The organism is Cupriavidus sp. MPR-AND1C, from assembly GCF_058809705.1.
The window spans coordinates 56,836-114,506 of sequence record NZ_JBXASU010000005.1; the positions used below are offsets into that span (position 1 = coordinate 56,836).

The 57,671-nt window shown below is 60.8% G+C and carries 52 protein-coding genes, 2 tRNA genes and 1 pseudogene (2 of these 55 only partly in view); 47 read left to right on the forward strand and 8 right to left on the reverse strand.

Annotated elements, in window-relative coordinates:
• On the reverse strand, positions 1-272 hold the 5' portion of the coding sequence (locus AC1RWI_RS04830) for a YhbY family RNA-binding protein (protein WP_043347609.1). 226 nt of this gene lie to the left of the window's left edge; only the first 272 of its 498 coding nucleotides appear in the window; it begins with the start codon at positions 270-272; its stop codon lies beyond the left edge, outside the window.
• A gap of 195 nt (positions 273-467) precedes the next feature.
• On the opposite strand from AC1RWI_RS04830, the gene AC1RWI_RS04835 reads away from it, so the two are divergent.
• From AC1RWI_RS04835 to phoR, 11 genes are all read left to right on the forward strand, one after another.
• Complete coding sequence (locus AC1RWI_RS04835; RefSeq protein ID WP_043347605.1) at positions 468-1,133, forward strand: RlmE family RNA methyltransferase; 666 nt, start codon at positions 468-470, stop codon at positions 1,131-1,133.
• Between the two features lie 104 nt (positions 1,134-1,237).
• The gene (gene ftsH, locus AC1RWI_RS04840; protein ID WP_043347603.1) at positions 1,238-3,121 is read left to right on the forward strand and encodes an ATP-dependent zinc metalloprotease FtsH; all 1,884 of its coding nucleotides are present in this window, start codon (positions 1,238-1,240) and stop codon (positions 3,119-3,121) included.
• 194 nt (positions 3,122-3,315) lie between these two features.
• Positions 3,316-4,179 (forward strand): dihydropteroate synthase, encoded by an 864-nt coding sequence (gene folP / locus AC1RWI_RS04845; RefSeq protein ID WP_043352070.1) that lies wholly within the window; start codon positions 3,316-3,318, stop codon positions 4,177-4,179.
• Positions 4,180-4,267: 88 nt separating this feature from the next.
• Positions 4,268-5,614 carry a phosphoglucosamine mutase gene (gene glmM / locus AC1RWI_RS04850; RefSeq protein WP_043347599.1) on the forward strand — a complete coding sequence of 449 codons (1,347 nt, stop codon included), beginning with the start codon at positions 4,268-4,270 and terminating at the stop codon, positions 5,612-5,614.
• Between the two features lie 275 nt (positions 5,615-5,889).
• On the forward strand, positions 5,890-6,924 hold the full coding sequence (pstS, locus tag AC1RWI_RS04855) for a phosphate ABC transporter substrate-binding protein PstS (protein WP_043347597.1): 1,035 nt from the start codon (positions 5,890-5,892) through the stop codon (positions 6,922-6,924).
• Positions 6,925-7,176: 252 nt separating this feature from the next.
• On the forward strand, positions 7,177-8,142 hold the full coding sequence (gene pstC, locus AC1RWI_RS04860; RefSeq protein WP_043347594.1) for a phosphate ABC transporter permease PstC: 966 nt from the start codon (positions 7,177-7,179) through the stop codon (positions 8,140-8,142).
• Between the two features lie 11 nt (positions 8,143-8,153).
• Positions 8,154-9,041 carry a phosphate ABC transporter permease PstA gene (gene pstA / locus AC1RWI_RS04865; protein WP_419188858.1) on the forward strand — a complete coding sequence of 296 codons (888 nt, stop codon included), beginning with the start codon at positions 8,154-8,156 and terminating at the stop codon, positions 9,039-9,041.
• A gap of 53 nt (positions 9,042-9,094) precedes the next feature.
• Positions 9,095-9,883, forward strand: coding sequence for a phosphate ABC transporter ATP-binding protein PstB (pstB, locus tag AC1RWI_RS04870; protein WP_043347586.1), 789 nt, complete (start codon positions 9,095-9,097; stop codon positions 9,881-9,883).
• A gap of 55 nt (positions 9,884-9,938) precedes the next feature.
• On the forward strand, positions 9,939-10,643 hold the full coding sequence (gene phoU, locus AC1RWI_RS04875) for a phosphate signaling complex protein PhoU (RefSeq protein WP_441636912.1): 705 nt from the start codon (positions 9,939-9,941) through the stop codon (positions 10,641-10,643).
• 23 nt (positions 10,644-10,666) lie between these two features.
• Positions 10,667-11,374 carry a phosphate regulon transcriptional regulator PhoB gene (gene phoB, locus AC1RWI_RS04880; protein WP_043347578.1) on the forward strand — a complete coding sequence of 236 codons (708 nt, stop codon included), beginning with the start codon at positions 10,667-10,669 and terminating at the stop codon, positions 11,372-11,374.
• A 116-nt stretch (positions 11,375-11,490) separates the two neighbouring features.
• Positions 11,491-12,834 (forward strand): phosphate regulon sensor histidine kinase PhoR, encoded by a 1,344-nt coding sequence (phoR, locus tag AC1RWI_RS04885; protein ID WP_043347574.1) that lies wholly within the window; start codon positions 11,491-11,493, stop codon positions 12,832-12,834.
• 71 nt (positions 12,835-12,905) lie between these two features.
• Here the strand turns inward: phoR and ppk1 are convergent, their stop codons facing one another.
• The gene (gene ppk1, locus AC1RWI_RS04890) at positions 12,906-15,029 is read right to left on the reverse strand and encodes a polyphosphate kinase 1 (protein WP_492864861.1); all 2,124 of its coding nucleotides are present in this window, start codon (positions 15,027-15,029) and stop codon (positions 12,906-12,908) included.
• Positions 15,030-15,174: 145 nt separating this feature from the next.
• Between ppk1 and ppx the strand changes: the two genes are divergently transcribed.
• On the forward strand, positions 15,175-16,707 hold the full coding sequence (gene ppx, locus AC1RWI_RS04895) for an exopolyphosphatase (protein ID WP_043347570.1): 1,533 nt from the start codon (positions 15,175-15,177) through the stop codon (positions 16,705-16,707).
• A gap of 83 nt (positions 16,708-16,790) precedes the next feature.
• Here the strand turns inward: ppx and AC1RWI_RS04900 are convergent, their stop codons facing one another.
• From AC1RWI_RS04900 to AC1RWI_RS04915, 4 genes are all read right to left on the reverse strand, one after another.
• On the reverse strand, positions 16,791-17,645 hold the full coding sequence (locus AC1RWI_RS04900) for a GNAT family N-acetyltransferase (protein ID WP_082054896.1): 855 nt from the start codon (positions 17,643-17,645) through the stop codon (positions 16,791-16,793).
• Between the two features lie 137 nt (positions 17,646-17,782).
• The gene (locus AC1RWI_RS04905) at positions 17,783-18,259 is read right to left on the reverse strand and encodes a SixA phosphatase family protein (RefSeq protein WP_043347564.1); all 477 of its coding nucleotides are present in this window, start codon (positions 18,257-18,259) and stop codon (positions 17,783-17,785) included.
• A gap of 413 nt (positions 18,260-18,672) precedes the next feature.
• On the reverse strand, positions 18,673-18,894 hold the full coding sequence (gene infA / locus AC1RWI_RS04910; RefSeq protein ID WP_006157708.1) for a translation initiation factor IF-1: 222 nt from the start codon (positions 18,892-18,894) through the stop codon (positions 18,673-18,675).
• 752 nt (positions 18,895-19,646) lie between these two features.
• Positions 19,647-19,723 (reverse strand) — tRNA-Pro (locus AC1RWI_RS04915).
• 395 nt (positions 19,724-20,118) lie between these two features.
• Between AC1RWI_RS04915 and AC1RWI_RS04920 the strand changes: the two genes are divergently transcribed.
• Together AC1RWI_RS04920 and AC1RWI_RS04925 are read left to right on the forward strand one after the other, a co-directional pair.
• Positions 20,119-21,336: a GGDEF domain-containing protein gene (locus tag AC1RWI_RS04920; protein WP_043347560.1), complete on the forward strand. Its 1,218-nt coding sequence runs from the start codon at positions 20,119-20,121 to the stop codon at positions 21,334-21,336.
• Positions 21,337-21,590: 254 nt separating this feature from the next.
• A tRNA-Arg gene (locus AC1RWI_RS04925) sits at positions 21,591-21,664 on the forward strand.
• A 292-nt stretch (positions 21,665-21,956) separates the two neighbouring features.
• On the opposite strand, the gene AC1RWI_RS04930 is transcribed toward AC1RWI_RS04925, so the two are convergent.
• On the reverse strand, positions 21,957-22,403 hold the full coding sequence (locus AC1RWI_RS04930) for a helix-turn-helix domain-containing protein (protein ID WP_492864864.1): 447 nt from the start codon (positions 22,401-22,403) through the stop codon (positions 21,957-21,959).
• Between the two features lie 459 nt (positions 22,404-22,862).
• Between AC1RWI_RS04930 and AC1RWI_RS04935 the strand changes: the two genes are divergently transcribed.
• The 32 genes from AC1RWI_RS04935 (at position 22,863) to hglS (ending at position 54,111) form a co-directional block, all read left to right on the forward strand.
• Positions 22,863-23,192 (forward strand): hypothetical protein, encoded by a 330-nt coding sequence (locus AC1RWI_RS04935; RefSeq protein WP_492864866.1) that lies wholly within the window; start codon positions 22,863-22,865, stop codon positions 23,190-23,192.
• A gap of 767 nt (positions 23,193-23,959) precedes the next feature.
• The gene (locus tag AC1RWI_RS04940; RefSeq protein WP_492864868.1) at positions 23,960-24,367 is read left to right on the forward strand and encodes a hypothetical protein; all 408 of its coding nucleotides are present in this window, start codon (positions 23,960-23,962) and stop codon (positions 24,365-24,367) included.
• Positions 24,368-24,404: 37 nt separating this feature from the next.
• Positions 24,405-24,779, forward strand: a complete 375-nt coding sequence (locus tag AC1RWI_RS04945) for a hypothetical protein (protein ID WP_492864870.1) — start codon at positions 24,405-24,407, stop codon at positions 24,777-24,779.
• Between the two features lie 9 nt (positions 24,780-24,788).
• Positions 24,789-25,223: a hypothetical protein gene (locus tag AC1RWI_RS04950; RefSeq protein ID WP_492864872.1), complete on the forward strand. Its 435-nt coding sequence runs from the start codon at positions 24,789-24,791 to the stop codon at positions 25,221-25,223.
• Entirely contained in the window at positions 25,220-25,462 is a 243-nt protein-coding gene (locus tag AC1RWI_RS04955) for a hypothetical protein (protein ID WP_492864874.1), read from the forward strand. The genes AC1RWI_RS04950 and AC1RWI_RS04955 overlap by 4 nt, the downstream gene beginning before the upstream one ends.
• A gap of 357 nt (positions 25,463-25,819) precedes the next feature.
• The gene (locus tag AC1RWI_RS04960) at positions 25,820-26,233 is read left to right on the forward strand and encodes a hypothetical protein (RefSeq protein WP_492864876.1); all 414 of its coding nucleotides are present in this window, start codon (positions 25,820-25,822) and stop codon (positions 26,231-26,233) included.
• A 328-nt stretch (positions 26,234-26,561) separates the two neighbouring features.
• The gene (locus AC1RWI_RS04965; protein ID WP_492864878.1) at positions 26,562-26,747 is read left to right on the forward strand and encodes a PucR family transcriptional regulator ligand-binding domain-containing protein; all 186 of its coding nucleotides are present in this window, start codon (positions 26,562-26,564) and stop codon (positions 26,745-26,747) included.
• Positions 26,748-27,308: 561 nt separating this feature from the next.
• The gene (locus tag AC1RWI_RS04970) at positions 27,309-28,424 is read left to right on the forward strand and encodes a hypothetical protein (protein WP_492864880.1); all 1,116 of its coding nucleotides are present in this window, start codon (positions 27,309-27,311) and stop codon (positions 28,422-28,424) included.
• 40 nt (positions 28,425-28,464) lie between these two features.
• A complete protein-coding gene (locus tag AC1RWI_RS04975; protein ID WP_492864882.1) occupies positions 28,465-29,046 on the forward strand; it encodes a UGSC family (seleno)protein in 582 nt (193 codons plus the stop codon).
• A 2-nt stretch (positions 29,047-29,048) separates the two neighbouring features.
• Complete coding sequence (locus AC1RWI_RS04980) at positions 29,049-29,381, forward strand: thioredoxin family protein (protein ID WP_492864884.1); 333 nt, start codon at positions 29,049-29,051, stop codon at positions 29,379-29,381.
• Between the two features lie 3 nt (positions 29,382-29,384).
• Positions 29,385-30,557 (forward strand): acyl-CoA dehydrogenase, encoded by a 1,173-nt coding sequence (locus tag AC1RWI_RS04985; protein ID WP_492864886.1) that lies wholly within the window; start codon positions 29,385-29,387, stop codon positions 30,555-30,557.
• Between the two features lie 17 nt (positions 30,558-30,574).
• A complete protein-coding gene (locus tag AC1RWI_RS04990; protein ID WP_492864888.1) occupies positions 30,575-31,804 on the forward strand; it encodes a CaiB/BaiF CoA transferase family protein in 1,230 nt (409 codons plus the stop codon).
• Positions 31,805-31,848: 44 nt separating this feature from the next.
• Positions 31,849-32,823, forward strand: a complete 975-nt coding sequence (gene trxB / locus AC1RWI_RS04995; protein ID WP_492864890.1) for a thioredoxin-disulfide reductase — start codon at positions 31,849-31,851, stop codon at positions 32,821-32,823.
• A 59-nt stretch (positions 32,824-32,882) separates the two neighbouring features.
• Positions 32,883-33,866 carry a Bug family tripartite tricarboxylate transporter substrate binding protein gene (locus tag AC1RWI_RS05000; protein ID WP_492864892.1) on the forward strand — a complete coding sequence of 328 codons (984 nt, stop codon included), beginning with the start codon at positions 32,883-32,885 and terminating at the stop codon, positions 33,864-33,866.
• A gap of 99 nt (positions 33,867-33,965) precedes the next feature.
• Positions 33,966-34,970, forward strand: a complete 1,005-nt coding sequence (locus tag AC1RWI_RS05005; protein WP_492864893.1) for an ABC transporter substrate-binding protein — start codon at positions 33,966-33,968, stop codon at positions 34,968-34,970.
• A gap of 1 nt (position 34,971) precedes the next feature.
• On the forward strand, positions 34,972-35,811 hold the full coding sequence (locus AC1RWI_RS05010) for an ABC transporter ATP-binding protein (RefSeq protein WP_492864895.1): 840 nt from the start codon (positions 34,972-34,974) through the stop codon (positions 35,809-35,811).
• Positions 35,804-36,703, forward strand: coding sequence for an ABC transporter permease (locus AC1RWI_RS05015; protein ID WP_492864897.1), 900 nt, complete (start codon positions 35,804-35,806; stop codon positions 36,701-36,703). Before AC1RWI_RS05010 ends, AC1RWI_RS05015 begins: the two co-directional genes overlap by 8 nt.
• Positions 36,700-38,100, forward strand: a complete 1,401-nt coding sequence (locus AC1RWI_RS05020; protein WP_492864899.1) for an FAD-binding oxidoreductase — start codon at positions 36,700-36,702, stop codon at positions 38,098-38,100. The genes AC1RWI_RS05015 and AC1RWI_RS05020 overlap by 4 nt, the downstream gene beginning before the upstream one ends.
• Positions 38,093-39,244, forward strand: a complete 1,152-nt coding sequence (gene dapE / locus AC1RWI_RS05025) for a succinyl-diaminopimelate desuccinylase (protein WP_492864901.1) — start codon at positions 38,093-38,095, stop codon at positions 39,242-39,244. Before AC1RWI_RS05020 ends, dapE begins: the two co-directional genes overlap by 8 nt.
• Before the next feature lie 20 nt (positions 39,245-39,264).
• Entirely contained in the window at positions 39,265-40,260 is a 996-nt protein-coding gene (locus tag AC1RWI_RS05030) for a LysR family transcriptional regulator (protein ID WP_492864903.1), read from the forward strand.
• Positions 40,261-40,603: 343 nt separating this feature from the next.
• Complete coding sequence (locus tag AC1RWI_RS05035; protein ID WP_492864905.1) at positions 40,604-42,286, forward strand: thiamine pyrophosphate-binding protein; 1,683 nt, start codon at positions 40,604-40,606, stop codon at positions 42,284-42,286.
• A 41-nt stretch (positions 42,287-42,327) separates the two neighbouring features.
• Positions 42,328-43,800, forward strand: a complete 1,473-nt coding sequence (locus AC1RWI_RS05040; protein WP_492864907.1) for an NAD-dependent succinate-semialdehyde dehydrogenase — start codon at positions 42,328-42,330, stop codon at positions 43,798-43,800.
• 42 nt (positions 43,801-43,842) lie between these two features.
• Complete coding sequence (locus tag AC1RWI_RS05045) at positions 43,843-44,856, forward strand: FUSC family protein (protein WP_492864909.1); 1,014 nt, start codon at positions 43,843-43,845, stop codon at positions 44,854-44,856.
• 120 nt (positions 44,857-44,976) lie between these two features.
• Positions 44,977-45,867 carry a LysR substrate-binding domain-containing protein gene (locus AC1RWI_RS05050; protein WP_492864911.1) on the forward strand — a complete coding sequence of 297 codons (891 nt, stop codon included), beginning with the start codon at positions 44,977-44,979 and terminating at the stop codon, positions 45,865-45,867.
• 637 nt (positions 45,868-46,504) lie between these two features.
• Positions 46,505-47,416: a transporter substrate-binding domain-containing protein gene (locus tag AC1RWI_RS05055; protein ID WP_492864913.1), complete on the forward strand. Its 912-nt coding sequence runs from the start codon at positions 46,505-46,507 to the stop codon at positions 47,414-47,416.
• 59 nt (positions 47,417-47,475) lie between these two features.
• Positions 47,476-48,204, forward strand: a complete 729-nt coding sequence (locus AC1RWI_RS05060) for an amino acid ABC transporter permease (RefSeq protein ID WP_492864915.1) — start codon at positions 47,476-47,478, stop codon at positions 48,202-48,204.
• A gap of 12 nt (positions 48,205-48,216) precedes the next feature.
• Complete coding sequence (gltK, locus tag AC1RWI_RS05065) at positions 48,217-48,900, forward strand: glutamate/aspartate ABC transporter permease GltK (RefSeq protein WP_492864917.1); 684 nt, start codon at positions 48,217-48,219, stop codon at positions 48,898-48,900.
• Complete coding sequence (locus tag AC1RWI_RS05070) at positions 48,897-49,631, forward strand: amino acid ABC transporter ATP-binding protein (RefSeq protein WP_492864919.1); 735 nt, start codon at positions 48,897-48,899, stop codon at positions 49,629-49,631. Before gltK ends, AC1RWI_RS05070 begins: the two co-directional genes overlap by 4 nt.
• Before the next feature lie 39 nt (positions 49,632-49,670).
• Complete coding sequence (locus AC1RWI_RS05075; RefSeq protein WP_492864921.1) at positions 49,671-50,396, forward strand: aspartate/glutamate racemase family protein; 726 nt, start codon at positions 49,671-49,673, stop codon at positions 50,394-50,396.
• A 42-nt stretch (positions 50,397-50,438) separates the two neighbouring features.
• A complete protein-coding gene (locus AC1RWI_RS05080) occupies positions 50,439-50,906 on the forward strand; it encodes a RidA family protein (protein ID WP_492864923.1) in 468 nt (155 codons plus the stop codon).
• A gap of 92 nt (positions 50,907-50,998) precedes the next feature.
• A complete protein-coding gene (locus AC1RWI_RS05085; protein WP_492864925.1) occupies positions 50,999-51,757 on the forward strand; it encodes an alpha/beta hydrolase family protein in 759 nt (252 codons plus the stop codon).
• A gap of 959 nt (positions 51,758-52,716) precedes the next feature.
• Complete coding sequence (gene hglS / locus AC1RWI_RS05090; protein WP_492865021.1) at positions 52,717-54,111, forward strand: 2-oxoadipate dioxygenase/decarboxylase HglS; 1,395 nt, start codon at positions 52,717-52,719, stop codon at positions 54,109-54,111.
• 83 nt (positions 54,112-54,194) lie between these two features.
• Here the strand turns inward: hglS and AC1RWI_RS05095 are convergent.
• Positions 54,195-54,443, reverse strand: a pseudogene (locus tag AC1RWI_RS05095) (aldehyde dehydrogenase family protein); the annotation flags it as partial.
• A gap of 187 nt (positions 54,444-54,630) precedes the next feature.
• Between AC1RWI_RS05095 and AC1RWI_RS05100 the strand changes: the two are divergent.
• Positions 54,631-57,671: the 5' portion of a DEAD/DEAH box helicase gene (locus tag AC1RWI_RS05100; protein WP_492864927.1), read on the forward strand. Its footprint extends 268 nt past the window's final position; 3,041 of the gene's 3,309 nt are visible here — the first part of the coding sequence; it begins with the start codon at positions 54,631-54,633; its stop codon lies beyond the right edge, outside the window.

The window sequence follows — 57,671 nt, forward strand, 5'->3', positions numbered from 1 at the left end:
CCCGGGCGCCATACCACCAGCAGCTTGCCGATATGCTGGATCGGAGCGGCGTCCAGATCTTCGCAGATGGTTTCGTACATGGCGATGCGGCTTTCGCGGTCGTCGCCGAATACGCGGATCTTGATCAGGTCGTGAGACGCCAGGCTACGGTCGATTTCGGCCAGGACGGGGCGCGTCAGGCCTTCGCCGCCGATCATCACGACCGGATTGAGGCCATGGGCACGGGAGCGGAGTTCTGAACGCTGGGCGGGAATAAGTTGAAGAGCGGGCATAAGTAAAGCGCAGGCGAGGGCGCAAATGGGCGCGCAAGTGGTGCGCAAACCAAGGCACCGAAGTGCCGAAAAAGCGAATCGGCGCGTATTATCCGTCAAACTGGCGCGGTCAGGCTGCAAAAACAGCAAAACGAGTGAAAAACGCACGGGCGGCCGCGGGCCGGCGGCGTTTTTCTCCATACAGATGTATCCGGAATGGCCAAGAACAAATTCAATCAGGCGTGGTTGCACGACCATATCAACGATCCCTACGTCAAATTGGCGCAGCGAGAGGGCTACCGCGCCCGCGCAGCGTATAAGCTGAAGGAGATCGACGAGCAGGACAAGCTGATCCGCCCCGGACAGGTCATTGTCGACCTCGGCGCGGCCCCCGGCAGCTGGAGCCAGTACGCCCGCAACAAGCTGGCGGCGTCTTCGCGCGCCAAGGACGGCGGCATTGATGGCGCGGTGATTGCCATCGACCTGTTGCCGATGGAGGCTGTCGCCGACGTCACATTTATCCAGGGTGACTTCCGCGAGGAGGACGTTTTCCGCCAACTGGAGGAAATCGTGCTGCAAGCGTCCGGCGGGGCAAAGATTGATCTTGTTTTGTCGGACATGGCCCCCAATTTGTCCGGTGTAGCCTTTGCCGATGCGGCCCGTATCGATTACTTATGTGACCTGGCGCTGGAATTTGCCCAGGCCCATCTGAAGCCGGAGGGCTCATTGCTGGTAAAGTGTTTCCATGGCAGTGGCTACAGCCAGATCGTGGAGAAGTTCAAGCGCCAGTTCAAGGTGGTCGCCAAACGCAAGCCCAAGGCGTCACGCGATAAGTCTTCCGAGACCTTCATTCTTGGGCGTTTCCTCAAGTCGGCGGGGTGAAGCGGTGCCTATCGCTTCGATGAATTTGCTTTTTACCCCGACGCCGGGCACTGCATTACAATGCAGCTATCCCGTTGGCAAGGCGTTCGTAAAGGAGTTTGGCCTTGAATAACAACCTGTTTCAAAAGGCGGCAATCTGGCTCGTGATCGCGCTGGTGTTGTTTACCGTCTTCAAGCAGTTCGACAAGCCCCGCACGCAGGAAGGCGTCACCTATTCGCAGTTCATGGATGATGCCAAGGCCGGCAAGGTGGGCCGGGTTGACGTGCAAGGCCGCAATCTGGTGGTGACGCCTAAGGAAGGGCAGAAGTACACCATCATCTCGCCGGGCGACATCTGGATGGTTGGCGACCTGATGAAGTTCGGCGTCCAGGTTACCGGCAAGGCAGACGACGAGCCCAACCTGCTGGTGCAGGCCCTGTATTACCTCGGGCCCACCCTGCTGATCATTGTGTTCTGGTTCTACATGATGCGGCAGATGCAAGGCGGCGGGAAAGGCGGTGCCTTCTCCTTCGGCAAGTCGCGCGCGCGCCTGATCGATGAAAACCAGAATGCGGTCACTTTCCAGGATGTCGCCGGTTGCGACGAATCCAAGGAAGAAGTGATCGAACTGGTGGACTTCCTCAAGGATCCGCAGAAATTCCAGAAGCTGGGCGGCCGTATCCCGCGCGGCGTGCTGCTGGTCGGCCCTCCGGGCACCGGCAAGACGCTGCTGGCGCGTGCCATCGCCGGCGAAGCCAAGGTGCCGTTCTTCAGCATCTCCGGCTCGGACTTCGTTGAAATGTTCGTCGGCGTGGGCGCGGCCCGTGTCCGCGACATGTTCGAGAATGCCAAGAAGCAGGCGCCCTGCATCGTCTTCATCGACGAAATCGATGCGGTCGGCCGTCACCGCGGCGCAGGCATGGGCGGCGGCAACGACGAGCGCGAGCAAACCCTCAACCAGATGCTGGTCGAGATGGACGGTTTCGAGGCCAACTCGGGCGTGATCGTGATCGCCGCGACCAACCGTTCGGACGTCCTGGACAAGGCGCTGTTGCGCCCGGGCCGTTTCGACCGCCAGGTGTATGTCGGCCTGCCCGACATCCGCGGCCGCGAGCAGATCCTCAAGGTCCACATGCGCAAGGTGCCGATCGGCAATGATGTCGACGCCTCGGTGATTGCACGTGGTACCCCGGGCTTCTCCGGCGCCGACCTGGCCAACCTGGTCAACGAAGCCGCACTGTTCGCCGCCCGTCGCAGCAAGCGCGTGGTCGACATGCAGGACTTCGAGGACGCAAAGGACAAGATCTACATGGGCCCGGAGCGCAAGTCCACGGTCATGCGCGAGGAAGAACGCCGCGCAACCGCGTACCACGAGTCTGGCCATGCGGTGGTGGCCAAGCTGCTGCCCAAGGCGGATCCGGTGCACAAGGTCACCATCATGCCGCGCGGCTGGGCACTGGGCGTGACCTGGCAGCTGCCGGAGCACGACAAGTACTCGAAGTACAAGGACAACATGCTCGACGAGATCGCCATCCTGTTTGGCGGCCGCGCGGCGGAAGAGGTCTTCCTCAACGCCATGAGCACCGGTGCTTCCAATGACTTCGAGCGCGCCACCAAGACGGCTCGCGACATGGTCACCCGCTTCGGCATGAGCGACACCCTGGGAACCATGGTGTACGTGGATACCGAGCAAGATGGCATGTTCGGCAAGATGTCGTCCAAGACGGTGTCGGAAGCTACCCAGGTCAAGGTCGATGCGGAAATCCGCCGCATCGTCGACGAGCAATATGGCCTGGCCAAGCGCCTGCTCGAGGAAAACCGCGACAAGGTCGAAGCCATGACTGCGGCCCTCATGGAATGGGAAACCATCGATGCGGACCAGGTCAACGACATCATGGCGGGCAAGCCGCCGCGGCCGCCGCGTGGCGCGTCCAGCCAGAACGGTGGTGGCAACACGCCGTCGGGTGGCTCGCCGGTGGCTCCGACCAACGCTCCGGCCACGGCCTGAGCGGGATGGCCGGCACGATAGTGCCGCCGGCGTTCCGGTAATCCGGAACGCGCTGGCGCGGTTGTCGTGGTTGTAGCGGTCGTTCACCAAGCCTGAAGCCGGCGCCTTGTGCGCCGGCTTTTTCTTTGTCGGCGCGTACGTCGCGCCGTGTTTTTCCACTTTCCTGGCTCTCGTCCTTTCGTATCTTGTCGTCGATCTCAACCGATTTGAGTTTCCAGTGCGGCCGCTACCGCTTCGCGCGCGACCGCCGTCCGCTGGTGATGGGCATCCTGAACGTCACCCCCGATTCCTTTTCCGATGGCGGCCAGCATGCTGGCCGCGATGCCGCCTTGCGCCATGCCGAGCGCATGATTGCCGAAGGCGTGGACATCATCGATATCGGTGGCGAGTCGAGCCGGCCAGGGTCGGCGGCATTGCCGCTGGACCAGGAGCTGGAGCGCGTGCTGCCGATGGTCGAGGCGCTGCGCGACTGCGGCCGGCCGCTGTCCATCGATACCTACAAGCCGGAAGTCATGCGCGCGGCGCTGGCGGCCGGGGCGGACTTGATCAATGACATCTGGGGCTTTCGCATGCCTGGCGCCGTCGAGGCGGTGAGTGAGGCACAGGCGGGGCAGGCCGGACTATGCGTGATGCATATGCAGCGCGATCCGCAGACCATGCAGGAGCAACCCCAGTACGAGGATGTGGTGCAAGAGGTCGCTGGTTTCCTGCGCGAGCGCGTGGACGCGCTGCGCGCCGCCGGCGTGGCTGAAAGCCGCATCACGCTCGATCCAGGCTTTGGCTTTGGCAAGGCGCCGGATCATAATCTGCGGCTGCTGGGCCAGTTGCCGCAACTGGCGGTTGATGGCCTGCCCTTGCTGGTTGGCCTGTCGCGCAAGTCGACGCTCGGCGCGATCCTGGGCGGGCGGCCACCGCAGCAGCGGATCGCCGCCAGCCTGGCAGCGGCGGTATGCGCTGCGGAACGGGGTGCGTATATCGTGCGTGTGCACGATGTGGAACAAACTGTGGATGCCCTCAAGATCTGGTGGGCCATCCGTCATGAAACCATCGCCAATTAACATTTGTTTTGATTGCGGGCGTCGAGCATTGCACGCTTAGCCTTTAGCATTCGGCATCCGCAATACCGAACAACGGGAGAATGATCATATGACACGCAAGTATTTCGGCACGGATGGGATTCGTGGCAGGGTTGGCGAGGCGCCGATCACGCCCGACTTCGTGATGCGCCTGGGCTATGCGGCGGGCATGGTGCTTGCCCATGGGGCGAAGCAGCATGATCAGGCGCGTCCGACCGTACTGATCGGCAAGGACACGCGCATTTCCGGCTATATGCTGGAGGCCGCGCTGGAGGCCGGCTTTACCTCGGCAGGCGTCAACGTGCTGCTGACCGGGCCGCTGCCGACACCGGGCGTGGCCTATCTCACGCGTGCGCTGCGCTTGTCGGCAGGCGTGGTGATCTCCGCCAGCCACAACCCGTACTACGACAACGGCATCAAGTTCTTCTCCGCCGATGGCGACAAGTTGCCGGATGCCGTGGAAATGGCGATCGAGCAAGCGCTGGAAGAGCCGATGGTCTGCGTGCGTTCGGACGATCTCGGCCGCGCGCGCCGCATTGAGGATGCCGCTGGCCGCTACATTGAATTCTGCAAGAGCACGTTTCCCTACGAGCAGGACCTGCACAAGCTCAAGCTGGTGGTGGACTGCGCACATGGTGCCGCTTACCACATCGCTCCTCACGTCTTCCACGAGCTTGGCGCCGACGTGATCTCGATCGGCAACCAGCCGGATGGCCGCAACATCAACGCCGGCTACGGCGCGACGGCCCCGGAAAAACTGATCGAAGCGGTCAAGGCCAATGGCGCCGATCTTGGCCTGGCCTTCGACGGCGATGCGGACCGCCTGCAGGTGGTGGACCGCGACGGCCGCCTGTTCAACGGGGATGAACTGCTGTACCTGATCGTCCAGGACCGCCTGCAGGCGGGCCAGGCGGTGGAGGGCGCGGTGGGCACGCTGATGACCAATATGGCGGTGGAGCTCGCGTTCCAGCGCCAGGGCGTGGAGTTCGTGCGCGCCAAGGTGGGCGATCGCTATGTGCTGGAAGAGCTGAACAAGCGCAAGTGGACGCTGGGCGGCGAGGGCTCGGGCCATCTGCTCTGCCTGGACCGCCACACTACCGGCGACGGCATCGTCTCCGCGCTGCAGGTGCTGGCCGCGTTGCGCCGTAGTGGCAAGACCCTGTCGCAATTGCTGGAAGGCGTTTCGCTGTTCCCGCAGACGCTGATCAATGTGCGCGTGGAAAAGGGCTTTGATTGGCAGTCCCACGCGGGCCTGAGCGCGGCGCGCGCCGTGATCGAGCCGCAGCTCGCGGGCCGGGGCCGGGTGTTGATCCGAGCATCGGGGACCGAGCCGGTGGTGCGCGTGATGGTCGAAGCCGAGAAGGTCGAGACCGCGGAGCAGGCAGCGCAGACGCTGGCGGACGCCTTGCGGGCCTGAAACCGGGTCATCGCCGCTAGTTGTTGCCAAAACGCCGGGCTTTTCGCCCGGCGTTATTTCTTGTAGAAAAGCAATTAACCGCATATTTTCGGGCTCGCCTGCCGCCGGATGCGGGTCGGGGAGGGCATTGCCGACGGGTGAATCGATGTGATGCGAGAGGCCGCTTTCGCTGACTTTGAAGAAGATCTCGTGATGTCATTGAATTGTCATAGTCGGAGCTTAAAGTTCGACTTGTCAAAAAATTGTCATTCCCCAACCATGTCTCTGGAGGACATATGAAGCTGGTCAAGACTGCCGTAGCAGGCATTGTGTCGTTGGTGGTGGCGGGCACTGCGTTCGCGGCGGAAATTACCGGTGCTGGCGCTTCTTTCCCGGCGCCCGTGTATTCCAAGTGGGCCGATGCATACCAGAAAGCAACGGGTAACAAGGTCAACTATCAATCCATCGGCTCGTCTGGCGGCATCAAGCAGATCGGCGCCAAGACTGTCGACTTCGGTGCTTCCGACGCGCCCCTGAAGGACGAAGAACTGGCCAAGCAAGGCTTGGTGCAGTTTCCCACGGTGATCGGCGGCGTGGTGCCGGTGATCAACCTGCAAGGCATCAAGCCGGGCGAACTGACCATCACCGGCGACGTGCTGGCGAACATCTACCTGGGCAAGATCAAGAAGTGGGACGATCCCGCCATCAAGGCACTGAACCCGCACGCCAAGCTGCCGAACCAGGACATCCTGCCGGTGCGCCGCGCCGATGGTTCGGGCACCACCTTCATCTTCACCAACTATCTGTCCAAGGTCAGCACGGACTGGAAGAGCTCGGTGGGCGAGGGCACCACGGTCAACTGGCCGGGCGGTGGCACCGGTGGCAAGGGTAACGAAGGCGTGGCCGCTTTCGTGCAACGCCTGAACGGCGCCATCGGCTACGTCGAGTACGCCTACGCCAAGCAGAACAAGATGACCCACCTGAACATGAAGAACGCTGCCGGTGCAGTGGTTCAGCCCGGTGACGACGGCTTCAAGGCGGCAGCAGCCGGCGCCGACTGGAGCAAGACCTATTACCAGATCCTGACCAACGAACCGGGCAAGACGGCATGGCCGATCGCCGGCGCGACCTTCATCCTGGTACACAAGCACCAGGAAAAGGCAGCGCAGGGCGCCGAAGTGCTGAAGTTCTTCGACTGGGCCTACAAGAGCGGCGGCAACATGGCCAGCGACCTTGACTATGTACCGCTGCCGGACGCCGTGGTGAACCAGATCCGCGCGACCTGGAAGAGCTCGGTCAAGGACGGCTCGGGCAAGGCGTTGTACAACTGATCGGCGGGCTGCCACGGCAGCCGCGCCGTGCCGGTCCGGCGTCCCAAGGGCGCCGGACCGGCGGCGTTGAAGACAGCAAAGCAGCAGAAGTAGAAGTAGAAGTAGAAGTAGAAGTAGAAGTAGATGCAGCAGTAGAAGCAGCGCAGCAAACGCGGCAACCCGCGCGGGCAAGCACGACGCAATGCAAGGGGCAGATTGGCCCGAGCGCTCGGCGCGGCCAGCCGCCTACTAAACGAACTCCAATACCACATCATGGCGACTACATCCGATCTATCCGCAGTACGGCCGCCTAGCCGTACCGGTGACATCCTGTTTGGTGGCCTGACGCGCGGCGCCGCCATCGTGACCTTGCTGCTGCTTGGCGGCATCATCGTGTCGCTCGCAATCAGCGCCTGGCCTTCCATCGAGGCCTTCGGCCTGCGCTTCCTGTGGACCGCAGAGTGGGATCCACCCGCGGACGTCTATGGCGCGCTGGTGCCGATCTACGGCACCATCGTCACCTCCCTGATCGCCCTGATCATCGCGGTGCCCATCAGCTTTGGCATCGCGCTGTTCCTGACCGAGCTGTCGCCGGCCTGGCTGCGCCGCCCGCTCGGCACCGCCATCGAATTGCTGGCCGCCGTACCCTCGATCGTCTACGGCATGTGGGGCCTGCTGGTGTTCTCGCCGATCTTCGGCGAGTACTTCCAGAAGCCGCTGGCCGCCACCGTGGGCCAGGTGCCGCTGATCGGCAAGCTGTTCCAGGGGGCGCCCCTGGGCATCGGCCTGCTGTGCGCCGGCGTGATCCTGGCGATCATGATCATTCCCTACATCGCGTCCGTGATGCGCGATGTGTTCGAAGTTACCCCGGTGTTGCTCAAGGAATCGGCCTATGGCATCGGCTGCACCACGTGGGAAGTGATGTGGCGCGTGGTGCTGCCCTTCACCCGTGCCGGCGTGATCGGCGGCGTGATGCTGGGCCTTGGCCGCGCGCTGGGCGAGACCATGGCGGTCACCTTCGTGATCGGCAATACCAACCTGCTGGACAACGCCTCGCTGTTCTCGCCGGGCAACAGCATCACGTCGGCGCTGGCCAATGAGTTCGCCGAAGCCGGCGCTGGCCTGCATACCGCTGCGCTGATGGAGCTTGGCCTGATCCTGTTCTTCATCACGTTCGTGGTCCTGGCGCTGTCCAAGATCCTGTTGCTCCGCTTGGCCAAGAGCGAGGGTGCAAAATGAACCAAGCCGCCATGTCCTCCTCCTCTACGTCGATTCCGGCAGTCAGTCCGGATGCGGATGCCACGCGCACGCGCCTGCAGGCACGGCGCCGCCGCACCAACTTCTATGCCCTGACCGCGTCGCTGGGCGCCATGGGGTTCGGCCTGTTCTGGCTGGCCTGGATCCTGTGGACCACCATTTCGCTGGGAGTGGGCGGCCTGTCGATGGACCTGTTCACGCAGATGACGCCGGCGCCGAATACCGCCGGCGGCGGCTTGGCCAATGCAATCTACGGCAGCTTCGTGATGGTGGGTTTCGCCACGCTGTGCGGAACGCCCTTGGGCATCCTGGCTGGTATCTACCTGGCCGAATACGGCAAAACGTCGCCGCTGGCCAGTTTCATCCGCTTTATCAACGACATCCTGCTGTCGGCGCCGTCGATTGTGATCGGCCTGTTCGTCTACGCGCTGGTGGTGACCCGCATGGGCCATTTCTCCGCTTGGGCCGGCATCTGCGCGCTGGCGTTGCTGCAGATTCCGATCGTGGTGCGCACGACCGAGAACATGCTGAACCTGGTCCCCAACGCGCTGCGCGAGGCCGCCTTTGCGCTCGGCACGCCCAAGTGGAAGATGGTGCTGTCGATCACGGTGAAGTCATCGTATGCAGGCATCGTCACCGGCGTGCTGCTGGCGGTTGCGCGTATCGCCGGCGAGACCGCGCCGCTGCTGTTCACGGCCTTGTCCAACCAGTTCTGGACCAGCGACCTGAACAAGCCGATGGCGAACCTGCCGGTGACCATCTTCCGCTTCGCCATGAGCCCATTCGTCGAGTGGCAGCAACTGGCCTGGGCCGGCGTGTTCCTGATTACCGTTGGTGTGCTGGCGCTCAATATCCTGGCGCGCATGCTGTTCAAGAAATGACCGGCAGCGCGATAGCCGCACGGCTTACCTCAAATTCTTTGCGAGAGACGAGCATGACCTCGACCGTCATCGACATTCCCGACACGACCCGCGCCAAGATCGACGTGCGCAACCTGAACTTCTACTACGGCCAGTTCCATGCGCTGAAGAACGTCAACATGTCGATTCCCGAGCGCAAGGTAACGGCCTTCATTGGTCCGTCCGGTTGCGGCAAGTCGACCCTGTTGCGCACCTTCAACAAGATGTACGCGCTCTATCCGGAGCAGCGTGCCGAGGGCGAGATCAACATGGATGGCGAGAACCTGCTGACGGCCAAGAAAGACATCGCTCTGCTGCGCGCCAAAGTTGGCATGGTGTTCCAGAAGCCCACGCCGTTCCCCATGTCGATCTATGACAATATCGCCTTTGGAGTGCGCCTGTTCGAGAAACTGTCACGCTCCGAGATGGATGACCGCGTGGAATGGGCACTGTCCAAGGCGGCGCTGTGGAACGAAGCCAAGGACAAGCTCAACCAGTCGGGCTACGGCCTGTCCGGCGGCCAGCAGCAGCGCCTGTGCATCGCGCGCGGCATCGCCATCCGGCCCGAAGTGCTGTTGCTGGATGAGCCGTGCTCCGCACTTGACCCGATCTCGACCGGCCGCATCGAAGAACTGATCGCGGAACTGAAGGACGAGTACACAGTGGTGATCGTGACCCACAACATGCAGCAAGCCGCGCGCTGCTCGGACTACACCGCGTATATGTACCTGGGTGAACTGATCGAGTTCGGCGAGACCGAGAAGATCTTCATCAAGCCGCATCGCAAGGAAACTGAAGACTACATCACCGGCCGTTTCGGCTGATTGAGCGTTACGCACATAGCGCATAGCATACGAATAGAGCGGCTAGGAGAACAACATGTCTGACAAGCATCTGTCGACCCAATTCGACGCCGACCTCAACGCCATCAGCACGAAACTGCTGCAGATGGGCGGTCTGGTCGAGTCGCAGATCGAGAACGCCATGCGGGCGCTTTCGGAGTTCGACGCGGGCCTGGCCGATCAGGTCATCGCGCGCGAGCACCACCTGAATGCCCTGGAACTCGAGATCGATGCCGATTGCGGCAACATCATCGCGCGCCGGCAACCGACCGCGCGCGACCTGCGCCTGGTGATGGCGATTTCCAAGACCATCACCAACCTGGAGCGCGCCGGCGACGAGGCGGAGAAAATCGCCAAGCGCACCAAGCACATCATGGAAGACGCCGGTGCCCACCAGATCAATTACTCCGAGGTGAAACTCTCGGGTGATCTGGCGATCGCGCTGCTGCGCCAGGCACTCGATGCCTTTGCGCGCCTGGACACCGTGGCTGCCGCCCGGATCGTCAAGGACGACAAGGCCATCGACGACGAATTCCGTGCGTTCGTGCGCAAGCTCATCACCTATATGATGGAAGACCCGCGCACGATCTCGGTCGCGCTGGATTTCCTCTTTATCGCCAAGGCGATCGAGCGCATTGGCGACCACGCCAAGAACATCGCTGAATTCATCATCTACATCGTCAAGGGAACCGACGTCCGCCACGCCTCGCGTGAGGACATGGAGCGCGAAGCGCTGAGTTAAGGCGCCACCGCGGAGAAAATTACATGCCAAGCAGCATTCTTGTTGTCGAAGACGAACCCGCGATTGCCGAGCTGATCGCGGTCAACCTGCAACACGCGGGACATTATCCGATCCGGGCCTATAACGCCGAGCAGGCGCTGTCGCTGATGAGCGACGTGCTGCCGGACCTGGTGCTGCTCGACTGGATGCTCCCGGGCAAGTCGGGAGCGACCTTCGCCAAGGAACTGCGCAATAACGACCGCACCAAGCAGATTCCGATCATCATGCTTACCGCGCGCAGCGAGGAGCAGGACAAGGTGCTGGGGCTCGAGGCCGGCGCGGACGACTACGTCACCAAGCCGTTCTCGCCCAAGGAACTGCTGGCCCGCATCAAGGCCGTGCTGCGCCGCCGCGCCCCGCAACTAACCGACGACGTCGTTGCGATCAATGGCCTGCGCCTTGACCCGGCCACGCATCGGGTCACCGGCCAGGATGAATCTGGCCTGATCAAGCTGGACCTGGGTCCTACCGAGTTCCGTCTGCTTCACTTTTTGATGACGCATCCGGAGCGCGTTCACAGCCGTTCGCAGTTGCTGGACCAGGTCTGGGGTGATCACGTATTCGTGGAAGAGCGGACCGTCGACGTGCATATCAAGCGCCTGCGCGCCGCGCTGACCCCCGGCGGCTACAGCAACATGATCGAGACGGTGCGCGGCAGCGGCTACCGCCTGGCTCGCGCGCCCAGCCACTGATCGGCAGGATTGCCACGCCGGTTCCGGCGTGGCGCCTGTTACAGCTTGCCTGTTTCGTGGCACACTCCACCGCATTCCATGCGGTCTTGCCGCCTGCCTGACCTTCTCACTTCTTCATGAACGTCATCTGGGCCCGTTCGGCGGCCATCCTGATTCTACTGGCCCTGGCTTCGGCGGGGCTGTACTTCTTCCTTGGCCCCGTGCCCGCGCTGGCCATGCTGTGCGTCGGGTTGCTGGGGCATCTGCTCTATTACATCTACCAGATCAACCGGCTCTGGAAAGTGCTGGATGCGCCAGCTTACGGCGAGATTCCCAGCGCGCTGGGGCTATGGGGCGAGGTGTATTACCGCCTGCATCGCCTGGTCAAGCGCTGGCGCACCCAGGTGTTGCAGGTCGAGCAGCAACATACCCGCTTTATCCAGGCTATCCAGGCGTCGCCCAATGGCGTTCTGATGCTGGATGATGCCGACCAGATCGAATGGTGCAACGATGTGGCCGAGCAGCATTTGGGCCTCAATGCGCGGCGCGACGTGCGCCAGCGCATCACCCACCTGATCCGGCGGCCGGAATTCGTCCAGTACCTGCACTTGCAGCGTTTCGATGAACCGCTGGTGATGCGCGACATGGGCGAGCACAAGCGCAGCGTGATCGCTGTGCAGATCCTGCCTTACGGCGAAAGCCGCAAGCTGGTGCTGACACACGACATCACCAAGCTGGAGAACACCGAGGCGATGCGCAGGGATTTCGTCGCCAACGTCTCCCACGAACTGAAGACGCCACTGACGGTGCTGACCGGCTTCCTGGAAACCGTGCGCGACCTGCCCGTGTCGGAGCAGGATCGCAACCGCTACCTCGACATGATGCTGGTGCAGTCCATGCGCATGCAGCACCTGGTCGAGGACTTGCTGGTGCTGGCCAAGCTGGAAAGCGACGAGCAGCCGCCGAGCCAGGACCGGATCGACTTGGCCGAGCTGGTTGCGCATCTCGTGCACGACGCCGAGGCGCTGTCCCAGGGCGGGCACCAGATCTCCGCGCAGATCGATCCGGCCGTCACGATCCGCGGTGCGGAGCGTGAACTGCTGTCGGCCTTCGGCAACCTGGTTTCCAATGCGGTGCGCTATACACCGGAGGGCGGGCGCATCAGCATCGCGCTGAGCTACGAGAATGAGCACGCCATTTTCTCGGTCACCGATACGGGCCTGGGCATTGCCGCCGACCATATCCCGCGCCTCACCGAGCGTTTCTACCGGGTCGACCGCAGCCGTTCGCGCGACACCGGTGGGACCGGCCTCGGGCTCGCCATTGTCAAGCATGTGCTGTCGCGCCACCATGCCGACCTGCGCATCACCAGCGAAGTGGGGCGCGGCAGCGTGTTCCGCGTGGTCTTCCCGGTTGATCGCAGCGGCTATATGCCTAGCGCCTTGCCGCGGCCAGGACAATCGCCGCAGAAGGCGGCCTGAGCGAGCCGCCCGCTCGCGGCGGCGTGCATGGCACGGCGCACGCGAGGCGCGCCGTGCCGACCTCACCACCCTCAGGCGCTGCCGAACAGGGCCAGCAGGTCGTTCTGGCTGACGTGCGGCTGCTTGGACTTGGTGTGCTTGCGGATGTAGCTGCCGTCGGACTGCATGATCCATGCGGAGGCATTGTCGTGCAGATGCACCCGCAGGCTCTCCTTGATGACCCGTGCCTTCAGTACTTTGTCCAGTACCGGGAATGCCACCTCGACGCGACGGAACAGGTTGCGGTCCATCCAGTCCGCGCTGGACAGGTAGACCACCTCCGTGCCGCCGGCCAGGAAGTAATAGACCCGGTGATGCTCGAGGAAGCGCCCGACGATGGAGCGCACCGTGATGTGCTCCGACAGGCCCGGCACCCCTGGGCGCAGCGCGCACACCCCACGGATGATCAGGTCGATCTTCACGCCAGCGCGCGATGCCTTGTACAGCTCTTCGATGATGGATGGTTCCAGCAGCGCATTCATCTTGGCCATGATGCGCGCGGGCTTGCCGGCACGGGCGTTGCGGGCCTCCGCGCGGATATGCTCCACCAGATTGCTCTGCATGGTGAACGGCGACTGCCACAGGTGATTCAGGCGGATGGTGCCCGCAGTGCCCGTTAGCAGCTGGAACACATGCTGGACGTCCTCGCAGATCTTCTCGTTGGCGGTGAGCAGGCCGAAATCGGTGTATAGCCGCGCGGTGCGCGGATGATAGTTCCCGGTGCCCAGGTGCGCGTAGCGGCGCAGCTTGAACTGCTTGCTCTTGGCGCCTTCCAGTTCGCGGCGCACCATCAGCAGCATCTTGGCATGGCACTTGTGGCCAACCACGCCATAGACCACATGCGCGCCGGCGGATTCGAGCCGCTCGGCCCAGTTGATGTTGGTTTCCTCGTCAAAGCGCGCCAGCAGTTCCACCACCACCGTGACTTCCTTGCCATTGCGCGCCGCGGTCATCAACGCCTCCATCACCGGCGACTCGTTGCCGGTGCGGTAGACGGTCTGCTTGATGGCTACCACGGCAGGGTCGACGGCGGCCTGCTGCAGCAAGTCGAGCACCGAACTGAAGCTCTCGTAGGGATGGTGCAGCAACACGTCCTGCTGGCGGATCGCGTCGAACATCGAAGCGCCGGGCGCAAACACCTTGACCGGCGCCGGCACGTGCGGCGGGTACTTGAGGGCGGGGCGGTCGACCAGGTCGGGGATCTGCATCAGCCGCACCAGGTTGACCGGGCCGCTCACGCGGTACACGTCCTGCTCGCCCAGGCCGGATTCGAGCAGCAGGCGGCGCGCCATGGCCGGCGGGGTATCGGACGAGATTTCCAGGCGCACGGTGTCGCCAAAGTGGCGGGTCGGCAGCTCACCTTGCAGTGCCTCGCGCAGGTCCGTGATATCGTCCTCCGACACGAACAGGTCAGAGTTGCGGGTGACGCGGAACTGATAGCAGCCGTTGACCTTGATAGCGGGGAACAGCTCATGCACGAAGGCTTGCATGAAGGACGACAGCAGCACAAATCCGTAGGGATAGCCCGAGAGTTCCTCAGGCATCCTGACTACGCGCGGCAGCGCGCGGGGCGCCTGCACGATGGCCAGGTCGGCCTCCCGGCCGAAGGCATCCTTGCCCGATAATTCAATGACGAAATTCAGGCTCTTGTTGAGCACCCGCGGGAAGGGGTGGGCCGGGTCTAGCGCGATCGGCGTCAGGACCGGGCCGAGTTCGCGTGTGAAGAAGCTGCGAGCCCATTCGCGCTGCGCCTCGTTCCAGGTGGAGGCGAGGTGAAAGAACACCCCTTCTTTCTCCAACAGGGGGAAAATCACGTTTTGCAGCATGTCATACTGCATGGTCACCAGCTTTTGCACGCGCTCCGTGACAATCTGGTATGCCTGCTGCAAGGAAAGGCCGTCGGGTGTGATGCCGGAAGGATTGTCACGCATCTGCTCCTTCAAGCCGGCCATGCGGATCTCGAAGAACTCGTCCAGATTACTTGAAACAATACAGATGAATTTCAGACGTTCGAGCAGTGGCACGCTGGCGTCAGCTGCCTGTGCCATGACTCTCGTATTGAATTCCAGAATGCCCATTTCGCGGTTGAGCAGCGTGCCGGGTGGGCTTGTCGACATAGGCATGACCTTCTTTTGGTAATGCGGCGACTTTTTCATAGAATCATGTCAAATTGATGACAATGTGATTTTGTCACGATGCAGACATGATAAAGACATATTTTCTACGGTTGGGCGAACCTGACTGCCCGACACCGTTATTTATGCCGCGGCTTGCGGCTTTTACCCACATTCCCCTACCGCGATGAACCAAACCCCTCGCTTGCTGGCCGCCGTCGACATGGGCTCAAACAGCTTCCGCCTGATGATCGGGCGGGTGGATGAGAGCTTGACCGCATCCGGGCCGGCCAGCCAGCTATTCCAGGTCGATGCGCTGCGCGAGCCGGTGCGACTGGCCGCGGGCCTGACGCCGGACAAGTACCTGGACCAGCCTGCCCGCCGGCGTGGCATCGACGCCTTGCGGCGTTTCGGCGACCGACTGCGCGATTTCTCCCCTGACCAGGTGCGGGCGGTGGCAACCAATACGCTGCGGGTAGCCAAGAACGCGTCGGAATTCCTGATCGAGGCCGAACACGCGCTTGGATTCCCGATTGAGGTGATTGCCGGGCGCGAAGAAGCGCGGTTGATTTACCTGGGCGCCTCGCACGATGCACCGGCCTGTGCGGGCAACCGGCTGGTGGTCGATATCGGTGGCGGCTCGACCGAGTTCATCATCGGCAGCGGCTACACGTCCAAGCTGATGGAGAGCCTCTATATCGGCTGCGTCTCGCACAGCCGCCAGTTCTTCCCCAGCGGCAATGTCGATGACTACGCGATGAAGCAGGCGGAACTGGCCGCGCGCAGGGAGATCCAGGTGCTCGTGCGCCAGTACCGGGCGGCCGGCTGGCAGCAGGCGGTGGGTTCGTCGGGTACGGCGCGCGCGCTGGCCGAACTGATCGAGCTCAACGGCATGAACGACAACCCGGCCGAGCACGGCATCACCCGCGAAGGGCTGGAGCGCCTCAAGCGCGCGCTGGTCAAGGCCGAGAACGCCAACCGCGTCAAGCTGGTGGGCCTGAAGGCGGACCGTATCCCCGTGCTGCCAGGTGGTCTGTCGATCATGCTCGGCGTGTTCGCCGAGCTCGACATCGATCGCATGGACGTCACCGATGGCGCGCTGCGCCTGGGCGTGCTGTACGACCTGCTGGGCCGCACGCACCACGAGGACATGCGTACCATCACCGTGGATCAGTTCATGCGCCGCTATGGCGTCGACCGCGCGCAAGCCCAGCGCGTGCGCCAGGCGGCGCTGGGTTTGCTGGCGCAGTTTCCCGAGCCGCGCAATGAGCGCCGCGACGACAATCTGGCACTGTTGGGCTGGGCCGGCGGGCTGCATGAGATCGGCATGACCATCTCGCACAGCGGCTACCACAAGCACTCGGCGTACATCGCTACGCACGCCGATATGCCGGGCTTCTCGAAGACCGACCAGGCACGGCTGGCAACGCTGCTGCTCGGGCATGCCGGCAAGCTGGGCAAGCTTTCCGGCAGCGGCAAGTTTCTGGACTGGCGGATGCTCTTCAGCCTGCGCCTGGCGTTCGTGCTGTGCCGGCGCCGTGCCGACGAGCCGCTGCCCGAGATCACCGTGGGCCAGCGTTCGGATGCGCTGGACGAAGGTTTCGAGGTGCGCTTGCCCAAGGCCTGGATCGAGGCCAACCCGCTGGTCGAATACAGCCTTGCGCAAGAAGCCGATGAGTGGGAGCGCATCGGCAAGCGCTACAAGGTGGTGTACGCCTGAGCCAAGCGCGGGGGCGGCCAGATGGCGGCCCCCGCTTCGATCAGCAGGCCAGGCAAATGCGGGCGGCGAGCGCCCGCACAGGCTCAGGCGTCGCGGTTCAGCCCAAGGAAGTGGCGCGCATAGCGGGGGTTCATGTCGTTGACGCGCAGCAGCGTGAGGAAGTCCGCCACGTTGAAGTCGGGATCCCACGCCGGCATGCCGCAAATTCGCGCGCCTAGCCGCAGGTAACCCTTGATCAGCGCCGGCGGCTCTACGTCCAGCGTCTGATTGAGTTCGTCGATCGGCAGAGGCAGGCGCGGGAACGCGTGATATTCGATCGGCGCCAGGGCGCGCTCGGCGAATACCCGGTACAGGCTGGCCGCATAGTGGCCGCCATCGCTCATCGGCACGCTGGCGCATCCCAGCATCGACTCGATGCCCCAGCGCTGCAGGTACTCGCCCAGGCCACCCCACAGCGCCATGATCACGCTGCCCGAGCGGTAGTCGCGGTGCACGCACGAGCGGCCCAGTTCCACCATCTTGGGCTTCAGGTGAGCCAGGCGCACCAAGTCGAATTCCGACTCGGCATAGAGGCAGCCAATGCGCTTGGCCTGGTGGGGCGCCATGACGCGGTAGGTGCCGACCACCTTGAGCGTGGCCGTATCGCGCACGATCAGGTGGTCGCAATAGGCGTCGAACATATCCACGTCGAGTTCAGGCCTCGACGGGTTCAGCCTTGCGCCCATTTCTTCGGCGAAGACCTTGTAGCGCAGGCGCTGCGCTTCTTCTACTTCATCCTGGTGGCGCGCCCACGCCACGCTGAAAGCAGGCTGGTCATGCGCTTGTTCATGTGCTTGTGCAGGTTGCTGGCGATGAAGACGCCTCCGCGCCGAATGGCCTGACAGGCCACTGGGCAGGGAATCGAACAACGGCTGGGTGGGCGTCGGGAGCTCTCGCATCAGTATGTCCTTTCGGTGACGAAACTGTTGCGGTCGAATGTAGAGATGGCAGGTGACAGTGCCGTGAAGCAGTCGTGACGGTTCGGTGACGGCAGCCCGGAAAGCCAAGCCGCGCCGTTGCGGGGTGCCAAAAAATGCTAGAGAAATTCCGGATTGATGACAGCGCGCAACACGACCTGCGATTCACTTTCGCGCGTGCGCCCCGACAGCCACCAGATGCCGCTCTTGCGCACGCTCCAGTTCATTTCCGAGCCTGCCAGCAGCAGGCTGGCAAGTTGGCCAAGCCAAGGCTGGTGCCCGACCAGCACGGTGTGCTCGGCGCCTTGGGGCCAGTCGACCGCGGCCAGCACCGCGCTGACATCGGCACCCGGGGCAAGCTCGGGCAACACCTCTGCGTTCTCGCGCAGGGCCGCGGCGGTTTCGCGCGTACGCAGGGCCGGGCTGCAGACCACCCGCGTACCGGGAGGCAGATGGCTGCGCAACCATGCGGCGGAGGCATCCGCCTGCTTATGTCCGCGTTTGGTCAGGGCGCGTTGCAGGTCGGCATTGCGGGAAAAGCCAAGCGCGCCAGACAACTCCTCGGCTTCGGCATGACGCCACAGGATCAGGTTCATGAGAGCGGTGTGCTCAAGCTAAAGGGGAAAAGGGAAGGGGGGAAACGGGAAATGGATATGTCGAGTATGGCCACGCGCGCAGGTGCGTGCAAGACGGGCAAACACCGGGCGGGAACGCAGCATGGCACTGCCAAATGACACGCATGTGGCGAGCCATACATGGCGGAAGCTGCGGCAGCCTGGGGTGAAGCGATTGGGGTGCGATGGCCGGCAAGCCATCGGCATCGACCAGTGCTCCAGGCCTGAGGCGTCAGGATGGAATAGCCATCATGATTGTTTCACTGGAGCCGCGTATGCACGATGCGCGCAGGTGGCAATGGCCAGATGTTTCCCAGGGCGGGACCGCCGCGATGCGGTGCCCTGGAATGCGGTCTGGCGCAACGCTCGCCGGGGGGGGCGAGTGTGGAAGACGATCAGACTTTGTGGCGGAAGTTGATGCGGCCCTTGGTCAGATCGTAGGGCGACATTTCCAGCGTCACGCGGTCACCAGCCAGAATGCGGATGCGGTGCTTCTGCATCTTGCCCGAGGCATAGGCCCAGATTTCCACGCCGTTTTCCAGCGTCACGCGGTAACGATTGTCCGGCAGGGCTTCCGAGACAACACCGCCAAATTCGATAAGTTCTTCCTTAGCCAATCTTCTTCCTTTGCGGCAGCCTTGGGCTGCATGAATTTAGGTAAATCCGGTGAGGCGAGCGCCGGCATGCCGGCATGCCTGCATGCTCGCGAGGTCCGGGTGCCAGCAGTGACAAGCGCCGGCTTGCTTGGTTGCGCCTTGAAGTTGCGGGAGGCAAGCTGACCCGGACCGGCACGGCAAAAAAGCGCGTGCAAAAAGTCCACGTTAGGGAATCGCCAGGGGGCGCGTCAGTGCCCGGCCGATTGCCTTGCCGGTTGCGGCCCAAGCCAATGCGGCCGTGCTACCGTGATAGGCGCGGGGGCAATGAAGCGGGCAAGATGTTCCCGGTGGCTTGCCGAACCGCGCTGGATACTGCGCTGCAGTGTGATGGCTGCATTTCTCGGCAAGAGCGCCCGGTTACAGGGCATGCTGCATAAACCCCGGGCTAACGCGCGATTATATCATGGGTGTGCAGTTGAGGCGTGGCGCGCGCTCGGTCGCCTTACCCGGATATGGCCGCGAAAACAAGAGAAAAAGCCCGCCGCCGGGTGGGGTGCGGGCTTGAAAGTGGTGCGGGCGGCTCGCGGCCCCGCCCGCTGCCAGTGTCTGTGTTTCAAGCCCGCAGGGGATCCCATATTCATGGCATTGCCATTGGGTTGCGGTGCAGTGAGGTGGGCGCCCGGCGCAGTGGCCGGCACTGGCCCGGACAAATTCAGGTGACAAAAAAAGGCTTAGACCTTACGGTCTAAGCCTTTGATCTTATTGCTAAATACTGGTCGGGGCGACATGATTCGAACATGCGACCCTCTGATCCCAAATCAGATGCGCTACCAGGCTGCGCTACGCCCCGAAGCCGTGGATTGTAGCCTGGCGGCGGGGCCGGGGTCAAATTTTACTTTTGCATCGGCCAAGCGAGGCGCCGCCCGATGTGGGGGGCGCCTCAGCATTTGATGGATAAAAGGTTCGCTTGACTTGGTCGCAAGCGCTGACATAATCCGCACACCGCAGCGGCCAGGCCCCGCGCCCGGTCAGGCGCGGCAATCCGTGCCGCTTGCGGGACTGGCGCCGAACATGAGAATAAGAGTGCCCTCGCCACGATCGCGAGGCCCAGCCCCTGTCCGCCGGGGTGCATGAAGACGGTCAGATGCTTAAAAAGAAAGAATGGCGAAAACCTCGGGTCCGCGCGGGTCCCGGGGCGCATGGTGGCGTGACGGAACGCTGCCTGCCAAGTTGGACGGGGAAATCATGTTTCAGTCGCAGGTTAGTGTGCTGGTCGCCGGCCTATTCGGGTTGCAGATGGCGGTGGTGTTCGCAGTCTTGCAGCGCACACCCGGCATGGGCCGCGCCGGTTTGAATTCTTGGGTGGCCGGCGCGTTGCTGGTCACCGCAGCCACCGTCTTGCTCGCTGCGCAGGACTATTTGCCGGAATGGCTTACGCTCAATCTGGTGGATCTGGTCATGACGGCGGCTTTGTCCTCGATGGTCTACGGCACGCGCCGCTTTTTCGGCAAGCGCGGGGGTGCGGTTGCGCTCTGCTTGCTGAACCTTGCCGTGCTGGCCAACGCCGCCTACTTCGATTGGGCGGGCGTGTCGCCGGCAGAACCGGCGCTCGTCTTTATCCTGGCCAATACCTATCTTCCGCTGTTGTTGCTGCGCGTGGTGGCGCCGCAAGTGCGCGCCAAGCGCGGCACCGGCCGCCTGGCGGCGCTGTCGCTCGGGCTGATCGCGCTCGCTTGCGCGGCCATGGGCCTCTATCAAGCCATTGACCTCAGGCTGCTTCCCGCTGGCCTTGCCTGGCTGGCAAAGCGCCCGTCCAGGGAAACCTTTGCCGTCCTGCACGCCTTTGGCATTGTCAGCCTGGCCGTGAGCTTTGCGCTGCTTGCCCACGATAGCCTGCGCCGGCGTCTGGAGCGCCGCGCCAGCTATGACGACCTGACCGACGTCCTGTCGCGCGGGCCCTACTGGGAGGCGCTGGAAGAGGCCTGCAAGCAAGCGGACCGCCAGCAACGCCCGCTGACCGTGGCGTTCATCGACCTGGATCATTTCAAGGCCATCAACGATCTCTATGGCCATCTGGCCGGCGACAGCGTGCTGCGCCATTTCAGCGGCTTGCTGCGCAAGACCGTGCGCGCGGACGATTTCGTCGGCCGGTTGGGTGGGGAAGAGTTTGGCATCGTGATGCCCAACACCGCGCTGGACCAGGGCCGGGCCATCAGCCTGCGCCTGAGCGCGCTGGTGCGCACCACACCGTGCCCGTCCGAGCCGGATGCGATTTCCTACACGGTAAGCATCGGCATGGCAGAGCGGCTGCCGGGGGAGGGGGCGGATACGCTCATGCGCCGCGCCGACAATGCCCTCTACGATGCCAAGACCATGGGGCGCAACTGTGTGTCCACGCAGCCCATCGAGCGGCTTGCCGGCATGGCGACGCCGCCGCGAATGCGGGTTTCGCAGGCATCCTGAGCCGGGATATGCCAGGCCCCACGCCAACACGGTAGGATCGGCCGCAGGGCTGAGGTAGAATACCGGGCTTCGCATGCCAAGCGCGCAGCAGCACGTTCAGCGGCATGCCAAGTCCTCTGCATTTCGGTAGTTCTTCCTGTCCGCCCTTAGCTCAGTTGGATAGAGCACTCGCCTTCTAAGCGAGCGGTCACACGTTCTTATGTGGGGGCGCGTGTAGTTGCGTATTTGTCGGTAGAATTTTTGTGGCTTTCTGGCCGCCCTTAGCTCAGTTGGATAGAGCACTCGCCTTCTAAGCGAGCGGTCGCGCGTTCGAATCGTGCAGGGCGGATTTTCCCTTATTTATCAATGGGTTACGGGAATTTCTTCCGCCCGATCTTAGCCGGAGTTATGAGGGTGTATGGATTCCCGAGTGGAAGAATCCAATGCGTAGGCCCAGCTTTTGAGCCCGCCAAATGTGCAAGTCGCTTCTCGCACAACGGCTTACCAAAGGCAGCAAGCTTGAAAGGTCGAAAGTGGCATTTGCGCCGCATTAGCCGATCATAATTTCAGCCAGCCGCGCTCAAACGGCTTAGCGAATCCGGGGCAAGCCCGCTGATATCGCCAAATTCCTTGCGCCAAATCTACTGCACGAGCCGGTCAACCGAAACGCCTAACGCATCGGTAATCTTTTCCAGTGTGTCGAGAGCAAGATTTGTCGTGTCGGTCTCGACCCGCGAAATGTGGTTGCGGTCCAGACCTGCGAGGTCGCCCAATTCGCGTTGAGACAAGCCGCTTTCCAAACGGCACGCCCGCACCGCGTCTCCAATCCTCCTTACCTCTTTGAAACGAGGGGGAGGATCTGTCCGTCGTGCCGCAGGGTCTTCCGTGAGCATCTGCGCGGCGCTTACGTCCAGCGCTTTCGCAAGCAGTATGACCTTATCGAGAGCAAGGTTTGGCGCGACTCGCTCGATACGGCTGATCGAAGTCCTGTCCCCTCCGGCAATCTCTGCGACATCTTCCTGGGACAACTCGCGTAGCTGCCTGTACTTCCTTAGATTATTTGCGAACGTTTGACGCAGCGAGGGCATGGACCAGTCGTCGACTCTAAAGTGACGATATATCCATGATTACAACTCTTACGTCTACAGCATATAAGTTGTCGTCGTAATAGTTGTAGTCATTTACAGTTACAACGCAAATGACTACAATGCCTTTTCAGACTTTGCTTGCTAAAGGCATTGAGATTGTGGCCGGCGCCTCTTGGATCTGGTCGGATGCAGCGTCGTTGCCAGGCTTGGCAGCGTCAGTGGCGCGATCAATCGCCTTTATGCGGGCATGAAACAAGTCGCGACGAGTAGCGTCCGAGTTTATCGGTTGCCAAAAGGAAGGTGGTTTTTGTGCAAGGCATGCCTGGTATGCATGGGGAGTGGACCAGCTTCAACGGCGCAGGGAAGTGGCTTGAAGTGATTGGCGGGCATGCATCCTCAATGCAAGCGTCATGCTCGCCAATCAACCGTTCATTGATTGAGATTCGAAGGAAGAGTACTTTGCTGCGCGTCACCGTCGAGCTATTTCCTGGCGGTCGCGAATCGGGCCGCCGCACGCTGGCCGCTGCGGACATCGCCCTTGAACGGTCGGGGGCGCTGGCCGACTATTCCATCGGCATGAACGAGGATCTCCTGGAAGATGTCTATACGGGGGAACTCAAGGACTATCCGCGCTGGTCGGGGAGCATCTGGGATCTGGTAGCCCGGGAGATTGCCGTGGCCCTGACGGGCGAAGAGGCACTGCCGAAGCGGCCGACAGTCCCTGACGTACCGATCCATCGCTCAGGGGTGTCTTGCGCTGCGTATGTTCGGTTGCGTGAGATTCCCTAACCGGCCCGTACATTTTTCGTCAACCACATCCGCTACGAGACACGGGCAATCGTCAGCGACGTTCCAGATCCACTGGACTGTGCTCACCTATGCGAGTGGGAGAGCTTTCTCAATGGTGGTCGGTAAACGGCATAGGGGCACTCATGTTTGCCTTTGGCCGGTGTTCGATCTTGCATAGGAGGACAGTGCATGCTTTGGGGGACCGGTTCCTTGGCAAGCAAGCCGAAGTTTGATCTGGGTGGGTGGAGCGTTGTGGAGACAGATCGGGGTGAGCATCATTTGGTCGGCATCGATCTCGACAGCGGTACCGGACAGGTGAGTAGCACCATTGCCCGCTTTGACGCGAGGGCCATGCGGTGCGAGACGGCAAGCGGGCGAATCTACGTCTTGCACGAGACCCCTGGTCTCTCGACCAGCGAGGCCTGGTATGTATGGGAAGCCTGGTGTCAGGTCAACGATGTCAAGCACTGGACCGACGTCACGGCCCGCTATCGGAGGGGCGCAAGCGCGACCTAACGGCCTCGCGCACTGCGGCGCGATGAGGGCGAGGGTGATTGCGCGTTACTTGCCCCCGATGGATGGCGCGTACCGATGGATGAGAACCTGGCGAACCATAGCGCCCGTCCTCGGTTATTCAGACCGGAGGAATCGTTGGGACTTCTTTCGTTGTTTTTCCGGCAGCCAGGTGCGACAGGTCTGCCCCGTCCCGCCGTGCTGACGGGGTTATGGCTTGGGGACGCCTCCTTTTTTTGCGAATGGGTAGATGTATGTTGTTAACGAAAGAGATGTGGCTGGACCGGGCAAGCGGTCAGGATTCGGTGCCTCCCTATCTGCCGTGGCGTGTTGTCGCTGCCGCGCCCGTCAGTCCGTTGCTGGTGCTTCAGCTTTACCCGGCGTCCCTGGAGCCGCTGGAGCTCATTACGACCTACGTCATTGGGTCGTTTGAATCGCTACTGGAGGCGTGGGACACTCTGCTGCCTCAACACCGTGTCGGCGCCACCGTGCATTTGATTCGCGGCGGCACCACCGAACGTGTGCGTGAGATCTGGCAGTACCAGAGCCATGACGCCGCTGTCCGGCGATTCGCGTTCCGCAACGATCGCGGCGAGTTGATTCCCTATTGGGGTGACCTGCCCACGCTAGCGGACAAGCAATGTCTCGCCGTCATTGAGTGAATCCCGAGCGATGAATGACTGTCGAGACCATTGAGAAATGAGCGACGCCAAGGTGCCCGACGATTTTCCGCGGGTGGCGTTCCCGGCGAGCGTCGCCGGCGCACAAGCGAAGTTTGCTGGCCGGATGATCCACGGAAGATTTGTCGTCGGACTGACCGAAGCAGAGCGGGCGGAGCGCTATGTAATGTGCCTGGATCTGGTCAAGCAACTCGCCGTGTATTGTCGTCGCAAGGCTGTCGAACCTCCCGCCCGAAGCCAGGACGAACTGCTCGACTGGGTGGAACGTGGCGTGCGCAACAAGCAGACCGCCTGGCAACTGGGCCGGCTAGAAGTCGATTGGATCGTCGAGCAGATGCGCCAGGCATACAAAACCACACTGGATGGATTCGAAGACTTGGAGAACTTGAAATGAGCCATTGCGATGTTGCGAGTCACGGTTGAATTGCTGCCGGGCGGTGATGCTCGCGGCCGCCGAAAGGTGGCGAGGGCCGACATTGGGCGGGCGCGCTCAGGCGCGCTCGCCGACTATCAAATTGATATGGAAGAGGATCTGCTGCCAGACCAGGTCTGGGCCGGTGTACTGCAGGACTATCCGCGTTGGTCCGCCAGCGTCTGGGACCTGGTCGCACGCAGCATTGCCGTGGCGCTGACGGGAAAGGAGGAACTGCCTCCGCGGCCGACCATCCCGCCGATTCCCATTCACGACGCCGATGGCCCTTGGCCGTACGTCCGCTTTGACGATATCCCCGAGCCGACCCGCACGTTCTTTATGCACAATTTGCGTGGATCGAGTACGCCTGCCTTCGGTTCGGCATACGCGTGGGACTGGGAAGACTTCCTGACTGGGCAGCGATGAGCGATCGCTCCGACGCGCATGCGCGAGAGATGGTTGCGGGCATATCCTGGTACAACTGCCTTGGGGTGGAGCAGAGGCTCGTCTGGCTCGACAAGGGTGCGGCTCTCTTCGGCGAGCGAAACTGTGTGACGGCCTGGCGTGCCCTTAAAGCCGAGCGCCCGCAAACCGCGCAGCGCATTGTGGCGGCCGTCAATCCAGTCGAAGTTGGCCTTGTGGCCCAAATCCTACGGCTGGATTAGGTTTCGCTTTGGCGATGATTTCGACCGTCGAACACTTGTTTTGACCGCCGAGCCTTGGATGACAACGTTCTTCCTGACGCGGGGGAGCGATCCACGTCCACGATGGGCGAGGTGTGCCGCACGCTGGTCCGACGGCGCGCTCGCTGCGTCAGGGGCGAGCCGAGCCAATGAGGGCCTCGTGACGGCGCGTTGGCCGGCCAGTCCGAACGCGACCAGGGCTCGAATGACTGGGCGGGTAGGCGCAGGCGATGACTGCGCAAGGATGATGTGTGCTTGTCACAGGCATCGGTACAGCGGACACCCACGTAGGTGCGATGGTCGGTGGATTGGATCAGCGAAAGGTATGAAAGAGTTCCTATGAAATTGGATTCAGTGCAAGACGGGTCACCGCAAATCGGCGCCAGTCACTTGCTTGGCGCGATGATTGCGAGAAGTGAAGGGCGGCTCGAGCTTGACGGAGACCTTTCGCCGTTGGCGTGGAAAATCTGCGACTACCTGTATTTGGTTGCCTATCGGGACAGGCACTCAGCGACGTCAAGTTCAGTGTCATATCGCGAACTCCTGTCGCTATTTCGGCATGGAGAAGGTGAAGAGGCGGTGGCTGCGGCGGTGCGCAGCTTGCAAACAATGTTGATCCAGATTGAGCACGGTAGGGACTTTTACTATTCAGCCCAGGTGGTGATGCCAGATAAGCTTTCCCCAAATCATTTTCGCTTTAGGGTACCTGCCGTCATTGAGTGGTTCTGGGCGCAATTAGAAGCCGAGCCATGAATCGTCAACGCAAGCGCATCATGCTCGCCAATCAACCGTTCATTGATTGAGATTCGAAGGGAGATCACATTGCTGCGCGTCACCGTCGAACTAATTCCTGGTGGTGGCGAATCGGGCCGCCGCATGCTGGCCACTGCGGACATCGCACGCGAACGGTCGGGGGCGCTGGCCGACTATTCCATCGGTATGAGAGAGGATTCTCTGGAGGATGTCGATACTGGTCAACTGAAGGACTATCCGACTGGGCGGGGAGCACTGGGACCTGGCGGCGCGGGCGCGAAGGTTTGCGCCTGCGGTATGCTTCGAACAATAACCAAGGAGCGTTGCAGTGATTACCGTCCAGGAGTTGCTCGACACGGATTCGTTGGGCCTGAAAGGGATTGCCGGCCTGGCTGGCACACACCGGTTAATCACTTGGGCACATGCGGTTGACCTTCCAAACCCATGGCGATGGGTGAGTGCCGGAAACCTAGTCATGACGACGGGCACGCTTCAGCTTCCCGCGGACCTGTGAGGGCGGGACGCACGCGTTGTAGAGCGTGTGTCGGCCCTCGAGAGCAGCATCGATCTTGCCGACTGTGCCTGACATGCGGCCACAATCCGCCGCTGGATCGGCCGGTCACGGAAAGCGACGCCCCGGACGCCTTCCGATAGCAGGCTCGCTTCGTCCCGGCGGATCCTCGCCAGCGCTCGCTCTCGCAAAAGGTTGTCCAGCGACATCCGGGGGGCGCGGCGCGCGCGCTGCCTCGGTCACCTGGACGTTGATTTGCTGGGCGGATGCATCGACCGTCGCGTCCGCAGTCACGAAGCTGACCTCGGCCCCCAATACTGGGGGACCAAAATCGATAGGCCAAGGCCGACTTCACGATTGAAGGGTGCTCAGCTTGACCACGATCGTCCTAGGTAGATTGGAACGGCTTACCTGCGGTGCTATGCCATCGCTCCTGTTCCGCCTGCGCCTCTATATATGCACAATGTGCAATCATAAGCAGGAATAGTTTATTGTTGTAATGAATGCGCGCTGGCCTCTATGCTTCCCCTACCAACACAACGATGTTTGATAGGAGTCAGAGCAATGAGCGCTGTACTGCAAGAAGGGGCGGTCTCGAGCCGAGTACCGGCTGGCGTGGACCTGGTCGAATACTATTACGAGCGCGGCTTCAGCGACGGCCTGCCGGTGGTTCCGCCGACGCAAGAGAAGATCGACGAAATCGTCGGACGCCTGGGTGGTGATCCGAAGTTTGTCGAGGCCCGCATCGCCCCGCGCTGGGGCGAACTGACTCGCGAAGTGCTGGCTATCAACATGGTGATGGCTGGTTGCAAGCCCGAGTACACCCCGGTGGTCCTTGCTGCCGTGAAAGCGCTGACCGATCAGGCCTTCAACCTCAATGGCGTGCAGGCAACGACGCACGTTGCCTCCCCGTTGCTGATCGTCAACGGTCCCATCGCTCGCGAAATCGGCATGAACGGCGGTTGCAACGCTTTTGGCTCCGGCAACCGTGCGAACGCAACCATCGGCCGCGCGATCCGTCTCATTATGCTGAACGTTGGCGGTGGTTGGCCTGGTGACCTGGACAAGAGCACGCTGGGTCATCCGGGCAAGTACACCTACTGCGTCGCGGAGAACGAAGCCCAAAGCCCCCTCGCACCGTATCACGTGGAGCACGGCTACAAGCCGGAAGACTCGACTGTGTTCGTGATGGCCGCCGAGGCTCCGCATAGCGTGACGAACCACATTTCCAACGATCCGGAAGGCATCCTGGACACGATGTGTTCGGCAATGAGCACGATCGCGTCTAACAGCGCAGTGCTGGGTGGACATATCGCAGTGGTCCTCGGCCTCGAGCATGCCCAGACCATCGGCAAGTACGGCTGGTCGCGCGCCGATGTCCGCAACTACCTGTTCCAAAACCATGGCAACCGGTTCATCGACCTGGCGTATGGCCACCGCTACGGCAAGGTCTACAACCGCAATCTGCCGAAGTACTACAAGCGCGAAGACGACACGCGTATTCCCATTATCCACAGCCCCGACAACATTCACCTGTTCGTGATGGGCGGTGAAGCCGGCCGCTTCTCTGTGCTGATTCCGGGCTGGGGTCATATGAGCACGCCGGTTCTGCGCGCCGTTGAAGGCAGTGGTGTCGGCGACAACGGTGCCGAATGTGTCGGCGGTGCCTGCGCCCTCTGATCCCAGTACACGACCGCTACAAGAGAACTAGGAGATTTTCATGTTGATGAAGAGCGAAGAATCCACCGTCGAAGTGTTCGACCCGCGCGGCGCCCTGCGCTTCGACGACGCGCCCGTGTCAGAGCGCAAGACGTCGTTGAAGAAGCTGCGTCTGGGCATCCTGGACAACTCGAAGTGGAACGCCAACAAGCTGCTGCGCGGTGCGGCAGCAGCCCTCGGCGAGGACATCGATTTCGCTGCGGTGAACTACTACGTCAAACATAGCTTTTCGAAGGACGCGACGCCGGAACTGATCGCCCAAATCGCTGCCGAGAACGATGTCGTGCTAACGGCGATTGGCGACTGCGGCTCCTGCTGCTCGGCCTGCATTCGCGACTCGATCGCTTTGGAAAAGCTTGGTGTACCGAGCGCGGCCATCATCACCACCGAGTTCGTTCGCGAGACCGAACTTACCCGCCAGGCGGTCGGCATGAAGTCGCTCGAGCCGGTGGTGATTACCCACCCGGTTAGCTCCATCACGCAGGAAGAGGTCGCGCAACGTGTCGCGCAGATCAAGGAGCAGGCGCAACAAGTGTGGCTCGGCACCAAGGAGCCCCTGAAAACCAAGGTGGAGCTGCAGTAATCATGAACACTACCGCCCAAAGCTCAGGCATGCAGGATATCGAAGCACTGCTTTCGCAAAGCAAGGCTCCTGTTCTCGTGGATTGCTACAGCCCGGATTGCAAGCCGTGTGCTGCGCTCGCTCCCGTGCTCGACGACGTTGCAAATGCGATGGATGGTCGAATGATTGTGGAAAAGGTGGATGTTGTGGCGAATCCCGACGTCGCAGCCCGCTTCGGTGTCCGCGGTGTGCCGACGTTGCTGCTGTTCCAGGGCGGTAAGCTGCAAGCCACGCGTACCGGTGCTGCTTCCCGTACGCAACTGGTCACGTGGCTGGCAGGCCAACAGATCATCTGAACCATGAACGCGCACTTCAACTGGGAAGATCCCCTGCTGCTGGAGTCTCAGCTAACGGGGGAAGAGCGCGCGGTCAGCGATGCCGCGCGGGAATATGCGCGCGGCTGTCTCGCGCCACGTGTGCAGATGGCGTTCCGGACCGAGGAAACTGACCCCGTGATCTTTCGAGAGATGGGGGAGCTCGGATTGCTCGGTGCCACGATCCCTGCCGCCTATGGTGGGTCGGATCTTGGCTACGTGAGTTATGGATTGATCGCGCGGGAGATCGAGCGCGTCGACTCAGGCCTTCGTTCCATGATGAGCGTACAGAGTTCGCTCGTCATGCTGCCCATTTACCAGTTCGGGACCGAGACTCAGCGAGAGAAATATCTGCCGAAGCTCGCAGCCGGCGAATGGATCGGATGTTTTGGCCTGACAGAGCCAAATAGCGGCTCAGATCCGGGAAGTATGGCAACCCGAGCGAGAAGCGTTCCGGGTGGCTATCGCATCTCCGGATCGAAGATGTGGATCACGAATAGTCCGCTTGCCGATGTGTTCGTCGTGTGGGCAAAGGACGATGACGGAGCGATTCGGGGTTTTATCTTGGAAAAGGGATGGACCGGTCTTTCCGCACCCAAAATTCACGGAAAGGTCGGGCTGCGTGCCTCCGTCACCGGCGAAGTCGTCATGGATGACGTCTTCTGCCCGGACGAGAACGCATTCCCCGAAATCAGAGGTCTGAAAGGGCCATTCACTTGCCTCGATTCAGCACGCTATGGCATTGCGTGGGGCGCGCTGGGAGCTGCCGAAGCATGCTGGCACACCGCTCGCCAGTACACGCTGGACAGGAAGCAGTTCGGGAAGCCCCTGGCATCCAAGCAACTGGTCCAGAAGAAGCTCGCGGACATGCAGACGGAAATCTCGCTCGGTCTGCAAGGTTGCCTTCGTCTTGGACGCATGAAAGATGAGGGAATCGCTTCTGTAGAGACGACGTCCCTTCTGAAGCGAAACTCCTGCGGCAAGGCGCTGGAAGTCGCTCGGGTGGCGCGCGACATGCTGGGTGGCAATGGTATCAGCGACGAATTCGGTATAGCGCGCCACATGGTGAACCTTGAAGTCGTCAATACCTACGAGGGAACCCACGACATCCACGCCCTGATCTTGGGGCGGGCGATGACTGGCCTAGCGGCATTCTGATTGGAGGGTAGGGAGCCATGGGAGCACTGTCACATCTGCGCGTATTGGATTTATCACGAGTACTTGCGGGACCATGGGCGAGTCAAATCCTGGCCGACCTCGGCGCGGAAGTCATCAAGATTGAGAAGCCTGACACCGGTGATGACACGCGCTCTTGGGGGCCACCATGGGTGAGCTCGCCAGAGTGGAGCGATGAAGAGCGCCAGTCTGCGTACTTTGCTGGCGCGAACCGGAACAAGCAATCAGTCGCGATTGATCTGAGCCATCCCCGCGGCCAGGCAATGGTGCGAGCGTTGGCGGAGCAGTGCGATGTGGTGGTTGAAAACTTCAAGGTCGGTGGCCTGAAGCAGTACGGCCTCGACTATGAGTCGCTTCGCGCGATCAACCCGCGCCTCGTCTACTGCTCGATTACCGGGTTCGGCCAAACTGGGCCATATTCGCACCGCCCGGGCTACGACTTTCTGGTGCAGGGCATGGGAGGCCTGATGAGTATCACAGGTCGACCCGACGGGGAGCCGGGCGAGGGCCCTCTTAAGGTGGGTGTGGCGCTCACCGACATCATGACAGGGCTCTACGCCACCGTTGGCATCCTTGCGGCACTCGCGCATCGCGAAACATCGGGGCATGGCCAGTATGTGGACGCGGCTTTGCTGGATGTTCAGATTGCCTGCCTGGCGAACCAGGCAATGAACTTCCTTGCAAGCGGCGCCCAGCCGCCGCGCCTGGGAAACGGGCATCCGAATATCGTTCCCTACCAGGACTTTGGCACTGCCGACGGCCACATCATTATTACGGTAGGTAACGAAGGCCAATTCGCGAGGCTGTGCGAGGTACTTGGGCAGCCCGCCTGGAGCCAGGACCCGCGCTTTGCCTCGAACAGTGCCCGGATCGCCAATCGATCCGTACTGATACCGCTCATTCAAGCCGTGCTTAGCAGTCGCAATACACAGCACTGGCTTGATCGGCTCGAGGCCAGCGGGGTGCCATGCGGGCCGATCAATACGCTCCAGGACGTCTTCGCAGATCCGCATGTCATCCACCGCGGCATGAAGGTCGAACTCGACAACGAAGACGGCTCCCAGGTTTCTGTCGTAGCAAGTCCAATTCGCTTGTCTGACACACCCGTCGAGTATCGCAGTGCTCCCCCGAATCTTGGATCCAGCACGGCGGCGGTTCTCAAAGGGCTGCTAAACATTGACGACGCGCACGTGCAGCGCCTCGCTCAGGAAAGAATCATCCGGATCTGATCTCGGATCCGACGTCTGTTTTTCGTATCTCTTGAAGAGTTGCCATGAGTTCCAAAGAAGCGAATTCCCATGCGCGTGTTTTGATTCTCGGTTCGGGGCCGGCAGGCTATACCGCAGCGCTTTACGCGGCAAGGGCGAACTTGTCGCCTGTTCTCGTCACGGGAGCCGCGCAGGGCGGCCAGCTCATGACCACGACCGACGTGGACAACTGGCCCGCGGATGTCGCCGGCGTGACAGGGCCCGACCTCATGGAGCGGTTCCGTCTGCATGCCGAGCGATTCGACGCGAAGATCATGTTCGACCACATCGAAGAAGTGGATCTGAGCAAGCGTCCGTTCACGCTGCGCGGAGAAGCGGGTACGACGACCTGTGATGCGCTGATCGTCGCCACGGGAGCATCCGCGAAGTACCTCGGTCTGCCTTCCGAAGAAGCCTATCGTGGTCGAGGAGTAAGCGGCTGTGCGACCTGCGATGGATTCTTCTATCGAGACCAGGACGTTTGTGTGGTCGGCGGCGGGAATACGGCGGTGGAGGAAGCGCTGTATCTGTCGAACATCGCGTCAACGGTGCATTTGATCCATCGCCGCGACAGCTTCCGGGCGGAACCCATTCTTGTGTCGCATCTTATGGAGAAGGTCGCGGCCGGAAAGATCCATCTGCACCTGTGGCATGAGCTCGCCGAAGTGACGGGAGACGAGTCGGGCGTGAGCGGGGTCCGGCTTCGCGATGTCAAGGGCGGAGGCGAAGTGCAGCTTCTCGTCACCGGCTGCTTCATTGCCATCGGGCACAAGCCGAACACGGACATTTTCCACGGACAACTGGAAATGCGTGGCGGTTACATCGTTACACGTGCGGGCAGGGATGGGATGTCCACGATGACCAGTATTCCAGGTGTCTTCGCTGCGGGAGACGTCCAGGACTCCATCTATCGCCAGGCGATCACATCAGCGGGGAGCGGCTGCATGGCTGCGCTTGACGCACAGCGCTTCCTTCAGGAGGACGTGCTGACAGCCATGTAGTCGTTGTTTATGCGGGAGGGACTCCCGCGATCATCCATAAAAGAACACAGGAGACAACCATGAATAGGCGCCAGTTCTTGAAGACGGGCGTGGCCACCTTTGGTTCCGCCCAGCTTGCCGTACTTCCAGCTCTGTCATCGGCAGCCGGCTATCCGTCGGGGCCAATCCGTGTCGTCATCCCTTTCCCCGCCGGTGGTCCCACCGACGTGGTGGGCCGACTGGTGACGCAGCCCATGTCGGAGATCCTGAAACAGTCACTGGTGGTAGACAATCGAGGTGGGGCAAGCGGAACTATCGGTGCCGATATGGTGGCCAAGGCACAGCCGAATGGTCAGACGCTGCTGATTAACGTGTCGGCCCAGGTCATCAATCCGTTCCTGTACCCCAAGCTGCCGCATGACCCGCTTAAAGACTTCACTCCGATTACGAACCTTGCTTCAACGCCATTGCAACTGCTTGTCGCTGCCGACTCGTCGATCCACAACGTCAATGATCTGATTCGGTACGTCAAGTCCCGTCCGACGGGTTGCAGCTTCGCATCGGCTAGCAACGGCGTGCCGGGTCACCTCGCGGGTGAGCTCTTCAAGATGATTACCGGCATCTCGGCCGTCCACGCGCCTTACAAAGGCAGCGCTCCTGCATTGACCGATCTGATCGGTGGGCAAGTTACCTTCATGTTCGACTCCATGCCGGCTTCGTTGCCGTTGGTCAAAGCCGGCAAGCTCCGTTCGTTGGCGGTGACCGGCACAAGTCGCTCGAAGAGCTTGCCTGATGTGCCTACGCTCGTGGAGAGCGGATTCCGCGAAATGACAATGACGACTTGGTATGGCCTATGGGGCCCTGCAAAGACCCCCCCGGAAATTGTCGCGATTCTTCAGTCGGCCGTGGCGAAGGCGCTTGCAAACCATGATGTCCGCGCGCGTCTTGTGGATCTTTCGGCCGATCCGCTAGGAGAGTCGCCAGAGCGCTTCGCCGCCTTTTGCACGCAAGAAGCGGACCGGTACGCAAAGATCATTAAGGCAGCAGGCATTCGATTGGCCTGATCGGTTGCCGTAGCAAGGCCTCCCCTTGCAACGCCGCTCCCGACGCTGGGCCGGCGTTGCACGCATTGAATCAGGGTCAAGACGAGAAGGAGACATGGAATGTACATCTCGAAGAGACTGAGGCTGGCCGCGTCGCTCGCGATCGCCGGTACCATATTTCAAGCACCTGCAGCGCAAGGCAAAGAGGTGAGGGTAGCGATCCAGTTCGGACTCGCCTATCTGCCGATCATGGTCATGAAGGACGACAACCTTCTGGAAGCTGAAGCCAGGAAGCGCGGCATCAGCGACGCGAGCCTCACGGTGCAGAAGATCAGCGGCTCGACGGCGGTGAACGAGGCGCTCCTCTCTGGAAACGCGGATATGGGTGTCATGGGCACGCCCTCGCTGCTCCTCATGTGGGAGAAAACGGGATCCAGTCTCGGTGTCAAAGGGGTGGCGGCCATGTCATCCTTCCCGATGATTCTGAATACTACGAAGGAGTCGGTCAAATCGCTGAAGGACTTCGGGCCGAATGATCGAATTGCGCTGCCGGCGACCACAGCACCGCAGGCAATGGTCTTGCGGATGGCCTCCGAGGAGCAGTTCGGTCAAGGTCAGTTCAAGCGTATGGACACAAGCGTTGTCGCTTTACCTCACCCCGAAGCGATGACCGCGCTTCTGTCCAAGACCGAGGTCGCGGCGCATTTCACAAATGTACCCTTTAGCGCGCTGGAGGCCCAGTCGCCCGGCGTCAAGCGAGTACTCAGTTCACATGACGTTTTGGGAACCAAGGCTACCTTCGTTCAGCTTGTCGCTAGCAGCCGATTCGTCAAGAACGAGCCAAAGCTGACCGAGGCGGTGTATGCCGCAGTTCAGGAGGCGATGCGGAGAATCGAATCTGACCCGCAGCACGCTGCGCAGATTTACCTGAAGAATGAGCCGTCGAAGCTTCCCGTGGACTTCTATGTGAAGCTCCTCAAGGATCCCGAGAACGCCTTTTCTCCGATTCCGAGCGGGATCATGAAGTATGCAGATTTCATGGCACGGACGGGGCAGCTCAAAAAGAAGCCGGTGTCATGGAAGGATGTCTATTTCGATTACGTCGGAAACGCGGAGGGTAGCTAACATGAGTGCACATCCTCTTCCAAATCTTGCCGCGAATGCGGCGCCCAGCCCCCTGGTCACGGAACCCATCCTGAAGGCGAATGGTGTCACGCTTCAGTATGCCACTGACCGCACTGTCGTCACCGCATCGTACCGGGTCAGTTTCGAGGTTCACAGAGCGGATCGCTACGTACTGCTGGGACCCTCCGGCTGCGGGAAGTCTACGCTTCTGAAAGCCATCGGAGGTTTCCTTGAGCCGATCGAGGGCGACATCTCCGTGAATGGCCGGCCGGTGGCCGGGCCAGGGCCGGATCGAATGATGGTCTTCCAGGAGTTTGACCAACTTATGCCCTGGAAGACGGTAGAGGAAAACATTCGCTATCCCATGGAGGTCTCGAAGCGCTGTTCGCGAGCGGAAATTCACGACAGAGCGCGCCGCTATATGGCCAAGGTCAAGCTCGAAAGGTTTAAGGACTGCTATCCGCACATGCTTAGCGGCGGAATGAAGCAGCGCGTAGCCATTGCGAGGGGAATGGCAATGGAGCCCGACGTGCTGCTCATGGATGAGCCTTTCGCCGCGTTGGATGCCTTGACTCGTCGCCAGATGCAAGAGGAACTCCTCGAGCTGTGGGATGAGACGCGGTTTACCGTTCTGTTTGTGACTCACTCGATCGAGGAAGCGGTTTTCATCGGCTCGCGCATTTTGCTCCTGTCCCCGCATCCCGGTCAGGCGCGAGCGGAGTTGAACTGTCACCAGTTCGGATTCGCCGATCAAGGTAATCCGGAATTTGGCCAGTTCTGCCGAAACATCAGCGACATGCTGTTTGAGAAGTCCGTTCATCAGGAGCTCTGTCATGGATAAGGCAATCCCGCTCGCTGTTTCTCGCCCGAAAATCGTTCCGCCAGTGAGGCAGGAGTACATTCGGGAACGCATTGAGACGGCGCTGCCGGAAGTAGAAAAACCGTTGTCTGTGTGGGCGAAGGTACGTGCGAATCCGGTTGTTCGCCGCGTCTTCATTCTCTCGCTCATCGGCATCGTGTGGGAGATATACGCTTCATATCTCGGAAATCCCCTGACGTTTCCGAAGCTCAGCGAAGTCTTGGTGGCGCTTTATACGGACCTCGCATCCGGCGTACTCATCGAGCGGATCGGCATCACGATGCGCGTTCTGCTAGTTGGATACGCGATCGGCATTGGCGTCGCCGGAGTGATCACGATTGTGGCATCCACTACCAAGTTCGGCAGTGATGTGTTGTCGACGCTGACGGCGATGTTTAACCCATTGCCGGCCATCGCCTTGCTCCCTCTGGCACTCATCTGGTTCGGTCTGGGTACTACCAGCCTCGTGTTTGTCATCGTGCATTCGGTACTGTGGACGGTCGCACTGAACACACACGCGGGCTTCCAATCGGTTAGCCCGACGCTTCGCATGGCCGGTCGAAATTTTGGGTTGCGGCGAACCGGCCTGGTGTTTGGGGTCCTTATTCCGGCTGCGTTGCCGTCCATCATCTCGGGGCTGAAGATCGGCTGGGCGTTTGCTTGGCGAACCTTGATTGCGGCCGAGTTGGTGTTTGGTGCCAGCTCGGGCAAAGGTGGTATTGGCTGGTACATCTTCGAAAACCGCAACAATCTGGAGACGGCCAACACCTTCGCTGGCCTGCTCTGCGTAATCATCATCGGGCTGCTGGCGGAGATCGCGGTGTTCCGCACGCTTGAAGTGAAAACAATTCGTAAATGGGGAATGCAGCAATGAGTTTCGTGTCCGACCTCCAACGTGGCCTATCCGATGGGGCAGTCATCACTAACGCCGAGGACATGGCGCCGTATCTATCGGACTGGCGAGGTATGTTCCATGGGGATGCCGTTTGCGTTGTGCGACCTGCGGACACGCAAGAACTGGCGCGCGCAGTCATGCTTGCGCGTCAGCAAGAAGTCGCGATCGTCCCGCAAGGCGGAAACACTGGTCTGGCAGGAGGGGCGACCCCGCTGCAAGGGCGCCGCCAGCTTCTGCTGTCGCTGACAAGAATGTCTCGAATCCGAAGCATTGATCGCGCCGGGATGACCATGGCTGTCGAGGCGGGCTGCGTACTTGAGACCGCCAAAATGGCAGCGGCGGAAAAGGGCAGGCAGCTTCCGATCGGCTTCGCCGCAGAAGGATCTGCGACCATCGGGGGAATGCTCTCAACCAATGCGGGCGGCGTCAACGCGCTACGCTACGGGACCGCACGGCAGCTCGTTCTCGGCCTGGAGGCCGTGCTTGCCGATGGCACCATCGTTAACGGCATGCGCAACTTGCGAAAGGACAATGCCGGCTATGACTGGAAGCAACTTCTGATCGGTAGCGAAGGGACTCTGGGGATCATCACCGCTGCGGTGCTTCGCCTCTCTCCAGTCGCCAAGGACCGGGCGGTCGCGTTTGTCGCGCTGGATAGTCCGGAAGATGCACTGGAACTCCTCGAGTTCCTGCATGATCGCGTTGGAGACGCTGTCACGGCCTTCGAACTGATGTCCCGCGCGAGTGTCGACAGGGTGCTGGCGTTTGTAGGTGGCCGGGTTCCTTGCGCCGCCGCTTCATGGTATGTCCTGGTGGAGATTTCCGATCACGCCCCGGATCTTGACGGGCGACTTGAGTTGGCGTTGACGGATTTCGCAGAGAACACCGGAAAACTGTCGGACGCTGCGGTTGCTCAGTCAATTGGCCAGGCGAGGGAGATGTGGGCGTTGCGGGAAAATATGGGCGAAGCGGAGCGCCATGCTGGTCGCAGCGTCAAGCACGATGTCGCAGTTGGCGTCAGTGACGTCCCGGCATTCATTGCTGAGGCATCGCTTGCAGTCATGTCTGTGTCGAGCAGGCTCGACGTCAATGCGTTCGGTCATCTGGGGGACGGCAACATCCATTTCAACATTCTGGGGTCCGTGGATCGCCTGACGGACTCGCGTATCAATCACGTCGTTCATGACGTCGTGACAAAATTCAATGGCTCGATCGCCGCCGAACATGGCATCGGACAGTACCGTGTCAACGAACTGCAGCGGGTGAAAAGCAGTACGGAGCACATGTTGATGATGCGCTTGAAAACCGCCCTTGATCCCGACACCTTGCTGAATCCTGGAAAGATTCTTCCGTCGGTCGGTGTACTCCATGACTGAGACTTTGACGCTCCTAAAGCAGTCGGTGCGGCGCCAGAGCATTACGCCTGTCGACGCTGGCTGTATCGACCTGCTTCAGGATCGCCTCCGCGTCGCCGGTTTTTCCTGCCAGGTGCTGTGTTCCGGACCCGACTCGCATCGCGTGACAAACCTCTGGGCAATTCGGAAGGGGAGCCGCAGCAGGGACGGCAAGGTGTTCGCGTTCATCGGGCATACGGATGTCGTGCCGCCGGGGCCCCGCAGCCAATGGACTGACGATCCGTTCGAGCCAAGCGAGCGGGCGGGGCACCTGTATGGCCGTGGTGTGGCAGATATGAAGGCGTCGATCGCTGCGTTCATCATCGCAGTGGAGGAGTTTCTGGCCAGGAGTGAGGTTCATCAGGGCAGCATAGCTGTCATCCTCACGTCCGACGAAGAGGGGCCGGGTTCCGATGGGACGGTCAAAGTGGTGGAGATGCTGGCCCGGATTGGTCAACGCCTCGACTATTGTTTGGTTGGCGAGCCGACATCGGTAGATAGCCTCGGGGACACCATAAAGAACGGACGCCGAGGCTCGCTGTCGGCGACATTAAGAATCTTTGGAACTCAAGGGCATGTCGCATATCCGTCTCTGGCCGACAACCCCATTCACCGCTTCGCTCCCGCTCTCCTGGCTTTGCTCTCAGAAGTATGGGATGACGGGAACGAGTCTTTCCCACCGACAGATTTGCAGATTTCCAACATGCATGCGGGCTCCGGCGCGACGAACGTGATTCCGGGGGAGCTCACTATAGAACTGAACTTTCGGTATTCAACGGCCAGCACTGCGGACAGTTTGACGTCGAGAGTAGACAGTCTCTTGCGCCGATATGTGCGCCGATTCGAACTGGGCTGGCGACATGGTGCGCAGCCGTTTCTGACGGATAGAGGACGCTTGTTGGACGCGGTCGCCAGTGCGATCCAGGTGGTCACTGGCCGGTTGCCGGGGTGTTCGACTTCGGGCGGAACTTCGGATGGCAGGTTTCTGGCGGCGACGGGCGCCGAAGTCGTGGAGTTTGGCCCACGGAACGGAACCATCCATAAAGTCGACGAGTTCATTGAGCTTGCCGACGTCCGGCCGCTAACTGACGTCTACGGGGAGATTCTGGAGCGGCTCGTCCGCTGACCGTCGAGGCGACAGCGCGGGTGCCTCCGGTGTTCGCCGTGCGGCATAATCAGCATGCCCTGGAATGCCAATTATCCGTTGCCATGAACAAGAATCTCGTCCCCGACTTGAGTTCCCGCGAATTGCTTGCGGTCTGCGCCATTGCGGACGAGGGAAGTCTGCTTGCTGCTTCGATAGTGCTGGACCTGTCACAGCCAGCGTTGACGCGTACGCTGCAGCGTGTCGAGGCTGCGATCGGGGTAGAACTCTTCCGACGCACCACGCGCAAAGTGGAGATAACCCCCGCGGGGCTGGAGTTTGTCGCGCTGGCCAACCGTATCCTGGCGGATCTTCGGATCTCCTTCGAGGGGATGCGGGAAATCGCCGATGAGCAGCGCGGGCAGGTGATTATCTCTGCGGTAATGTCGGTGGCGTCTACGCACCTGCCAATCATCGTGGCGCGCTATCGGGAATCCAGACCACGTATTGAAATTCAAGTGCGAGAAGGCGTCCATGGCACCGTTCTTGACACGGTCCGGAGCGGCGTGGCGGATCTCGGTTTGACGTATGTGGACGATGTTCCTGCCGAATTTTCTGCTATCGCGCTCGGACGAGAAGCCTTTCATGTCGTCATGCCAGCCAGTCACCCCCTTGCCGGTAGGAAGACACTCACTTTGGTCGAAGTTGCCAACCACGCCATGGTTTCCCTGCCCAAAGAGGCTCAGACGCGGCGAATGTTGGATGGAGCGGCCGCGGCCGCGGGTCTGAACCTGCAGCACGCGGTGACAGTGACCCAATTTGCCACCTTAATGCAGTTTGTTCACGCTGGAGTCGGTCTCGCAATCGTTCCGGGAGGGGCCATCCCCGCTGCACTTGGCCCGGGCTTAGTGCTCAAGCCCCTGGCTCAACCGGCGCTCACGCGTAGTATTGGGGTGATCGTCTTGAAGGATCGCAGCCTTACGCCGAGTGCCGAAGGGTTTCTCGCGCAAGTCAAGGAACATTGGCTGGCCCGCCCGCGGGGCCGTCGGGCCGTCTGATTTATGCAATTTCCGCAATCATAAGTAGAAATAGATTGAACTTGTAAAGTATTAAGGGTTGCCTCTATCCTTGCTCTCAAGGCACAACGTTTTGGGAGACAGGATGCAATCGCGACACATTGCGCAAGGCCAGGCGCGTACGGCGCCCGCGCTATCGCTCCGGGTCCCTGCCTCCCTCCTTCGGCGAGGCGTGGCTGTGAGCTAGATCCCACGCAGTCAAGCCACGCTTTCGAAATCCCCTCATTGCTTCTTCGCGGGCAATGACGGCAAGGCCTGTGGTCCAGGCCAACCACTTCGTACTTAACCTGCCCTGGTGCGATCAACAGGTCGCACCCCACCACCTATGACCAGACAGCGTCTCAGCGGCCGCGCCGCATTCTTGAAGCTCTTGCAGGATGAAGGTGTCACGCACGTGTTCGGTAATCCCGGGACTACGGAACTGGCGCTCATGGAAGCCATGCCCGAGGCGACGGACCTTCAGTATGTCCTGGGGCTGCAGGAGTCCGTCGTTTTGTCCATGGCGGATGGCTTCGCCAGGGCCACCGGTCGCTTGACTGCAGTGAATTTGCATTGCACACCTGGCCTTGGCCACGCCATGGGCGCACTGTACAACGCCAAGTTTTCAGGCTCCCCAATGATCGTTACGGCCGGCCAATATGAGCTTGGCTACGGACTGCTTGAGCCGATGCTTTATGAGCCGCTGGTACCGATCGCTGAGCCGTTGGTCAAATGGGCCTATGAAATCCAACGGGTTGAGGATTTGCCCCGGGTCGTTCGGCGCGCCGCCAAGATCGCCATGACCCCGCCCTTCGGCCCCGTCTTCCTCAGCTTGCCGGGTAGCATCCTGGACGACGTCGCTGAGTTGGATCTGGGTTTCAGCACGCGGGTCGACGCATTGGGCGGTCCGTCAAGACGTGCGCGAGAGGCGCTTATCGCAGCGATCCTCGGCAGCAAGGCGCCGATCATCATTGCCGGCAGAGAGCTCGCGGAGCAAGACGCCTTCGCAGAGGCTCAGGCCTTCGCGGAACTGATCGGCGCGCCGGTCTATCATGAACCCATTCCCTACAACACCCGCTTTCCTTCCACGCACGCGGCCTTCATGGGAGACCTGTCACGCAATCAAGCGAAAGTGCGAGAGCTGCTCGGCAGGCATGACTTGTTGATCGTCCTTGGCGGCGATCTGTTGAGGATGTCGGCGTTTAGTCAAACAGATCCGATGCCGGACGCGCTTAAGGTACTCCACATTTCAGAGCGGGAGTGGGAGCTTGGCAAGAACTACCCGACACATCTCGCGGTACGGGGCGGTGTCAAGGAGACGTTGACCGAACTCCTGCCGCAAATCACCTCGGCGCAAGACCGAGATGGTAAGGAAGAGGCCCGTGCGCGTCTGGGCCGGTTGCGTGATGCGAACTGGACAATTCGGAGAGAAGAACTGCGAGCCCAAGCAGCCAATGTGCAAGCTGCAATGCCAATTGACCCGCGTGTTCTGGCAATGACGCTTGCGGATGCTGTTCCTGCTGATGCCATTGTGATTGAGGAAGCCCCGACGACTGCTCCACTGTTGTCCGGCTTCCTGAAGGTCACGCAGCCTCGTGACTTTTTCGGCCTCGCCAGCGGCGGACTGGGCTTTGCAATGGGCGGAGCTGTCGGCGCCGCCCTCGGCCGGCGGGATGCACCTGTTGTCGCATTGGTGGGAGACGGAAGCGCGATGTACGCCATCCAGGCGCTGTGGACTGCCGCGCACGAGAATCTTCCGATTACCTATGTCATCGTGAATAACAAGTCCTATCGAATTATCAAAGAGCGTCTGGTCGCAATGCGGAACTGCGACGACTTCCTTGGTATGGACTTAGTCAATCCATCACTGGATTTCGTGGAAATGGCCCGCGGGATGGGTGTCACCGCCGAACGCGTTATTGACCCTTCGCTGCTTGCGAGTTCCCTGCGCGCCGCCATCGAGTCTCGGCAGCCAAGGCTGGTGGAGGTCATCGTTGATGCTGGCACGCAAGCCGTCGGCCAGGGCTGAAGGTGTCGCGTACAACTGAAGAGATAAGGGAGAGACAAGGTATGGGTGCGTCGACCACAAAGCTGAAGAGACCCGAACTGCTGCGTTCACGGTGCCTGGTGGGCGGGGAATGGGTGGTGGGTGGAGAATGGATCGATGTCCGGAATCCGTTCGATGGAGATGTCATTGCAAGGGTTCCACGGTTAGGGGCACAGGAAGCGGATCAGGCCATCGCATGCGGTACAGCGGCGGCGAGGCGTTGGGCAAAGAGCACTGCTGGGGAGCGCGCATCGGTCCTGCGCCGGTGGTTCGATCTCGTTCAGGAGAATCTGGAAGACCTTGCCATCCTGTTGACTCTGGAGCAGGGCAAGCCGCTGCACGAGGCGAGAGCCGAAATCTCTTACGCCGCTTCCTATATCGAGTGGTTCTCGGAAGAGGCGCGCCGCGGCTACGGCGATATCATTCCTTCGAATGACCCTCACACTCGTCAGTTGGTGATTCGACAGCCCGTAGGTTTATGTGCGGCGATCACGCCATGGAACTTCCCCTCCGGGATGGTGACCCGGAAGGTGGCGCCCGCTCTGGCCGCCGGATGCGCCATCATCGTCAAGCCTGCAGAGCAGACACCGCTTTCTGCACTTGCGTTGGCCTATCTTGCCGGTGAGGCCGGTCTGCCTGCCGGCATCCTCCAGGTCATCACGGGCTCCTCCCGCGAGATTGGCGCGGTGCTGACCTCAAGTCACGAAGTTCGCAAGCTGACATTCACTGGTTCCACGGAGGTTGGACGCGTGCTGGCCGCGCAATGCGCCCCGAGTCTCAAGAAAATGTCGCTCGAGCTCGGTGGCAATGCCCCCTTTATCGTGTTCGAGGATGCTGATCTGGAAAAGGCGCTACAGGGCCTGATGCAGTCGAAGTTTCGCAATGCAGGCCAGACATGCGTGTGCACCAATCGCATTCTCGTCCATGAGTCGATTCACGACGAGTTCGCTGAGCGCCTCGCGTCCGAAGTCAGGAAAGTGCGAGTCGGGGACGGCATGACAACAGGCGTCGACCAGGGCCCGCTCATTGATAGCAACGCTCACGAGCGTATGCGACTCCTCGTCGACGATGCAATTGCCACCGGAGCGAAATTGCTTTGCGGTGGATCGCCGGATCCCATCGGTCGATTGTGCTTTGCGCCAACCGTGCTTAGCCGCGTAAGCCCCGGCGCTCGCGTCGCGACGGACGAAATATTTGGACCCCTGGCTGCGTTGTACCCGTTCAAGGACGAAGACGAAGCTATCGAGATCGCAAACAGCACGGAGTATGGGCTGGCGGGATATGTCTTCACCCGATCACTGGGTCGCGCCTGGCGTGTGAGCGAGGCACTCGAATGCGGCATGGTGGGGATCAATGCGGGGCTGATCTCATCCGCAACTGTCCCCTTCGGCGGTATCAAACAGTCGGGGTACGGTAGGGAAGGATCCAAGTATGGTCTGGAGGACTACACCGAGCTCAAGTACCTGTGTATGGCAGGTCTGGAGAGCGAGGTGTAACAGCACAAGCCTGGCGGTAGGCGATCGAGGTTGGAGATGGCGTTGGATACATTGCGCCGCCACGTTGGTCAATTCTTTGACCCGTTCGGCGAGTTGCGGCAGGCGAAGTCATTCCATGCGCTGCGTGTTGGGCTGGCAGTGCTCGCCTCGATTGGGCTGACGACGGGATTGCATCTGCCCCATGGTGACTGGGCGACGATTACCGTGCTGGTGGTTATCGGCGGATTCCAACACCACGGAAATATCCGCACGCGAGGGATCGAGCGCGCAAAGGGAACCGTTCTTGGCGCGTTCATCGGTTTGCTCCTTGTCACGCAGCAGCACTATCTCTCAACCCCGGTAGTTACATACCTCTTGCTAGCAGCGACATGCGGCTACTGCGCATACCACGCTATCGGTACGGGTGGTTACGTAGCGCTTCTCGCCGGTGTCACTATCGTGATTGCAGCAGGACATGGCACCAACGATATTGCGGAGGGCATGTGGCGGACCGTCAACGTTTTGATCGGTACGCTGATCGCGCTCCTGCTTTCGCTTGCATTGCCCTCTTATGCAATACATGCGTGGAGGATCCGACTTGCGCGGTTCTTGCGCCAGGGCGCCCATTTGATCGCCGCAGCAGAGGATGGCGGGGATGAAGTGGCCGATCTAGAGCGATCTATCGCCCAGCTAAACGGTGTGCTCATTCAGCTCCGCGCGCTCATCGCCTCGGCAGCAAAGGAAAGTTCGATATGTATTAGCGCCTTCGAGGACGTGCAGCACAGTCTGCGGATGTGTGTGTGCCTTCTTGAAGTCGTTGTCGCCCTCGGATGTAAGGGATCTGGGACCGATCGATGCAATCCATCCGCTTTGCCATCGGCTGCAGGTGCCGCGCTTCGCATGCAGTTCGAACATTTGGCCAATGATCTGGATCGCCAGCGGCCATCGGTGACCGATGGGGCTGTTCCAGAAGAAGTCTCGACTCCCGGCAACGCTTCGGCGGTCATCTTCGTTCAGCTAGCCGGCGAGCTAGTCGCCCTTCGAAGTCGACTGCGTCCAATTCTCTGGCAACGGTAGTCCTCTGTTCCGGGCGCTCTGCTTTTTCGACTTGGGGTGCGCGCGTCAGGCGGACCTGCAGCATAGCCAACATCTGACCATCCCGTTTTTCAGTTCCGTCCAAGCCCCACGAAGGTTGCCATGAGATTGCCGAGTTTAACTGCGCTACAGATGCTGGAGAGTGCTGCCAGATTCGAGAGTTTTACCCGTGCCGCGGAGGAGCTCAAGGTGACGGAGAGCGCTGTTTCCAGGCAAATCCAGGGATTGGAAGACCGGCTAGGTGTTTCGCTGTTCCAACGGATTAGCAAGCGTGTCGTTCTCACGCCCGACGGCGACCGCTACGTGCGCGAGATCCGAAGCGAGTTAAAGGCGATTGAGCGGGCGACCAAGGACATTGCCTCGCGCGCGGGGGGAATGGAAGTCATCGAGCTTGCGGTCGTGCCGACTTTCGCGACGCAATGGTTGATCCCCCGGTTACCCCTGTTCCGAAAATGTCACCCGCGCATTATCGTGAACATGCACTCCCGACCGGAGACTTTCCACTTTCTGGACTCTCCCTTCGATGCCGCGATCTACTTCGGTGAGATGCCATGGGCAGGCCACGACTCGATACGTTTGCTTTCGGAAGGGCCTTCCGTCCCGGCATGCAGCCCAGCTTTCCAGCTTGAAGCCGAAATCCGCGATCGTGATGAGCTGCTAAGGAAGCCGCTGCTGCATCTGGCTAGCCGTCCGGACGCTTGGCCTGACTGGTTTAGCCCTGCCGATGAGGCGCTGCGGCGGAAAGCGAGCATTGGGCCCAGGTACGAGCTATTTTCAATGGTTACTCGAGCTGCAATTGGGGGGCTTGGCGTTGCTGTGGTGCCGGAGATGATGATTCATGACGAAATTGAGCGGGGATTGCTGATGGCACTGCCATTACGTTCTGCGGCGCTAAATGCCAGCGGTGGGTCATATTTTCTCGCACATCGCCAGCGACTGGAGGGAAAGGTGGAGCTGTTCATCGATTGGTTGCAGCAGCAATGCACGGCCTGAACGTTGCCGACGCCGACGTGAAAAGGCTGCTAGTTCCGATTCCTCATCGATGAGCAAAAAAGACTCACTTGCGACCAAGCTCCGCTCGCTAGAAACTAACGCCGACCCCATAAGCTGCCACCGTACGTAGAGTTATGTTCGGTACCGGCTGGAACGTATTACCGCCATCGCCAATTGCCCCCCTTATGTCAGCGATGGTGACCACACTTGAGCATGCCGATAAGCCCGTTCACTGGTGCCGTCGGTCAGAATTAGAAAGTTGAGCCGGCCAGCACTTCAGTGCCCGGCGGCAGGAGTAGACGATTCAAGCCCTTGTGACATGGGCACCCGAGGATGACACGGTCCGCAGCGCTTCGCAGATCAGCGAATTGACACCATTGGTCGAGACGGCGCTTCGGGTCTGACTTCGTTTCCATTCTAGCTCTCAACATTCTGCCAGCGCCTGCGGGACGCCGGGCTGCGAATCCGGACGGCTTGCAATTGCTGTGAGACCACCGCGGTGTGCGGGACGAAAGCTTTGAGGGCATGGAGATGGGTTGAGGTGGGACCGGGCTTTGCTCCCGTGGGCAAACGCCGCTCGTTAATGTTGAAAACGAAAGCCGATAACACGATTCGGATGACTTCAAAGGAGGAAGGAATGAAGAACACGTCGCGTTTGCTGACTGTTGGACTGTCGCTATGGATGGTCGCCACCGTCGGGGAAGTTGGTGCAGCAGAGCCCGTGGCCGGGTCCACGCTTGCGAAGATCAAGGCGGCAAATTCGATCGCCTTGGGTCATCGAACCACCTCGATTCCGTTCTCGTATTACGACAGCACGCAGAATGTTGTCGGGTATTCGCATGATGTATGTACAGAGGTGGTTGAGCAGGTGAAAAAGCGCTTGGCGCTTCCCGGGTTGCAAGTCCGGATGATTCCCGTCACGTCGCAGAACCGGATCTCTCTTGTCCAGAACGGGATTGTTGATCTGGAATGCGGAATCACGACCAACACCAAGGCACGGCAACAACAGGTCGCTTTCTCCAACACCATCTTCGTTGCCGGATCTCGCCTGCTTGTCAAGAAGAACAGTGGTATCAAGGATTTCGGCGATCTTGGCGGAAAGACCGTCGTGACGAATGCTGGTACTACGTCCGAGCGCATTCTTCGGAAGATGAATGACGACGGTGGGGCAAATATCAGGCTCTACAGTTCCAAGGACTATGGTGAATCGTTCTTGATTCTGCAATCTGGCCGTGCGGCGGCATTCATGCTCGACGACGTGGTGCTCTACGGAACGCGATCGTCAGCCACGAATCCCGAGGAATGGGCCGTAGTAGGGACACCGCAGTCGGTCGAGCCGTATGCACTGATGATGCGCAAGGATGATCCGGAGTTCAAAGCCTTGGTGGACAGTACGCTCGCTGCGATGATGCGGTCCGGAAAAATGGCGGCGATCTACGAAAAGTGGTTTCAAAAGCCGGTCCCGCCAAAGGGCGCAAACTTCAATCTGCCCATGAGCGAGGCTGTTAAGAAGGCCTTTGCAAGTCCGAACGACGTAGCGGTCGACTAGTGCAGCGATCGTGACGATCGACCTGAGGAATCAATGGGTGTAGCAGTGAGGAGATTGGATTGTCTTACGACTGGCATTGGAATGTCCTGTTTGAAAATGCAGGAGCGCATGAAACGTATCTCGATTGGATTCTGGACGGGTTCGCATACACCCTGGCGCTGGGGCTCAGCGCCTGGGTTATCGCACTGGTCGTTGGTACTCTGTTCGGCATATTGCGGACCACGCCGAATCGGGTGCTGGCCGGGATTGCCGCCACATACGTTGAGGTCTTCAGGAATGTTCCGATGATTGTCCAGTTGTTTATCTGGTACTTCGTGATTCCCGAGCTGATTCCCGGAGGCGACCGACTCAAGCAACTTCCTCCGATGCAGCAACAGTTCATCGCTGCGACGCTTTGCATTGCTTCATACATGGGCGCTCGGATCTGCGAGCAAGTGCGAGCTGGGATCGGATCGCTGCCGCGGGGGCAGCGTGCCGCCGGTCTGGCGCTAGGCTTTTCGCTTGGGCAGGTCTATCGATACGTCTTGGTACCGAATGCGCTTCGGGTGATTATTCCGCCGCTTACTTCTGAATTCATGAGTACCTTCAAGAATTCTGCGGTAGCGTCGACGATCGGTCTGTTGGAGCTTGCCGCACAAGGTCGACAACTCGTTGACTACACTGCCCGTCCTTATGAGTCGTTTATCACGGTTACGGTGATGTACGGCCTCATCAACCTGACGGTGATGGCGTTCATGCACTGGGTGGAAATCCGAGCCCGCGTGCCGGGCCTCATTGCCAGCAAGTGAGGGAGCCGACAGATGGCATACGATTTCGATTTCAGCTCTATTAACTCCGCCACCCTGAGCGTGCTGGGCGAAGGCATGGTGGTGTCGCTCAAGATCACTGTGACGGCGGTCGTTGTGGGTATCGTCTGGGGCACGATCCTGGCAATGATGCGACTGTCGCCCAACAGGCCGCTGAACTGGTTTGCCCGGGGCTACGTGACGGTCTTCCGGTCGATTCCGCTGGTGATGGTGTTGTTGTGGTTCTTTCTTATCATCCCGCAGTTTCTGCAGAAGATGTTCAGCCTGAACTCCGCATCGGACCTGCGCATGACGTCCGCGCTGATCGCGTTCTCGCTGTTTGAGGCCGCGTATTACTCCGAAATCATCCGCGCGGGCATCCAGAGCGTGTCACGTGGGCAGATGTTCGCCGCGCAGGCGGTGGGCATGACCTATGGGCAGACCATGCGCTTGGTGATCCTGCCCCAGGCGTTCCGCAACATGGTGCCGTTGCTGCTGACGCAGGGCATCATCCTGTTCCAGGACACGTCGCTGGTCTACGTGAGCGCGCTGGCTGACTTCTTTGGCCAGGCCTATGGCGTTGGCGAGCGCGACGGCCGCATCGTGGAAATGCTGCTGTTCGCCGGTCTTGTGTATTTCATCATTTGTTTCTCCGCTTCGATGCTGGTCAAGCGTTATCAGAAAAGGGTGGCCGTATGATCGAGATTAGTAACGTTTCCAAGTGGTACGGTTCCTTCCAGGTGCTGACGGACTGCACGACCAAAGTCGCGAAGGGTGAAGTGGTGGTGGTGTGTGGCCCGTCGGGGTCGGGCAAGTCGACGTTGATCAAGACCGTAAACGCGCTGGAACCGTTCCAGAAGGGCGACATCCTCGTGGACGGCACGTCGGTGGGCAATGCGAAGACCAACCTGCCCAAGCTGCGCTCGCGCGTGGGCATGGTGTTCCAGAACTTCGAGCTGTTCCCGCACCTGTCGATCACCGAGAACCTGACCATCGCGCAGATGAAGGTGCTCGGCCGTTCCAAGGGCGAGGCCACGGCCAAGGGCCTGAAGTACCTGGAGCGCGTGGGGCTCAAGAGCCAGGCGGCCAAGTACCCGGGCCAACTTTCCGGCGGTCAGCAGCAGCGCGTGGCGATTGCCCGCGCGTTGTCGATGGACCCGATCTGCATGCTGTTCGACGAGCCGACCTCGGCACTTGACCCGGAAATGGTCAACGAGGTGCTGGACGTGATGGTGCAACTCGCGCAGGAAGGCATGACAATGATGTGCGTGACCCACGAAATGGGCTTCGCACGCAAAGTGGCCAATCGCGTGATCTTCATGGACGCCGGCAAGATCGTCGAGGACTGCGCGAAAGATGAGTTCTTCGGCAACATCGGAGCGCGTTCGGACCGCGCCAGACTGTTTCTTTCCAAGATTCTGCAGCACTAATCTGGCTGCTATCCCCCAAATCATTCCATGGAGTACGCGGTGAAGACGATTGGTATTGTGGGCGGTGTCGCCTGGCCCAGCACCATCATTTACTATCAGGCCATCAATGAGGGAATCGCTAAACGACTCGGTGGCAATGGACTACATTGCGCGAAGTTAGTTCTGGCGCAAACCGACTTTGAAGCGGTCGAACGACACCAACGCGACGACCGTTGGGATCTCGTGGGCGAGCTTCTTGCCGAACAAGGTAACAAGCTGAAGGCAGCCGGCGCGGATTTCTTTTTGCTTGCGTGTAACACGGTGCATACGGCACACGCGCAGGTACAAGCGGCGGTTGATCTCCCGTTTCTGCATATCGTCGATCCGGCTGCCCGTAAGGCGATCGAGTTCGGTTCCAGAAGGGTGGGGCTGTTAGGCAGTCGGTACACGATGCGCGGCACCTACTTCGTTGATCGCCTTAAGGAGAAGCACGGCCTGGACGTCTTGGTTGCGCAAGGCGAGCACGAATCGAATGTGAACACCGCGCTCTACACGGAGTTGGCGAAGGGAGTGTTTTTGGAATCGACCAGAATGAAGTTCAAGGCAGCTATCGAGGATTTGGTCTCCCGCGGTGCGGAAACCGTAATCCTTGGCTGCACAGAGTTTGGCATGCTGGTGAAGCCCGAGGACAGTCCCGTGCCGTTGATCGACACGTCCATCACGCATGCCGAAGCCGCGGTAGAGTTGGCGTTGGCGCCGGGATCAGCGTCGGGTGTGTGTCTCTGAGACCCAGCTTAAGGCAACCCAGGGATACCTTCGGAGAGACAGATGAGTGCAGAGCGACGCGTACAGGACCTGAAGCTGGTACTGCCACCAGTTCCGGCTCCCGTTGGCAACTTCATTCCGTGGAGAAGATATGGCGATCTTCTCTATTTATCTGGCCAAGGTCCGCGAAGGTCGGATGGATCCGTCGGCGTGGGCAAGGTTGGCTTCGACTGCACGGTCGAGCAGGCCACTGCAGATGCGCGGCTTGTCGGGCTGCAGATCCTTGCTACGATCAAGGCGGCGCTTGGCTCGCTGGATCGCGTTGAGTGCGTGGTGAAGCTCTTGGGGATGGTCAACGCGGTGCCCGAGTTTGGGGAGCATCCCAAAGTCATCAATGGCTGCTCGGATTTGCTGATTGACGTCTTCGGCGAGAACGGTCGCCACGCGCGTTCTGCTGTGGGGATGGGCTCGCTTCCTCACGGTATGACGGTAGAAGTCGAGGCGATTGTCGCGATTTCTCCGGAGCAATAACGCGGAGATGACGGGTCGTGGCGGAGGTTGCATGGGCTGGGGCGCAAGAAGTTAGCGTCCGCTTCATTGCACAGTGAAGGCATGGATGCGCGATGACTCATATTCTTCCTTCGCCAGGTCGGCGCAATACGTGTTTCGTGGCAATCCGCCTGAATGGCTTGGCGGCCGACCGCATCGAGGTCGACGGACGGGCAGAATGTCTATTCCTGCATGGGGCGGGGGTCGAAGGCAAGCGGCCGTGGTCACCATTGCGTGAAGCACTGGCGGATATGGGGACCGGTTCGATCGCTATCGATTATTCAGGGCATGGTGACAGTCCGGAAGCGATGCCAAGGTCGCTAGCCAGGCGATATGTTGAAGCAAAAGCCGCGCTATCTTTGTTTCGAGGCGACGAACCGAAGGTCATTGTCGGCATCAGTATGAGCGGCGAAGTTGCCATTCGACTTGCCGGTGACCCGGACAATGGCGTGGCTGGGTTGGTCACCCTTGTCGGTGCCGTCTATGCTCCTGAGGCGTTTCATGTACCGTTTGGCCCTGAATTCACGCGAATTCTGCGACAGCCAGGAAGCTGGAAGCGCTCCGAGGCTTTCTCCATCATGCGGCGAATCCGCGGTCACGTGACCATCATTCAGGCCGAAAGCGATCGTGTGGTCCCGCAGGAAATTGGTGAACGGCTTCTTCGTTGCGCTGTCCGGGCAGGGTCTGCCGAGCTTATCGAGCTCCCCGATGTTGATCACGCCTTGACGGCGGCATTTGATGCGAACCCAGCACTGGTTCAGTCAGTGGCTGGGCTGATCCAGGCGTCAATCGGGCGCGCGAAGCGGTTGCGTCCGGCGTGCACTGATGCCTGAGCTTGTTGCACCCAGATGATTTCCTGTGGCGCGCGGTCCCGATCTTGGCCAGATGATCTTGACCGGCTCGGAGTGCGGCCGGGATTACCGAAAGAGCAAGCGTATGGAAGTGTGGATGCAACCGTCTGTGGAAGATTGGTCCGTCGCTCACAGTCGCCCACGGAAGGGCGCGCAACGCGAACCAGGGCGCACCGACGAGGCCTTTGACTCAATTGACGGGGAAGATTTGTACGGCGCCGCCCGAGCCCTTATGGAACGGCATCCCAAACACGCATCCCAATGTGCCTGTCGATCAAACGCGGCGCAGTGCTTTGCGACAACGATGAGCAATGTGCCGCGACGCACCGTTGCTCGGTGTCTCGAGAATCCCACGTCCGCTGATCTCTTGCACTATATCCGCGCAATGGTGAAGCGCTTGCGCGGCGCAGTGACCCAGCCTCTCGAAGGTGGGGACCAAGGGATGGAACGGGTGCTCGGCGTACTCTTGCGCAATGCCATGGACTGTGCGTCGGCCCTGGATATTGTGGTTACGCTTGGCTGTGCCGCCGAACTATCGCTCTATCCAGAGGATGCAATCCTTGAACAGTGCACGACAACAGTCCGGGCGGCCGGAAAGGCAACGTTGGTGGGCGCAGTGTGGGCAGTACGCCATCGCTGTGCAAGAGCGGGGATGCGCCGACGGCGCTTCGTCACGGAATCCTGACAGGGAACTGGAATGCGCCTTTCCAGTCATCGGTAGTTTCGTCGCCATGATCTGAAGTGGCTCGAGATTGATGGCGCCCCTTGCGTGCGTGTGGGTTCGTGCCATGCACATGCAGACGTAGCTAGTGCGTCGGACCTTTGTCGTCGGCGCATGGTTATTCCATTTGGTCATCGAAGCCCGCAAATCTCTCGTTTGCGTGAACGACGGCGTGGACCGACACTTGTCATTCCAGAGACTGCCGCTATCCACCACAATCATGTCCCCGGCTTTTATACGCACAAGCGCCATCCGCACGCTGTTCTCGAACGCAATGTCGGAAATGTATCGGCAAGAGGTGCCCCATTACGGCACGCTCGTTGAACTGGTCGCCGAGATCAATGAGAGGGCGCTTAGTAGCGCGTCGAATGGCGTACGCGCTGGAGAGGAGCGGCCACTGCGCCTGGAAGTAGAAAGGCATGGGGCAATCCGGGTCGGGACGTCGGAAGAGCTCTCAACCATTCGACGGCTGTTCGTGGTGATGGGTATGCAGCCTGTCGGCTATTACGATCTTTCCGTCGCGGGAGTTCCTGTCCATTCCACGGCCTTCCGTCCACTGGAGTTCGAAGCGCTCGAGGAGAATCCTTTTCGAGTCTTCACGTCGCTACTCCGCATGGATCTCATCGGCGACAGCGCTCTTCGTGAAGCTGCCGAAACGGTTCTCAGCAATCGATCGATCTTCACACCGAAGTGCATTGACCTGATCTCACGTAGCGAAGCCAATGGCGGCCTGACGCAGGCGGAGGCCGAGGAGTTCGTCGCTCAGGCCTTGGAGACCTTTCGGTGGCATGGGCGGGCAACCGTCAGCGCTGAGCTCTACGCCGCTCTACGCGCCGCGCATCCGCTCATTGCAGATATCGTCTGCTTTCCCGGGCCCCACATCAACCACCTCACACCTCGAACGCTAGATATCGATGCAGCGCAGGAGATGATGCTGAGAAGAGGCATCCAGGCCAAGGCCGTCATTGAAGGGCCGCCCCGTCGCGCGTGCCCCATTCTCTTGCGACAGACGAGCTTCCTCGCACTGCGGGAGACCGTCAGCTTTCAAGGCACAGAAACGAGCGACGGTGCGTCGGGGACGCACACTGCCAGATTCGGCGAGATCGAGCAGCGCGGCGTTGCGCTGACCGTCAAGGGGCGCAGGCTCTATGACTCCGTTCTCGGGTCGGTGAGGGCGGCAATCGTTCCCGCCGGCGATGGTTCTAATGCTCAAGCGTATATCGAGGCGCTGGAACACGCATTCGCTGCATTTCCTGACAGCTATGATGAGTTGCGGCGACAAGGGCTTGCCTTCTTCCGATACGTTGTCGGCAACGGCCATACTCCGGACGGCGACCTAAGCATTGACCGTTTGGTAGAAGCTGGGGCGCTGCAAGCCATCCCGATCACGTATGAGGACTTCCTTCCCGTGAGTGCCGCAGGAATATTCCAATCCAATCTCGGGGAGGGTGAGCATGAGCATCTTTCTGCCTCTCCGAACCGGCCCGCGTTCGAACAGGCCCTGGGTGCGAACGTTCAAGATGAGCTGTCGCTCTATGCTCAGTGTGAGATGTCGTCGCTGGCTAAAGCGCTTCGCGCTCTCGGCATGGATACAGAGATCTTGGCTGGCCACTGAGTCTGGTTAAGGTGCGTCGCTCCGGCATCCAAACTGGGTGCCGGAGCACACCTTCCAGTCCACGACGCGAGCTGATGGTTTTTCTACTTAGCCGTTGGCATGGCGAATTCCCCGCCGTAAGCGTGCATGTCGCCGAAGAGACTTCGTTTCCAGCCGCCCAATCCATGCCAGGCCATGGGAACGGGAATGGGAACGTTGATGCCAACCATGCCGACCTGAATATGCCGTGCAAACTCCCTGGCGGTGTGACCTTCGCGCGTGTAGCAGGCCACCCCGTTGCCGTACTCATGGGCATTGATCAGTTGCACGGCCTCGGCAAGGGCGGCGGCACGTCTAACCGTAGCGAGGCGGAGATAACGGTTACGACGAAAGCGCTGTCTGGTGCGGTTTCTCAGAAAATGTCCAGCGCCTACTGCGATAGGAGGGGTGACGCGACGATACACCGGACCAGAGGGGTAATTACGGGGGAGGAGGTTGTCGGTATACTCTGGCGCAATCCCGGTTACCCTGACACGTGCAATGGCGCAGCGATTTGAAGGCTCCCTTCCAGAGCGGTTTCATCTGTCTGGCAGTATTGGCGGCAATGCGATCCAGCAACTGCGGATCGACACGATACAGGGTGGCCTGGATGTTGAAGCGGAGACCGACGCACGGGGGCGCGTTGTGGCATTCGACGTCGTGGTGCCTGGCGGGGAGCGCATCCGTGTGCTGCCCAGCGGTGTCGACCCGGAAGAGACCGACACGCCCGTGCTGGTGACCCCGAAAGCGGGCTTTCCTCGTGACGGAGCGGGATGGGATCTGGCGTCGCGCCGCGGCGTGCGCTGGCTGTCGCCGCTGCCACAGCCGGCCGACGTCGTGGACGCTGAGGCCGCACGACAACGTTGCGACGCTGTGCTGTTGAGCTGGCGGGACCAGTTTGCCTTCCGCGAGGAAGAGGTGCTGGCGGATGGCGCTGTGTCGCCTGGCCTGCGCGGGCCCCAGATAGGCGCGCTGCACGCGGTGCTCGCGCACTGGAAGGTGTCCGACGCCCCGGCCATCGTGGTCATGCCAACCGGTACCGGCAAGACGGAAACTATGCTGGCGCTGCTCGTCGCGCGGCGGATTCCGCGCCTGCTCGTCGTGGTGCCCTCTGATGCGCTGCGCGGGCAGATTGGGCGCAAGTTCCTGACACTTGGCTGGTTGAAGGCGTTCGGCGTGGTCGGCGAGGCGGCGCATCTGCCCGTCGTTGGCACGCTTACGGAGATGCCCCGCTCCCGGGTAGACGCCGACCGCATCCTGATGCAGTGCAATGTCGTGGTCACGACGATGCCGATCGCGAACGGGATGAGTCTGCGCGACGATGCATTGGCAAAATGGGCGTCGCATGTGTTCATCGACGAGGCCCATCACGTTGCGGCGCGCACCTGGGATGCCTTCAAGTCTCGCATGGCTGCCGCCCTTATCCTGCAGTTCACCGCGACACCCTTCCGTCAGGACGGCAAGCTTGTGGACGGCAAGATCATTTTTAACTATCCCCTCCGTCGGGCGCAGGCAGAGGGCTACTTTCGTGCCGTGACATTCCGGCCGGTCATGGAATTCGATCCGCGGCGTGCCGACGAGGCGATTTGCGCGGCAGCCATCGAGGTGCTGGATCGGGACCGCGCCGCCGGCCATGATCACCTAATAATGGCGCGTGCCGCCTCAATTCCGGGGGCGGAGCGGCTGCATGCGATCTACCAGCAGATGGCGCCCGAGCACCGCCCCGTGCTGTTGCACAGCCGGCAGGGGGCCGGCGCCCGACAGGAGGGTCTCGTCGCCTTGCACTCCCGTGCCTCAAGAATCGTCGTGTGCGTCGACATGCTCGGCGAAGGCTTCGATCTGCCGGCCCTCAAGATCGCGGCTTTGCACGACATGCACAAGAGCCTGGCGATCACGCTGCAGTTTACCGGCCGTTTCACGCGTTCGGCGCATGGCATTGGCGAAGCCACCGTTATTGCAAACATTGCCGACGCCAACGTGGAGCAGAAGCTGCAGGACCTCTACGCTGAGGATGCGGACTGGAACGAACTGCTGCGCAAGCTCAGCGAAGGGGCGACCCAACGCGAAGTCCGTCGCTCGGATTTCGTCGACGGGTTCCGGGAAGCGAATCCCGCCATCTCGCTGCAGAACATTTTCCCCAAGATGAGTGCCGTGGTCTTCAAGACCGACTGCGCGGCGTGGCAGCCCGAGGCGATTGTGAGGAAATTCCCCGCTGGCCGGCTGTATGCCGGTCCGTACATCAATCGCGAGGAGCGTACCTTAATCGTCGTGGCGCGCGAGCAACTCCCGGTGCCATGGGGCGACATTCGCGATCTCAAAGAAACGTTCTGGCATCTGTACCTGCTGCACTGGGACGCCGACAGCGGCCTGCTGTTCATCAACAGTTCAGACAACAGCTCCGTGCACGAGGATCTGGCGGCGGTGGTGGCCGGCGACACGGCACGGCTGATCCGCGGCGAGACGATCTTCCGGTCGATGCATGGTCTGAACCGCTTCGTGATCATGAGTCTGGGCTTGCGGCATCTGCTGAACCGCAACATCCAGTTCTCCATGCACAACGGTGCCGACGTGGGCCAGGCCCTCGCCACGGCCATGCGGGAGAACAAGGCCAAATCGAATCTGTTTGGTAAGGGCTTTGAACATGGCGAGCCGATCACGTTTGGTTGTTCTCAGAAGGGGCGGGTGTGGTCGCACCGGATAGCCTACGACCTATCCGACTGGGTCGACTGGTGCCATGGCGTCGGCGCCAAACTCAATGATGCGACTATTGCGACCGAGGATGTGTTCCGCAACGTCGTGATCCCGAGGGAGGTCGCCGGGCGTCCGGAGACGGTCGCCATCGCGGTGGAATGGCATCCCGAGCTGCTCGCACGACCGCACGAGCGGGTATTGATCCAGATGGGGCAGCAGGAGGTGTCCCTCTATGACGTCAGTCTGGTGATCCCCTCCCACGAATTGTCCGGATCAGTGCAGTTTGCCGTGGTGGTCGACGAGATCGGTGTGACGGCCGAGTACGAGGTCCGGATCGCCGACGGACGTGCGGCGTTTGTCCGGCTGTCGGGTCCGGAGACGGGCATCTCGGTGCGGCGCGGGGTTTTTCGCCCCCTGGTAGAGTGGTTCGCCGAAAACCCGCCGACCGTCTATTTTGCCGATGGCACGCTGATGGTGGGCAACGAGCTGTTCCCGCTGCCGGATGCGCACCGGCGCGTGCCGTTCCCGCCGGAGCGTATCCTGGTATGGGACTGGGCGGGGACCAACATCCGCATGGAGTCGCAACGTGAGGAACGCCGCCCCGCATCGATCCAGCGAAAGGTGATACTGGCCCTGCTCGCGGAGCCTGCCGCAACCCGTTTCGACGTGGTATTCGACGATGACGGATCAGGCGAAATTGCCGATGTGGTGGCGCTGCGAGTGACCGGGCACACGCTCCTCGTGCGCCTCTATCACTGCAAGTTCTCGAGCGAGGACGCGGCCGGGGCACGTGTCAAGGATCTCTACGAGGTGTGCGGCCAAGCGCAGCGCAGCGTGAGCTGGAAGGGCAT

Coding starts and splice junctions, on each gene's coding strand:
- AC1RWI_RS04975 (WP_492864882.1), top strand. CDS start 28,465: ATGTTGATGAAGAGCGAAGAATCCACCGTCGAAGTGTTCGACCCGCGC.
- AC1RWI_RS05020 (WP_492864899.1), top strand. CDS start 36,700: ATGAGTTTCGTGTCCGACCTCCAACGTGGCCTATCCGATGGGGCAGTC.
- AC1RWI_RS04920 (WP_043347560.1), top strand. CDS start 20,119: ATGTTTCAGTCGCAGGTTAGTGTGCTGGTCGCCGGCCTATTCGGGTTG.
- pstA (WP_419188858.1), top strand. CDS start 8,154: ATGTCCTCCTCCTCTACGTCGATTCCGGCAGTCAGTCCGGATGCGGAT.
- AC1RWI_RS05040 (WP_492864907.1), top strand. CDS start 42,328: ATGGGTGCGTCGACCACAAAGCTGAAGAGACCCGAACTGCTGCGTTCA.
- AC1RWI_RS04945 (WP_492864870.1), top strand. CDS start 24,405: ATGAGCGACGCCAAGGTGCCCGACGATTTTCCGCGGGTGGCGTTCCCG.
- AC1RWI_RS04905 (WP_043347564.1), bottom strand. CDS start 18,259: ATGAACCTGATCCTGTGGCGTCATGCCGAAGCCGAGGAGTTGTCTGGC.
- AC1RWI_RS05080 (WP_492864923.1), top strand. CDS start 50,439: ATGAGTGCAGAGCGACGCGTACAGGACCTGAAGCTGGTACTGCCACCA.
- ppx (WP_043347570.1), top strand. CDS start 15,175: ATGAACCAAACCCCTCGCTTGCTGGCCGCCGTCGACATGGGCTCAAAC.
- AC1RWI_RS04955 (WP_492864874.1), top strand. CDS start 25,220: ATGAGCGATCGCTCCGACGCGCATGCGCGAGAGATGGTTGCGGGCATA.
- AC1RWI_RS05055 (WP_492864913.1), top strand. CDS start 46,505: ATGAAGAACACGTCGCGTTTGCTGACTGTTGGACTGTCGCTATGGATG.
- phoR (WP_043347574.1), top strand. CDS start 11,491: ATGAACGTCATCTGGGCCCGTTCGGCGGCCATCCTGATTCTACTGGCC.
- AC1RWI_RS05005 (WP_492864893.1), top strand. CDS start 33,966: ATGTACATCTCGAAGAGACTGAGGCTGGCCGCGTCGCTCGCGATCGCC.
- AC1RWI_RS04980 (WP_492864884.1), top strand. CDS start 29,049: ATGAACACTACCGCCCAAAGCTCAGGCATGCAGGATATCGAAGCACTG.
- AC1RWI_RS05000 (WP_492864892.1), top strand. CDS start 32,883: ATGAATAGGCGCCAGTTCTTGAAGACGGGCGTGGCCACCTTTGGTTCC.
- AC1RWI_RS05070 (WP_492864919.1), top strand. CDS start 48,897: ATGATCGAGATTAGTAACGTTTCCAAGTGGTACGGTTCCTTCCAGGTG.
- pstC (WP_043347594.1), top strand. CDS start 7,177: ATGGCGACTACATCCGATCTATCCGCAGTACGGCCGCCTAGCCGTACC.
- AC1RWI_RS05085 (WP_492864925.1), top strand. CDS start 50,999: ATGACTCATATTCTTCCTTCGCCAGGTCGGCGCAATACGTGTTTCGTG.
- AC1RWI_RS04940 (WP_492864868.1), top strand. CDS start 23,960: ATGTTGTTAACGAAAGAGATGTGGCTGGACCGGGCAAGCGGTCAGGAT.
- AC1RWI_RS05015 (WP_492864897.1), top strand. CDS start 35,804: ATGGATAAGGCAATCCCGCTCGCTGTTTCTCGCCCGAAAATCGTTCCG.
- glmM (WP_043347599.1), top strand. CDS start 4,268: ATGACACGCAAGTATTTCGGCACGGATGGGATTCGTGGCAGGGTTGGC.
- AC1RWI_RS04900 (WP_082054896.1), bottom strand. CDS start 17,645: ATGCGAGAGCTCCCGACGCCCACCCAGCCGTTGTTCGATTCCCTGCCC.
- AC1RWI_RS04960 (WP_492864876.1), top strand. CDS start 25,820: ATGAAATTGGATTCAGTGCAAGACGGGTCACCGCAAATCGGCGCCAGT.
- AC1RWI_RS04985 (WP_492864886.1), top strand. CDS start 29,385: ATGAACGCGCACTTCAACTGGGAAGATCCCCTGCTGCTGGAGTCTCAG.
- AC1RWI_RS04835 (WP_043347605.1), top strand. CDS start 468: ATGGCCAAGAACAAATTCAATCAGGCGTGGTTGCACGACCATATCAAC.
- AC1RWI_RS05035 (WP_492864905.1), top strand. CDS start 40,604: ATGACCAGACAGCGTCTCAGCGGCCGCGCCGCATTCTTGAAGCTCTTG.
- phoB (WP_043347578.1), top strand. CDS start 10,667: ATGCCAAGCAGCATTCTTGTTGTCGAAGACGAACCCGCGATTGCCGAG.
- pstS (WP_043347597.1), top strand. CDS start 5,890: ATGAAGCTGGTCAAGACTGCCGTAGCAGGCATTGTGTCGTTGGTGGTG.
- gltK (WP_492864917.1), top strand. CDS start 48,217: ATGGCATACGATTTCGATTTCAGCTCTATTAACTCCGCCACCCTGAGC.
- ppk1 (WP_492864861.1), bottom strand. CDS start 15,029: ATGAAAAAGTCGCCGCATTACCAAAAGAAGGTCATGCCTATGTCGACA.
- hglS (WP_492865021.1), top strand. CDS start 52,717: ATGTCCCCGGCTTTTATACGCACAAGCGCCATCCGCACGCTGTTCTCG.
- dapE (WP_492864901.1), top strand. CDS start 38,093: ATGACTGAGACTTTGACGCTCCTAAAGCAGTCGGTGCGGCGCCAGAGC.
- trxB (WP_492864890.1), top strand. CDS start 31,849: ATGAGTTCCAAAGAAGCGAATTCCCATGCGCGTGTTTTGATTCTCGGT.
- pstB (WP_043347586.1), top strand. CDS start 9,095: ATGACCTCGACCGTCATCGACATTCCCGACACGACCCGCGCCAAGATC.
- AC1RWI_RS05050 (WP_492864911.1), top strand. CDS start 44,977: ATGAGATTGCCGAGTTTAACTGCGCTACAGATGCTGGAGAGTGCTGCC.
- AC1RWI_RS04930 (WP_492864864.1), bottom strand. CDS start 22,403: ATGCCCTCGCTGCGTCAAACGTTCGCAAATAATCTAAGGAAGTACAGG.
- AC1RWI_RS04950 (WP_492864872.1), top strand. CDS start 24,789: ATGTTGCGAGTCACGGTTGAATTGCTGCCGGGCGGTGATGCTCGCGGC.
- AC1RWI_RS05010 (WP_492864895.1), top strand. CDS start 34,972: ATGAGTGCACATCCTCTTCCAAATCTTGCCGCGAATGCGGCGCCCAGC.
- AC1RWI_RS04990 (WP_492864888.1), top strand. CDS start 30,575: ATGGGAGCACTGTCACATCTGCGCGTATTGGATTTATCACGAGTACTT.
- AC1RWI_RS04970 (WP_492864880.1), top strand. CDS start 27,309: ATGAGCGCTGTACTGCAAGAAGGGGCGGTCTCGAGCCGAGTACCGGCT.
- phoU (WP_441636912.1), top strand. CDS start 9,939: ATGTCTGACAAGCATCTGTCGACCCAATTCGACGCCGACCTCAACGCC.